General features: G+C 70.4%; 33 protein-coding genes and 1 tRNA gene (1 of these 34 running past the window's edge). 13 read left to right on the forward strand and 21 right to left on the reverse strand.

Annotated elements, in window-relative coordinates:
• Positions 1 to 515, forward strand: a 515-nt coding sequence (locus tag HV824_RS02365) for a PaaI family thioesterase (RefSeq protein WP_255207700.1), incomplete at its 5' end; no start/stop codon positions are given.
• On the opposite strand, the gene coaBC is transcribed toward HV824_RS02365, so the two are convergent.
• From coaBC to HV824_RS02395, 6 genes are all read right to left on the reverse strand, one after another.
• The gene (coaBC, locus tag HV824_RS02370; RefSeq protein WP_176415171.1) at positions 512 to 1,732 is read right to left on the reverse strand and encodes a bifunctional phosphopantothenoylcysteine decarboxylase/phosphopantothenate--cysteine ligase CoaBC; all 1,221 of its coding nucleotides are present in this window, start codon (positions 1,730 to 1,732) and stop codon (positions 512 to 514) included. The genes HV824_RS02365 and coaBC overlap by 4 nt on opposite strands.
• A gap of 51 nt (positions 1,733 to 1,783) precedes the next feature.
• Positions 1,784 to 4,753 (reverse strand): carboxypeptidase regulatory-like domain-containing protein, encoded by a 2,970-nt coding sequence (locus HV824_RS02375; protein WP_176415172.1) that lies wholly within the window; start codon positions 4,751 to 4,753, stop codon positions 1,784 to 1,786.
• Positions 4,754 to 4,826: 73 nt separating this feature from the next.
• Complete coding sequence (locus HV824_RS02380) at positions 4,827 to 5,303, reverse strand: hypothetical protein (protein WP_176422570.1); 477 nt, start codon at positions 5,301 to 5,303, stop codon at positions 4,827 to 4,829.
• Between the two features lie 107 nt (positions 5,304 to 5,410).
• Positions 5,411 to 6,694, reverse strand: coding sequence for a Stp1/IreP family PP2C-type Ser/Thr phosphatase (locus HV824_RS02385; RefSeq protein WP_176415255.1), 1,284 nt, complete (start codon positions 6,692 to 6,694; stop codon positions 5,411 to 5,413).
• 61 nt (positions 6,695 to 6,755) lie between these two features.
• Entirely contained in the window at positions 6,756 to 7,268 is a 513-nt protein-coding gene (locus HV824_RS02390; RefSeq protein ID WP_176415174.1) for an FHA domain-containing protein, read from the reverse strand.
• Between the two features lie 47 nt (positions 7,269 to 7,315).
• Entirely contained in the window at positions 7,316 to 7,921 is a 606-nt protein-coding gene (locus HV824_RS02395) for a hypothetical protein (RefSeq protein ID WP_176415175.1), read from the reverse strand.
• Positions 7,922 to 8,066: 145 nt separating this feature from the next.
• On the opposite strand from HV824_RS02395, the gene HV824_RS02400 reads away from it, so the two are divergent.
• Positions 8,067 to 8,270: a hypothetical protein gene (locus HV824_RS02400; protein WP_163777841.1), complete on the forward strand. Its 204-nt coding sequence runs from the start codon at positions 8,067 to 8,069 to the stop codon at positions 8,268 to 8,270.
• A gap of 13 nt (positions 8,271 to 8,283) precedes the next feature.
• Here the strand turns inward: HV824_RS02400 and HV824_RS02405 are convergent, their stop codons facing one another.
• Positions 8,284 to 9,228: an arginine deiminase family protein gene (locus tag HV824_RS02405; RefSeq protein ID WP_176415176.1), complete on the reverse strand. Its 945-nt coding sequence runs from the start codon at positions 9,226 to 9,228 to the stop codon at positions 8,284 to 8,286.
• Positions 9,229 to 9,423: 195 nt separating this feature from the next.
• On the opposite strand from HV824_RS02405, the gene HV824_RS02410 reads away from it, so the two are divergent.
• The 7 genes from HV824_RS02410 to HV824_RS02440 all read left to right on the forward strand — a co-directional run bounded on the left by HV824_RS02410 (position 9,424) and on the right by HV824_RS02440 (position 44,706).
• Positions 9,424 to 17,646: a non-ribosomal peptide synthetase/type I polyketide synthase gene (locus HV824_RS02410; protein WP_176422571.1), complete on the forward strand. Its 8,223-nt coding sequence runs from the start codon at positions 9,424 to 9,426 to the stop codon at positions 17,644 to 17,646.
• Positions 17,643 to 21,083, forward strand: a complete 3,441-nt coding sequence (locus HV824_RS02415) for a non-ribosomal peptide synthetase (RefSeq protein ID WP_176422572.1) — start codon at positions 17,643 to 17,645, stop codon at positions 21,081 to 21,083. Before HV824_RS02410 ends, HV824_RS02415 begins: the two co-directional genes overlap by 4 nt.
• A gap of 93 nt (positions 21,084 to 21,176) precedes the next feature.
• Complete coding sequence (locus HV824_RS02420) at positions 21,177 to 35,417, forward strand: non-ribosomal peptide synthetase (RefSeq protein WP_176422573.1); 14,241 nt, start codon at positions 21,177 to 21,179, stop codon at positions 35,415 to 35,417.
• Positions 35,410 to 39,570 (forward strand): amino acid adenylation domain-containing protein, encoded by a 4,161-nt coding sequence (locus tag HV824_RS02425; protein ID WP_176415180.1) that lies wholly within the window; start codon positions 35,410 to 35,412, stop codon positions 39,568 to 39,570. The genes HV824_RS02420 and HV824_RS02425 overlap by 8 nt, the downstream gene beginning before the upstream one ends.
• A gap of 20 nt (positions 39,571 to 39,590) precedes the next feature.
• A complete protein-coding gene (locus tag HV824_RS02430; protein WP_255207702.1) occupies positions 39,591 to 40,895 on the forward strand; it encodes an MFS transporter in 1,305 nt (434 codons plus the stop codon).
• A gap of 63 nt (positions 40,896 to 40,958) precedes the next feature.
• Positions 40,959 to 42,683 carry a fatty acyl-AMP ligase gene (locus HV824_RS02435; protein WP_368670814.1) on the forward strand — a complete coding sequence of 575 codons (1,725 nt, stop codon included), beginning with the start codon at positions 40,959 to 40,961 and terminating at the stop codon, positions 42,681 to 42,683.
• 211 nt (positions 42,684 to 42,894) lie between these two features.
• Complete coding sequence (locus tag HV824_RS02440; protein WP_176415183.1) at positions 42,895 to 44,706, forward strand: hypothetical protein; 1,812 nt, start codon at positions 42,895 to 42,897, stop codon at positions 44,704 to 44,706.
• 21 nt (positions 44,707 to 44,727) lie between these two features.
• On the opposite strand, the gene HV824_RS02445 is transcribed toward HV824_RS02440, so the two are convergent.
• Entirely contained in the window at positions 44,728 to 45,630 is a 903-nt protein-coding gene (locus HV824_RS02445) for a LysR family transcriptional regulator (RefSeq protein WP_176415184.1), read from the reverse strand.
• A gap of 76 nt (positions 45,631 to 45,706) precedes the next feature.
• Between HV824_RS02445 and HV824_RS02450 the strand changes: the two genes are divergently transcribed.
• The 3 genes from HV824_RS02450 (at position 45,707) to HV824_RS02460 (ending at position 47,733) form a co-directional block, all read left to right on the forward strand.
• Positions 45,707 to 46,540, forward strand: a complete 834-nt coding sequence (locus HV824_RS02450; protein WP_176415185.1) for an NmrA family NAD(P)-binding protein — start codon at positions 45,707 to 45,709, stop codon at positions 46,538 to 46,540.
• Between the two features lie 264 nt (positions 46,541 to 46,804).
• Complete coding sequence (locus tag HV824_RS02455) at positions 46,805 to 47,377, forward strand: hypothetical protein (protein ID WP_176415186.1); 573 nt, start codon at positions 46,805 to 46,807, stop codon at positions 47,375 to 47,377.
• The gene (locus HV824_RS02460; RefSeq protein WP_176422574.1) at positions 47,377 to 47,733 is read left to right on the forward strand and encodes a helix-turn-helix transcriptional regulator; all 357 of its coding nucleotides are present in this window, start codon (positions 47,377 to 47,379) and stop codon (positions 47,731 to 47,733) included. The genes HV824_RS02455 and HV824_RS02460 overlap by 1 nt, the downstream gene beginning before the upstream one ends.
• A 60-nt stretch (positions 47,734 to 47,793) precedes the next feature.
• Here the strand turns inward: HV824_RS02460 and HV824_RS02465 are convergent, their stop codons facing one another.
• The 10 genes from HV824_RS02465 to HV824_RS02510 form a co-directional block, all read right to left on the reverse strand.
• Positions 47,794 to 48,195 carry a low molecular weight phosphatase family protein gene (locus HV824_RS02465; protein ID WP_176415188.1) on the reverse strand — a complete coding sequence of 134 codons (402 nt, stop codon included), beginning with the start codon at positions 48,193 to 48,195 and terminating at the stop codon, positions 47,794 to 47,796.
• Positions 48,192 to 48,344, reverse strand: coding sequence for a hypothetical protein (locus HV824_RS02470; RefSeq protein ID WP_176415189.1), 153 nt, complete (start codon positions 48,342 to 48,344; stop codon positions 48,192 to 48,194). The genes HV824_RS02465 and HV824_RS02470 overlap by 4 nt, the downstream gene beginning before the upstream one ends.
• A 119-nt stretch (positions 48,345 to 48,463) precedes the next feature.
• Entirely contained in the window at positions 48,464 to 49,573 is a 1,110-nt protein-coding gene (gene arsB, locus HV824_RS02475) for an ACR3 family arsenite efflux transporter (protein ID WP_176415190.1), read from the reverse strand.
• Positions 49,574 to 49,588: 15 nt separating this feature from the next.
• Positions 49,589 to 49,954: a metalloregulator ArsR/SmtB family transcription factor gene (locus HV824_RS02480; protein WP_176415191.1), complete on the reverse strand. Its 366-nt coding sequence runs from the start codon at positions 49,952 to 49,954 to the stop codon at positions 49,589 to 49,591.
• A gap of 84 nt (positions 49,955 to 50,038) precedes the next feature.
• Positions 50,039 to 51,232 carry a chromate efflux transporter gene (gene chrA / locus HV824_RS02485; protein ID WP_176422575.1) on the reverse strand — a complete coding sequence of 398 codons (1,194 nt, stop codon included), beginning with the start codon at positions 51,230 to 51,232 and terminating at the stop codon, positions 50,039 to 50,041.
• Complete coding sequence (locus HV824_RS02490; RefSeq protein ID WP_176422576.1) at positions 51,225 to 51,683, reverse strand: DoxX family protein; 459 nt, start codon at positions 51,681 to 51,683, stop codon at positions 51,225 to 51,227. The genes chrA and HV824_RS02490 overlap by 8 nt, the downstream gene beginning before the upstream one ends.
• Complete coding sequence (locus tag HV824_RS02495) at positions 51,683 to 51,922, reverse strand: YidH family protein (RefSeq protein ID WP_176422577.1); 240 nt, start codon at positions 51,920 to 51,922, stop codon at positions 51,683 to 51,685. The genes HV824_RS02490 and HV824_RS02495 overlap by 1 nt, the downstream gene beginning before the upstream one ends.
• A 118-nt stretch (positions 51,923 to 52,040) precedes the next feature.
• Positions 52,041 to 53,042 (reverse strand): hypothetical protein, encoded by a 1,002-nt coding sequence (locus HV824_RS02500; protein WP_176422578.1) that lies wholly within the window; start codon positions 53,040 to 53,042, stop codon positions 52,041 to 52,043.
• Between the two features lie 190 nt (positions 53,043 to 53,232).
• Positions 53,233 to 54,483, reverse strand: a complete 1,251-nt coding sequence (locus tag HV824_RS02505) for a DUF1629 domain-containing protein (protein WP_176415195.1) — start codon at positions 54,481 to 54,483, stop codon at positions 53,233 to 53,235.
• Positions 54,484 to 54,498: 15 nt separating this feature from the next.
• A complete protein-coding gene (locus tag HV824_RS02510) occupies positions 54,499 to 55,911 on the reverse strand; it encodes an AHH domain-containing protein (protein WP_368738009.1) in 1,413 nt (470 codons plus the stop codon).
• 303 nt (positions 55,912 to 56,214) lie between these two features.
• Between HV824_RS02510 and HV824_RS02515 the strand changes: the two genes are divergently transcribed.
• Positions 56,215 to 56,288 (forward strand) — tRNA-Ile (locus HV824_RS02515).
• A 43-nt stretch (positions 56,289 to 56,331) separates the two neighbouring features.
• On the opposite strand, the gene HV824_RS02520 is transcribed toward HV824_RS02515, so the two are convergent.
• From HV824_RS02520 to HV824_RS02530, 3 genes are all read right to left on the reverse strand, one after another.
• Positions 56,332 to 56,766, reverse strand: coding sequence for a VOC family protein (locus HV824_RS02520; protein WP_368670816.1), 435 nt, complete (start codon positions 56,764 to 56,766; stop codon positions 56,332 to 56,334).
• 114 nt (positions 56,767 to 56,880) lie between these two features.
• Entirely contained in the window at positions 56,881 to 57,411 is a 531-nt protein-coding gene (locus HV824_RS02525) for a hypothetical protein (RefSeq protein ID WP_176415196.1), read from the reverse strand.
• Positions 57,412 to 57,495: 84 nt separating this feature from the next.
• On the reverse strand, positions 57,496 to 57,671 hold the final stretch of the coding sequence (locus HV824_RS02530) for a TMEM165/GDT1 family protein (RefSeq protein WP_176415197.1). 394 nt of this gene lie beyond the right edge of the window; the window shows 176 of its 570 coding nt (coding positions 395-570); the start codon falls outside the window, past its right edge; the stop codon is at positions 57,496 to 57,498.

Consider the following 57,671-nt stretch of genomic DNA (forward strand, 5'->3'; position numbering starts at 1 on the left):
GCCCCCAGTCCTCCGCCATGGAGACGCCCCTGGCCCACGCTATCTTGCGCCCCGAACCCGGTGTCACGCAGCGAGGAGCCGCCATGGAGCACCAGAACCCGGATTACCTCCTGGACACGGAGGCCCTGTTCACTTCGGCCGCCTTCGTCATGGACCTGGGCATCCAGCCCGTGGACATCCGCCCCGGCGAAGTGGAGGCCCGGCTGGTGGTGCAGCCCCGCCACCTTCAGCAGGACGGCGTCATCCACGCCGGGGTCCAGGCGACGCTGGCGGACCATACGGCGGGCGCGGCGGCCTTCTCCGTGGTCCGCAAGGGCCAGCGGGTGTTGTCCACCAGCTTCACCGTCCACCTGCTCCAGACGGCGTCCGGTGAGGAGCTGCGGTGCAAGGCCCGGGTGCTGCGCGCCGGCCGCCGGCTCATCGTCACGGAGTCGGAGGTCCACGCCGTCTCCGGCGGCACGCCCCGGCTCGTGTCGAAGACCACCGTCACCCTCGCGGTGATGGAGCCTCGTTAGGACGGTGACACGAGCAGCAGTTGGATGAGGGCCCGCGCCACCTCGTGCTTGCTGCCCTGGAGTTCATGCTGCGCACCCGAGCGCGTGAGCACCGTCACCCGGTTGGTGTCCGTTCCAAAGCCCGCGCCAGGGGCCGTCACGTCGTTGGCGACAATCGCGTCCAGCCCCTTGCGCTCCAGCTTGTCACGCGCGTGCGCCACCACGTGCTCCGTCTCCGCCGCGAAACCCACCAGCACCGGCCGCTTCGGCTGTCCCGCCACCTTGCGGGAGGCCTCCGCGAGCACGTCCGGCGTGCGCACGAGCGCCAGCGCCTCGGGCGAAGTCGAAGCGCCCTTCTTCACCTTCTGAGGCGCGCGCGTCTCCGGGCGCCAGTCGCTGACGGCGGCCGTGGCGATGAACGCATCCACGGTGCCCACTCGCGAGAGCACCTCACGCGCCATGTCGTCCGCGCTCACCACGTCCACCACGTCCAGGCCGCCGCGCTCCACGGGGCCCACGGGACCGAGCACCACCGTCACCTCGGCGCCCAGACTCAGGGCCGCGTGCGCGAGCGCCATGCCCATCTTCCCCGTGGAGGGATTGGAGATGAACCGCACCGGGTCCAGGAACTCGCGCGTGGGGCCCGCCGTCAGCAGCACCCGCTTGCCCGCCAGCGGGCCGGCGCCGAGACGCGCAGCGACCGCCTGGGCGATGGCCGGGACGTCCGCCAGCCGCCCCTCCCCCACGTCACCGCAGGCCAGCATCCCCGCGCCCGGGCCCACGCGCGAGAAGCGCGGAGAGGCCAGCAGGGCCGCCAGGTTCTCCTGCGTCAGGGGGTTGTCCCACATGGCCACGTTCATCGCCGGCGCCAGCACCACCGGTCCCCGGAAGGCGAGCAGGGACGTCGTCACGGCGTCGTTCCCCATGCCCGCGCGGATGCGGGCCAGCAGGTCCGCGGTGGCTGGCGCCACGACGAAGGCCTCGCCCCAGCGCGCCAGGTCCAGGTGGCCGAAGTTCCCCTCCTGGGCGGGGTCGAAGTAATCGGTGAGCACGGGGTGCCCGCTGAGCGCCTGGAAGGTCAGCGGGGTGACGAACTGGCGCGCGGACTCCGTCATGGCCACCCGCACCTCGGCGCCCGCACGGGACAGCTCCCGCACCAGCTCGCAGGCCTTGTACGCCGCGATGCCGCCCCCCACGCCGACGACCACCCGGCGGCCTCTCAGTGTCGTCACGTCCATGCGGCTTCCTAATGCGCGGGGAGGCGGGCTCGCAACCATCGCCGCAGGGCCTCAGTGCCCCATCATCACGACGTCACCACTCGAAGGGACATCCACGACGCGGACCTCCGGTCCGCCCGGGGTCTCCACGTGGAAGTTGGCCCACACCAGGGTGTACCGCCCGGGCCGCAGGCCGCTCAGGCGGACCTGCTCCGACCGGGGCTGGTACACGAGCTGCGCCCAGCGCGAGCGCATCAACGCCGTCGCGGGAGGATTGCCTACCGCCCCCAGCTCTCCCGCGACGAGCCACAGCGCCCGGCCTCGCTCCGGCTTCACCTGGACGGACAGCGACGCGGTGCCCGGGGCGGGCCCCAGGTCCAGCGACATCTCCGAGCCGCCGACCTGCACCACCAGCGCCGGCTCGCCGGAGAACTCCCGGTTCGCGCCCAGCGCGAAGCGATAGTTGCCCGGGGAGACCTCCACGCTGTAGCCGCCATCCGGCCCGGTGACGATGGCGAGCGGCTCGCCGCGGTCCGCGTTGGCGGCCACGACCTCGACGCCCGCCGCGGGGCTCCCGTCCTGTCGGTACACCCGGCCGCTCAAGCGCGTGGCCTGCCGCAGCTTGAGCTCCACCGGCCCCCGTGCGCCCCGCTCCAACGACTGGGTGGCGCTCAGCCGCCCCTTGCGCGCCGTGAGCGAGTAACGCGTCACATAGGGCGGGCTGGCCACCGTGAAGGTGCCGTCCGGCCCGGAGAGCACGGAGTCGTCACAGACGTCGCACGACACCACGGCATCCGGCACGGGCCCACCGCCCTCGTCGACCACGCGGCCCGAGACCCCCGGCAGCTTCTCCAGCACCAGGTCTCCCAGGTCGGGCGAGGCCGGGCGGTCCACCATCTGCGGCTCGTAGCCCGCCGCGTCCACCGACGCGATGACGCGGTCGCCCGCCGTGGGCAACGGCAGCTCGAAGCGGCCATCCGGTGCATTCACGTCGTGCTCGTCCACGCGGAAGCGCCTCACCGGCTCGCCGTCATCGCCCATGACACGCCCGCGATAGACGTCGCGCTTCTTGAGCACCACTCGCACCGGTGGGCCACCGGCCTTGCCCTCGGCGCGCTCGACCTGGTCGTAGCCCGGGTGCCTCACCTCCAAGCGGTAGCCCCGGTCCGGCCGCAGCGCGCGGAACTCGAAACGGCCGCTCGCGTCGGACTGCACGGGCTCCGCGCCTCGGGGCACCACCACCAGCGTGGCGCCCGCCACCGGCGCGCTCTGCCCGTCCACCACCTCGCCGCTGAGCGGCGCGCCGGGCCTCAGCTCCGCTTCCAGCTTCAGCGTCTGCCCATCCGTCAGCGTCACCTCCCGGCGCTCCGACGGCTGATAGTCGGGGTGGGACGCCATCATCGAGTACGTGCCCGCGGGCATCCCGCGCATCGGGACCATGCCATCCGAGCCGGACGGACGGTCACTCCGGAAGATGCCCTGCTGGTCCACCCACAGCACCACGTCCGCGCCTTCCACGCGGCGGCCCTCGGCGGAGACCGTCACTTCCAACGACGCGCGGGGCTCCAGCGCCAGTTGCACGTCGGTGGCCGGCGCCGTCACCTTGAGCTGACCGCCGCCCCACTCCGAGTGGTGCGCATGCAGCTCGTACAGCCCCGGCGTGGGCACCTGCGCGATGAAGCGCCCCTCCTCGTCCGCCAGCGTCGACGCGCCCGTGGGCTGCACCAACACGGACACGCCCGGCGCGGGCCGCCCGTAGACATCCAGCACCTGCCCGCTGATGACGGTGGCGCGCGCCATCTCCAGCTCGAGCGCCGTCTCCCTGGGCGTCACCTTCGCGGGCAGCTGCGCATCACGGAAGCCCTCCGCCTGCCCGGTCAGCACGTAGTTGCCCACGGCCAGGGGGCCCAGCGTCACCAATGCGCCGGTGCCACCGCGCTCCTGCCAGACGACTTCCCCCGTCGGCATGCGCAGCAGCAGCTCCGGCTGCGGCACGGGCTGGCCCGCCTCGTCCACCACCGTGACAAGCAGGCTCCCCGCTTCCTCCAGCGCCAGCGTCACCTGGGTGACGCGCTCGTCCAGCGTCAAGACGCGGGGCACGGACGCCAGGCCCTTGGCCTCCGCGGTCACCACCAGTTCGTCCGGATACAAGCCGGTGAAGCGCACCGGGGCGCCATCCGTGCGCAACTCCCGCGACAGGTGGTCCGCGCGCAGCCGCACCAGCGCGGCCGCGGGGGAGCCGTTCCGGGTGACGCGGACCTCCAGGGTGCGCTCGGGCGTCAGCTTCAGGCGCACGGGCTGGGGCCCCGCCTCCACCTGGGACTCCACCGCGGGCAGGTACCCCTCCGCCGTGGCCAGCACATAGAACGGCCCTTCGCCCAGACCTGTCAGGGTGAAGCGACCATCCGCGCCGCTCGTGGACTCGAAGGGCAGCGGCGCCCGCCGCGACGTTCCGTGCACATGCGCCCCCGCCAAGGGCCGGCCGGCTTCGTCCACCACCTGCCCCACCAGGGTGCGCAGCGGAGGCAGGTACAGTTCCACCGGGTCTCCTGGCGCGGCCCGCTCGCGAAGCGCGACGCCCAGCCCTGGCGCGCGGGCCCACACGGAGAAGGACACGCCGGCCAGCTGCTCGAAGCGGAAGCGCCCTTCCGCGTCCGTGTGGACCGTGGCTCTCGGCGTCAGGAAGCCCTGCTGCTGCTCGAAGAACGCCCGCGTGTGCAGCGCCGTCTCACGCGCCGGGCAGGACAGGAGCGCCTGGCCACACGCCTCACAATGAACGCCCAGGAGCGTCCGCTCCGCGCTGGCGGCCAGGAACACCTCCGCGCCCGCGACGGGACGGCCCGAGGCGTCCAGCACCCGTCCGGTGAGCGCCAGCCCCTCGCCCGCGGAGGAGGACACGTCCACGGCGGAGAACTCCGGCAGGGCCTTTCCGGTGGCGGTGTGCGTGTCGCGAGCGGCGGGCGCCGTCTCCGTGCCGGGCCACAGCCACACCCCTGCTGCGAGCAGGGCCGCCATCACGCCTATGACAATCCAGTTGCGCATGCGCAGACGGCGCGGACCTTAGCCCGGGGCCGGGCGCGGAACGGCCGATTCCCCCTGGAAATTCCGGACGCGTCTACAGCTTGTCTTCGAGGTCATCCAGGCGCTTCTCGACTCGCTCGAAGCGCTCGTGGGTCGAATCCGCCATGGAGACCAGCAGCCGGGCCATGCGGCCCGCGTGGGCCTCCATCCGACTCAGGCGCCCCGACACGGAACCCAGCCCCACGGTCATGGACTCCACGGTCGACATCATCGTCTCCATGTTGCCCATCATGGAGTCCATGTTCGACTGCATGGTCGTCATGTTCGACTGCATGGTCGTCATGTTCGACTGCATGGTCGTCATGTTCGACTGCATGGTCGTCATGTTCGACTGCATGGTCGCCATGTTCGACTGCATGGTCGTCATGTTCGACTGCATGTCGGCGCGCAGGGCCCCCATGCTCATCAAGAGGCCTTCGACGTCCCCCTGTGTCGCCCTCAGCTCCTGGCGCAGCTCGGACACCTCACCCAGGAACTTCACCACCACGTCGCCGCCCACCGCTCTCGCCATGCGTCGCCCTCCGACAACGGAACGGCGCGAACGTACCTGGGGCGTCTGACGTATATCGGACAGCGAACGAAGCTGCTTCGGTCGACGAGGAGCCATGGCGGTGGGGTCTACTCCTCTGCGAACGGCGCAATCGCCTGGGCCACGGCCAGCTCCTGCCGCGCCTCGCTGAGCTCCGAGTTGGTGGCGCGGAGCCGGTCGCTGAGCACCTGGACGAAGCTCCAGAGCATCTTCACCGCCAGGATGGACTCGCGCTTCATCAGGCCCATCAGGTCCGGCCGGGAGATGACCATGGTGCGCGTGGGCTCGGTCGCCCGCACCGTCGCTGAGCGCGGCGCGTTGTCGATGAGCCCCATCTCTCCGAAGTGGCCACCCGCGCGCAGCTCGGCGATCTCCACGCCGTTCTTCTCGATGGCCACCCGGCCCCGGATGACGACGAAGAGCTCCTCGCCCGGCTGCCCCTCCACCACGATTTCACGGCCCGCGGGATACGTGCGCGTGGTCGCGATGGACAGCACCGCCGTCTGCTCCTTGTAGGTGAGGTGACGGAAGAGCGGAATCTTGCGCAGCGCCTCCATGCGCGACTGCGCCTCGCTCGACTCCTCGTTGACGGTGGCGCCTTCACCCGCGACCTTCACCACCACCGCGGTGATGTTGTCCTTGCCACCGCGCTCGTTGGCGACGTCGATGAAGCGCTTGGGCAGGTCCGCGGGCGCGATGCCGGCGATGAGCGGGAGGACCTCCTCGTCCTCGACATAGCCGTGCAGGCCGTCCGAGCAGAGGATGAACATGTCCCCAGGCACCAGGTCCACGATGAGCGTGTCGACCTGGACGGACTCCTGGATGCCCACCGCGCGGGTAATCACGTTGCGGTACTGCGAGGTGGCGGCCTGGTCCTTGGTGATCGTGCCGGCCTTGAGCTGCGCGGCGACCAGCGTGTGGTCCTCCGTCAGCCGGTGACACTGGCCATGCCGCACCAGGTAGACGCGGCTGTCACCCACGTGACCGATGACGCCCTTGTTGCCGCCCACCGCGAGGCACACGAACGTCGTGCCCATGCCGCGCTTGGTCGCGTCCGACATCGCCGTCCGGTAGATGTCCGCGCACGCGCGCTGGACGGCCACCTCGACGAGCGCCGCCGCCGCGGAGCGACTGTCCGGCGTCGGGTTGTTGCCCAGGTCCTTCAACAAGTGGCGGTTGGCGGAGATGTGCTGCTTGACGACCTCCGTGGCGCGGTTGCTCGCGACCTCGCCGGCCGCGTGACCGCCCATGCCGTCGGCCACCACATAGAGACCGAGTGGAGCATCCACCAACATCGCGTCTTCGTTGTGCTGCCGCTTGCGGCCGACGTCGGTCAGTCCAAAAGCTTCTGTGGTCAAGGCCACCGCGAACACTCCCGTGTGTGACAGAGGGCGACTCCGCACGTTACGCAGGCCCACGAAGACGTGGCAAGGCTCAGGGAGCCATCCTCACGGTCAGCATCCGCACAAAACCGCTGGCCGTGTAGAAAGCGACCTCCACCTGGCCGAAGCGCAGCCGGGCCCCATCCGCCACCGGAACGGCCCGCCGGGGCACCAGCCGGACGCCCCCCGCCCAGGAGCCATTCCTGGACCCGGCATCCGTCAGCAGGAAGCCCGCAGGGCCTTCCTCCCGGCTGAACCAAGCGTGGAACCGGGACACGCTCCCGTCGTCCAGGACCACGTCGTTGTTGCCCGTCCGCCCCACCGTCATGCCCCGCCCGAAGGCGTTCGTCCGTGACTTCACGACGGGAAACACCAACGGCCCGCTGGCCCCCAGCGTGGGGGCCCCCGCGTTCGTCACCGTCTTCAGACGGTACTCCTCCGCGTCTCCGCCGCAGTCCTCCTCCGCCACCGGCGTGAAGACGAGCAGCGCGGCGGGCAGGTTCCGCTCGAAGACTTCTCGGTTGCGGAGGTATCGCGAGACATGGGCGCTGAGCGGCTCTGGCATACGCGGCGTGTGAACAGGGGGCTCCCAAGCCACACTCTACGCAAAGCCTAGCGCCAATCCACGAACAACCCGACCATCGGGCCACCTACGAAGAAACGGCCAAGGCTGCGGCGCTTGTAGCCAAAGGGCTCGGCATAACCCACAGCGAGCCCGCCGGCGACGGCCCCGAACTGGTAGCCCAGGTGGATGCGGCCCTCGATGAGGCCCGCGACGCGCCGGTCGTTCTCCAGCCCACCGTCGAAGTCCGCGCCATAGAAGACGGGACCGCCGGTGACCTGGAAGCCCCAGTGCACCTGGCCGGGCAGGTGGTTCCGGTAGCCCACGCCCACCTGCGGGCTGTGCTGGTAGAAGGAGCGCACCGCGTTCTGCGGCTTGCCCTGTTCGGCATCCGGGAACGCGAGCCCCCACGACAGGCTGCCCTCCAGCAGCAGGGCGAAGGCGTCCTTGCGGTCCTGGTAGAAGGTGAACTGCCACTGCACCTTCGTCTGGGAGGCCGCCAACCCGTCCTGGGCGCTGACCCCCAGGAACACGCCGCGAGGCGCCCAGGCGGGCGTCGGAGAGCGGTGCTCCAGAGGCCGCCGCGCCTCCTGCGCGCCCGCGGAAGAGGCCAGACCCAGAACACCTACCAGCACAACGGGGAGCTTGCGGAGCATGGGAGCCACTTCCCGCCATGACGCGGCCCGCTTGTCAACGGACTGTTCGATTGGTTATGACACGCCTTGTTACCTTCGGATGGGCCCAGGCCGGGGAAGTCCTCCCGGAACCGCTCGCCGCGGGGCACAAGGAGCGGGACCCCGCATGCCAGTCGTGACAGTCCGGGCCGGAAACAAACAGCGCCCGGGTAGGTTCGACGTACTCGTCCGCAAGACCACGGAGAAGGTCTCCGACTTGCTTGAGGAGAGTGACCGGGTGCTCGTGGTCTACGAGCAGGGCTGCGCCAGCCTCTACTACGAGCAAGAAGGCGACATGACCCACCCGCCCGGGGTGAACCGCCCTTCCTGAGCGCGGTCCTTCGCTACACCGCGCGCCGGCGCAGGGGCATCGTGAGGCAGCGGACGCTGCCGTTGCCTCGCTCCAGCGCTTCGATGTCGACGCTCGCCACCTCGATGCCGGCCTCCTTCGCTAGCGGACGAAGGCCCACCGAGGCGCTCTCCGAGGCGAGAATCAGGTTGGGCCCCACGTAGATGAAGTTCGACATGAAGCCGCTCTCCCCTTTCGGCTCGAAGGGGATGACGCGGCGGCCCCGCTGGGTGAAGTAGCCGTCGAAGGGCTCCCAGTGCGGCGCCACCCCCTGCGTGAAGACCTGGATGGGCGTGTGGCGAAGGAAGGCGCGCGCCACCACCGCATGGGGCCCCAGCACGTTGAAGGCCAGGTCCAGGTGGATGATGCCCAGGCTCTCCGGGATGCGGACGACGGCGGCCTCGCGGAAGCCCGAACGCCACGCCAGCTCCAGGAAGGGCTGAAGCGCCCGCGCGTCGCTGCGCAGCCCCACGTTGACCAGCAGGCGCTCCGCGTCGAGCACGAAGACGTCCCCGAACTCGATGCTCGCGGACGTCGCGGCGTCGTCGCTCGACAGCTCCGGCTGGAGCTGTGACAGCGCGCGGTGCGCCACGTCGAACTCCGCCAGCCGCACGGGGAAGGCCGCCGTGCCCGTCACCAGCTGACGCCCGAGCACCGCCGCCGTGTCGCGGACGAACACCCGGTTCACCGTGGTGTCGCTCACCGCGCGCTCGCGCTCCGGGAGCAGCTCCCACAGGTCAATCGGCTGGCACCCGAGGCGCGCCAGCGCGTCCCGCAGCCGGCCAAAGGCGTCCTCCGCCTCACCGCGCGTGACGGGCCGCATGAAGCCGACCGCCGCCGCCTCCTCCGCGCTGGTGACGTCCAGCGCCGCGGGCCGGAACACCGCCACGCAATCCAGCTGGCCTGATTCGGACCAGCACTCGAACTCGCTGAACGCCATCTGCAAGCACCTGTCGTCACAGCGGTGAGTCAGCCCGGACACCTACCGCTGAGACCCCACCTGGAAAGCGCCAACCCCTTGCCTGAGCGCTGGCATCAGAAATTTACCTCAAAACTCCGTCAAGACTAGTCGGATCCATAACGATTTCATAATAATCACGATCTGCAGGATTACACCCCAGGTCCGTGAGTTTCGATGAAGCCATCTTCTGGTGTCTCACAGACCCCTGTGGATTTCCCTGGGGCCTCCGGTGTGTCCGGAGGCCGCACACGCGATGAGATCGCGGCGTGGCTTCGAGCCTACGTGGCCGAGTCCGCCAGGCTCACGCCCGAAGAGGTCGCCCCCCAGGAGCCCTTCGTTCGTTACGGGCTGACGTCGAAGGACGCGGTGTTCTTGTCGGGTGAGCTGGCGGATTGGCTGGGCCGCGACGTCTCCCCCACCATCCTGTGGGAGCACCCCACCATCGACGCGCTCAGCCAGGCGCTCGGACGTGGCACCGCGCCCGTGACGGACGCGCCCGCGACGCCCGTCACCGAGGCCGCGCGGGACGAAGCCATCGCGGTGGTGGCGCTGGGGTGCCGCTTCCCGGGAGCCCCGACGCCAGAGGCCTTCTGGGCGCTGCTCCAGCGTGGCGGAGATGCCATCACCGAAGTCCCCGCGGACCGTTGGGACGCGGCGAGCCTCTACGCGTCGGACCCGTCGACGCCCGCGACGATGAACACGCGATGGGGCGGCTTCCTTGAAGACGTCGGCGCGTTCGACCCGCTCTTCTTCGGCATCTCACCTCGCGAAGCCGTGCGGATGGATCCGCAGCAGCGCCTGCTCCTGGAAGTCGCGTGGGAGGCGCTGGAGCGCGCGGGACAGGCACCGCAAGGACTCCAGGGCAGCCGCACGGGCGTCTTCGTGGGCATCAGCACCAGCGACTACGCGCAGCGGCAGTTCGGCGACCGCGCCTTGCTGGATGCCTATGCGGGCACTGGCAACGCGCACAGCATCGCGGCCAACCGGCTGTCGTACGTCCTGGGCCTGCGGGGTCCGAGCATGGCCGTGGACACCGCGTGCTCGTCGTCGCTCGTCGCGGTGCACCTGGCCTGCCAGAGCCTCCGCGGCCGCGAGTGCGACCTGGCGATGGCGGGCGGCGTCAACCTCATCCTGTCGCCCGAACTCACCATCGCCTTCTCGCAGGCGGGGATGATGGCGGCGGATGGGCGCTGCAAGACGTTCGACGCCGCGGCCGACGGCTACGTGCGCTCCGAGGGCTGCGGCATCGTCGTCCTCCAGCGACTGTCGGACGCGGTGGCATCGGGCGCGCCCATCCTGGCCGTCATTCGCGGCTCGGCCGTGAATCATGACGGGCTCAGCAACGGCCTCACCGCGCCCAGCGGCGCCGCGCAGCAGGACGTCATCCAGCAGGCCCTCCATCAGGCCCGCCTGTCGCCAGCGCGGCTTGGCTACATCGAAGCCCACGGCACGGGAACGCCGCTGGGCGACCCGATTGAGCTGGCGGCACTGAGCGCCGTGCTCTCACCGGGGAGGACGGCCGAGCAGCGCTGCTTCATCGGCTCGGCGAAGAGCAACATCGGCCACCTGGAGGCGGCGGCCGGCATCGCGGGGTTGATGAAGACGGTGCTGGCCCTGAACCACGGGGAGATTCCGCCGCAGGTCCACCTGCGCGAGCTCAACCCGCACATCACCCTGGATGCGAACCGCTTCCCGATTCCCACGCGCCCGGAGCCGTGGCCCCAAGCGCCCGGCGAGCGCCTCGCGGGAGTCAGCGCCTTCGGCTTCGGTGGCACCAACGCCCACGTCATCCTGAGCGAGCCCCCGTCGCGCCCCGCGGAGGCACCTCGCGTCCCCGAGCGCGGCAGCCAGGTCCTGACGCTGTCCGCCCGGAGCGATGCGGCCCTGCGGAACATGGCCCGTCGGTACCAGGAGCACCTCTCCCGGCCGGACGCCCCCGCGCTGGCGGATGTCTGCTTCACGGCGAACACCGGCCGCAATGCGTGGCCGCACCGGCTCGCGCTCACCGCGCGCTCGCATGAGGAGCTGGCGTCGCGGCTCGAAGCCTTCGCCCAAGGGCACGCCGTGCCCGGGCTGCATCAGGGCGAGGTGCAGCGTGGCGCCGCGCCGCGAATCGTCTTCCTGTATCCCGGCCAGGGCACCCAGTACCCCGGCATGGGACGGCAGTTGTTCGACAGCGCGCCCGTCTTCCGGGAAGCCCTGGAGCGCTGCGACGCGCTGCTCCGTCCGCATCTGGAGGTCCCGCTGCTGTCGGTGCTGTTTCCGACGACGGACGCGACCGCGCAGCTCATCCACCAGACGCGCTACACCCAGCCGGCGTTGTTCGCGCTGGGCCACGCCCTCACCGAGCTGTGGCGTTCGTGGGGCGTGGTGCCAGACGCCGTCATGGGCCACAGCGTGGGCGAATTCACGGCCGCGCACACGGCGGGCGCGCTCGGGCTGGAGGAGGTGCTGGCGCTGCTGGCCACGCGCAGCCGACTCATCCAGGCCCTGCCCCAGAACGGCGCCATGGCGGCCGTCCTGACGGATGAGGCCTCGGTGATGCTGGCACTGGAGGGCGAGCCCCTGGTGGACGTCGCCGCCATCAACGGGCCACGGCACGTCGTCATCTCCGGAGAGCGCGAAGCAGTCCACCGCATCACCACGGCGCTCCAGGCGCGAGGCATCGAGTCGCGGCCGCTCACCGTCTCCCACGCGTTCCACTCGCCGCTGCTGGAGCCGATGCTGGATGGCTTCGAGCAGGTGGCCCGCATCCTGCCCGCCCACGCGCCGCGCCTCCCGCTCATCTCGAACCTCACGGGCGAGCGCATGTCCCAGGCCCCCGACGCCGCCTACTGGCGACGGCACGCGCGCGCGCCCGTCCAGTTCTTCAAGAGCCTCCAGACGCTGACGCAGGCGGGCCCCGCGCTGTTCATCGAGCTGGGCCCGCATGACACGCTGCTCGGCATGGCGAAGCGCTGCGTGCCCGAAAGCGCCAGCCTGTGGCTGCCCAGCCTGCGGCGTCAGCAGGATGCCTGGGAGACGCTGCTTGGCAGCCTCGGCGCGCTGCACACGCGCGGCGCCACCATCTCATGGAGCGCCGTCGACGCGGACCACCCGCGCCGTCGTGTCCCGCTGCCCACCTACCCCTTCGAGCGTCAGAGATACTTGTTGGACTCCACGCTCCCCTCTCCTGCCCACACCCCGACGATGATGCCCCAGACCTCCGCCGCAGCGCCCGTCGTGTCACGCAAGGAGCGCATCCTCACGGAGCTCCGCGCGGTCGTCGCCTTGCTGCTCCAGGCGCCACCCGAGAAGCTCGACCCGCGCATGTCCTTCCTGGAGATGGGCGCCGACTCCCTCGTGTTGCTGGACGCCATCCGCAACGTGGAGAAGCGCTTCGGCGTGAAGCTGGCCATCCGTCAGCTCTTCGAGGAGCTGACGACGCTGGACGCACTGGCGAGCCACCTCGACCAGACGCTGCCCGCGAGCTTCGCCCTGGGCCCCGCGCCAGCGGCGACGAGCGTCCCCGCGCCGCTCCCCGTGAGCGCGCCGGCCCTCAGCACGCTCGCCGCGCCTCCGGGAAGCGCCGTCGAGCAGCTCATCCAGCAGCAGTTGCAGCTCATGGCGCAGCAGCTCGCGCTCCTGGGCGGACGTCCCGCCGCGCCGCCGCCGCTCCCCATCGCGACGCAGGAAGCCCCTGCCCCCAAGGCAGCGCTCGCGAACACCGCGAAGGCTGGAGGCGCGTCACCCTTTGGCGCGGGGCCGAAGTCCGGCGCGCCCGAGCGTGAGCTTCCCGCGGTGCAGCAGCGTCACCTGGACGCGCTCATCGCGAAGTACACCGCGCGCACGAAGCGCTCGAAGGAAGCCGCCGTCCGATACCGCGCGAAGTGGAGCGATGTCCGCTGGCTGATGAACTTCCGCGCAGAGCTGAAGGAGGTCTGCTACCCCATCGTCAGCGTGCGCTCGAAGGGCTCGCGCGTCTGGGACGCGGACGGCAACGAGTACATCGACTTCTCCATGGGCTTCGGGGTGCACCTGTTCGGTCACAACCCGCCCTTCATCATGGAGGCGCTGCGACAGCGGCTGGCGGAAGGCATGGAGCTGGGCCCCCAGTCGGACCTGGGCGGACAGGCCGCGGAGCTGATCTGCGAGCTGACCGGGATGAAGCGCGTCACCTTCTGCAACTCCGGCACGGAGGCGGTGATGACGGCGCTCCGGCTGGCGCGCGCCGCGACGGGCCGCACCAGAATCGTGATGTTCACCGGCTCCTATCACGGCCACTCCGACGGCACGCTGGTCGTGGGGCGCATGGTCAACGGCGAGCCTCAGTCGCTGCCCATGGCCGCGGGCGTGTCGCCCAAGGTCGCCGAGGACGTCCTCGTGCTTCCCTACGGTGAAGACCGCACGCTGGAGCTCATCCGCGAGCACCTTCACGAGCTGGCGGGCGTCCTCGTCGAACCGGTGCAGAGCCGCCGCCCCAATCTCCAGCCACGGGCCTTCCTCCACGCGCTGCGAGCGATGACGCGTGAAGCAGGCGTGCCCCTCATCTTCGATGAAATCATCACCGGCTTCCGGCTCCATCCGGGTGGCGCGCAGGCCTGGTACGGCATCGAGGCGGACCTGGCCACCTACGGCAAGGTGCTCGGGGGCGGCATGGCCATTGGCGCCGTCGCGGACCGGGGCGGCTTCGTGGACCGAATCGACGGGGGCGACTGGAGCTACGGCGACGCGTCCTACCCCGCCGTCGAGACGACCTTCTCCGCGGGCACGTTCTGCAAGCACCCGCTGACCATGGCGACCACGGTGGCCACGCTGAGCCACCTCAAGGCCGAAGGGCCCGAGCTCCAGGAGAACCTGAGCCGCCGCGCCGCGGACCTGGTCGCGCGCCTCAACGACCTCTTCCAGCGTGAGCAGGCGCCCATCGAGGCGATCCACGGCGGCTCGGTGCTGCGCTTCTCCGCCGCGGGCAACACCAGCTACCTGTACCAGTCGCTGGAGATGGACCTGTTCTTCTGCCACCTCATCCAGCGCGGCATCTACATCTGGGAGGGGCGCACGTGCATGCTCTCCACCGCGCACTCGGACGAGGACCTCGACACCATCGTCCGCGCCGTCGCCGAGACGGTGGCCGACATGCGCGCGGGCGGCTTCTGGCCCCGCGCCACACTGCCCGAGCCCACCCGCGTGGAAGCACGCACGCTGCCGATGACGGAGGCGCAGCGGCAACTGTGGGTGCTCGCCCAGATGAACCCCGGCGGCTCCATCTCCTACAACCTGTCGATGAGCCTGCGGCTGGAAGGCGTGCTCCAGCGCGAGCTGCTCCAGCGCGCCCTCCAGCACGTCGTCGACCGGCATGAAGCCCTGCGCATCCACGTCCACGAGTCCGGCGAGCAGCAGACCGCCGCCGCTTCGCTGGCGCTGGCCCTGACACTGCACGACCTCTCCACCCTGCCCACACCAGAGCAGGCCGAGCGCCTCACCGCCTGGTACGAGCGGGAGAGCAACACGCCGTTCGACCTGCACCGCGGGGCGCCCTTCCGCGCGAATCTCTTGAAGCTGGGCGCGCAGGAGCACGTCTTCGTCCTCACCGCGCACCACGTCGCCGTGGACGGCTGGTCGCTGGGTGTCATCGTCCGCGAGCTCGCCGCGCGCTACACCGAGCTCCGGGGCGGCAAGAGCACCCCGCCTCCGCCCGCGATGCAGTGGGGCGAGTACGTGCGGTGGCTCCAGCAGCAGGCAGACACGAAGGAGCAGGCGGCCCACGAGCGCTTCTGGCTGAGCCGGCGCGTGGAGACGCTGCCCGCGCTGGAGCTGCCCATCGACCATGGCCGCCCCGCGCACCGCAGCTACCGGGGTGCCCGGGAGACGCTGCGGCTGGACCGCGCCACCACCCAGTCCCTGCGGGAGGCGGCGGCACAGCAGCAGTCCACGCTCTTCATGCTGCTGCTCTCCGTCTACACCACGTTCCTCCACCGCCTGACGGGCCAGGATGACGTGCTGGTGGGCATCCCCACCGCGGGCCGGGGGATGGAGGGCAGCGAGGGCCTGGTGGGCTACTGCTCGCACCTGCTCCCCATCGCCAGCCACGTCCAGGGCGAGCAGACGTTCTCCGAATACGTCCAGGGCCTCAAGCAGGTGCTCTGGGAAGCGTATGAGCACCAGGACTATCCCTTCGCCCTGCTCATCAAGCGCCTGGGATTGCCGCGCAGCACGAGCCACACGCCGCTCGTCAGCGTCACGTTCAACCTGGAGCGCCCGCTGGGGAACCTCCAGATGGACGGCCTGCGGACGCACTTCGTCCCGCAGCCCGTTCGCTACGCCGCCTTCGACCTGAGCCTGAACGTCATCGACGCCGAGGACGGGCTCGTCCTCGACTTCGACTACAACACCGACCTGTTCGAAGCAGCGACGCTGGCCCGCTGGGCCCAGGGCTTCCGCACGCTGCTGTCGGGCGCGCTCAAGCAGCCGGAGGCGCGCGTGGCCGACCTGCCGATGCTCACCCCGGCCGAGCGCCGCAAGGTCCTGGTGGCGTGGAACCAGAACCAGGTGGGCTACCGGGAGGACCTGCTCACCCACCAGTTCATCGAACAGCAGGCCGCCGCCAGGCCCGGCGTGCACGCGGTGGAGCTGGACGGACAGTGCATCACCTACGCCGACTTCAACCGGCGCGCGAACCAGCTCGCGCACCACCTGCGCGGGCTGGGCGTCGGGCCGGGCGTGCTGGTGGGCGCCTTCATCGACCGCTCGCCGGAGATGTTGGTGACGTTGCTGGCCATCCTCAAGGCCGGTGGCGCCTACGTGCCGCTGGACCCCGCGCACCCCGTGGAGCGGCTGCGATTCCTGCTGGATGACGCGCGCGCGGCCGTGCTGGTGACGAAGCAGGCCCTCGCGGAGCGGCTGCCCACGCACACCGCGAAGGTCGTCCACCTGGACACGGACGCCGTGACGCTGGCGTCCTGTCCCACGGAGAACCCGCCCAACACCGCGACGGCCACGTCCCCCGCCTACGTCATCTACACGTCCGGCTCCACGGGTGAGCCCAAGGGCGTCGTCATCAGCCACGGACAGATGGCGGTGCACTTCCAGGACATGCAGCTCCACTTCGAGCTGACCGAGCGCGACCGCGTGTTGCAGTTCGCCTCGTTCAACTTCGACGCGTCCCTGGAGCAGATCCTCCCGACGCTCATGACGGGCGCCACGCTGGTCCTGCGCGGCAACCAGGTCTGGACGCCCGAGGAGCTGGCCCGCCGCGTCGTCGAGCAGCGGCTGTCGGTGATGAACTTCCCCACGGCGTACTGGCAGCAGCTCACGCAGAGCTGGGCCGAATCGCCGCCGGCCCTCGGCGCCCATGACTTGCGGCTGGTCATCATCGGCGGTGACACCGTGCTGCCCAAGGTGCTGGAGCTGTGGCAGCAGGGCCCTCTGGGCAACGTGCGCACGCTCAATGCCTACGGCCCCACCGAGACGCTCATCACCGCGGCGACGTTCGACATCCCCAAGGGCTGGAGCGCCACGCGCGTCCCCATTGGCCGGCCGCTGTCGAACCGCCCCTGCTACGTGTTGGACGGGCACGGCGCGCCCGTGCCCATCGGCGTGGCGGGTGAGCTGCACATCGGTGGGCCGCTGGTCGCCGCGGGTTACCTCAACCGCCCGGAGCTCACCGCGCAGCGCTTCGTGCCGGACCGGTTCAGCGACGACCCGGCGGCGCGCCTCTACCGGACGGGAGACCTGGTCCGCTACCGCCCCGACGGCGCGCTGGAGTTCCTGGGGCGCACCGACCACCAGGTGAAGGTGCGCGGCTTCCGCATCGAGCTGGGAGAGATCGAGTCCGCGCTGAGCGCGCACGAGCACGTCCAGGAAGTGGTTGTCACCGTCCGCGAGGAGCCGGGCGCGCTGGCCGGACATGACAAGCGGCTGGTGGCCTACGTGGTGCCGTCCGCGCAGGGCAGCGTGACGCCCGCCGCGCTCCGCCAGTTCCTGCTGGAGAAGCTGCCGGACTACATGGTCCCCGCCTTCTTCGTGCTCCTGGAGGCCCTGCCGCTCACGGCCAGCGGCAAGCTGGACCGCAAGGCGCTGCCCGCACCCGACCCGGAGGCCAGCGCGCCCACGCGCCCCTTCGTCGCGCCACGCACGCCCACCGAACAGACGCTTGCGGACGTGTGGATGAAGGCCCTGCGCCTTCCGCGCGTGGGCATCCACGACGACTTCTTCGAGCTGGGCGGTGACTCGCTGCTGGCCACGCAGGTGGCCTCGCGGCTGCGGGAAACGCTCAAGGTAGAGCTGCCGCTGGAGCGGCTCTTCAAGCAGACGACCATCGCCGGGCTCGCGGAGCATGTGGACACCGTGCTGTGGGCGTCGCGTACAGCAGAGGACACCAGCGTCAACGGCGCGAGCCGTGAAGAGGGGGAGCTGTGAACACGATTGACGGACTGTTGACCCGGCTGCGACAGCACGACGTGCGGCTGTGGATGGAAGGCGAGCGCCTGCGCTTCAACGCCCCACCGGGCGTGATGACGCCCGACCTGCTCGGGGAGATGAAGTCCCGCAAGGAGGAGCTGGTCTCCTTCCTCCAGCAGGTGGGCCAGTCGCTCCAGAGCGCCGCGGACCTCATCCCCGCCGGCCCTCGCGATGGAGCGCTGCCGCTGTCGTCCGGCCAGCAGCGCATGTGGTTCCTGGAGCAGTTCCAGGGGCCCAGCGGCGCGTACAACATGCCCGCCGCGTTGCGGCTCGAGGGCGCCCTGGACGTCGCCGCGCTCCAGCGGAGCCTGGACGAAATCGTCCGCCGTCACGAGGTGCTGCGCACGAGTTATGGCCAGCACCAGGGTCAGCCGTTTCAGCGCGTCTTGCCGCCAGCGCCCGTGACGATGCCCCAGGTGGACCTCCAGCACCTCCCCGCCGACGCGCGTCAGGCCGAGGTCCGGCGGCGCGCGACGGAGGAGGCCGGCCGGCCCTTCGACCTGTCGCGGGACCTGCCCCTGCGGCTGTCCCTGCTGCGGTTGGACCCACGCGAGCACGTGCTGCTGCTCACGCTCCACCACGTCGCCTGCGACGGCTGGTCCCTGGGCGTCCTCATCCGCGAGCTGGCGGCGCTCTACCGCGCGTTCAGCACGGGCGAGCCCTCACCGCTGTCCGAGCCCGCCCTCCAGTACGGTGACTTCGCGCGCTGGCAGCAGGAGCGCGCCACCCGGGGTGACCTCCAGCCGCACCTCTCCTGGTGGCGCGACCACCTGGCCGGCGCCCCCGCGCTGCTGGAGCTGCCCACCGACCGGCCGCGCCCCGCGAACCAGCGCTTCCACGGCGCGACGCATCGCTTCACCGTGCCGCCGGACCTGACCGCCCGGCTCAAGCAGCGGAGCCGCGAGGCGGAGGCCACGCTGTTCATGACGCTGCTGTCCGCGTTCGGCGTGCTCCTGTCGCGCAGCAGCCGGCAGGACGACGTCGTCATCGGCACGCCTATCGCCAACCGGGTGCCCCAGACGGAGCCCCTCATCGGCCTCTTCGTCAACTCGCTGCCGCTGCGGCTCCAGGTGGACGGCGCGCGGCCGTTCTACGAGCTGCTGACCCGCGTGCGTCAGGACACGCTGAGCGCCTACGCGCACCAGACGCTGCCCTTCGAGCAGTTGGTCGAAGCGCTCCAGCCCGCGCGAGACCCGAGCTACTCCCCGCTGTTCCAGGTGCTGTTCACGCTCCAGAACACGCCGTCCGAGGTCCTCTCCCTGTCCGGCCTCACGCTGGAGCAGTTGGAGTTCGAGAGCGGCACCACGCAGTTCGACCTCTCCCTGTCGATGGCGGAGACGGCGCGAGGCCTGGTCAGCGAGCTGAACTACAACACCGACCTGTTCGACGCGGCGACCGTCGAGCGGATGTCCGGGCACCTCCTCACGCTGCTCGCGGCCATCGCGGAGGACCCCACCCGGCCCGTGCGCGACCTGCCCCTGCTGACCGGGCCCGAGCGCCTTCGCCTGCTGCGGGACTGGAACGACACCGCGATTGAGCTGCCCCTGCCCGGCAGCCTCCACGGCCTCTTCGAACAGCAGGCCGCTCGCCGTCCGGACGCCACCGCCGTGCGCTTCGAGTCGCGCGCCCTGACGTACCGGGAGCTGGATGAACAGGCGAACCGGCTGGCGAACCACCTGCGCCAGCTCGGCGTGGAGCCAGGGCACCGCGTGGGCATCTTCCTGGAACGCTCGGTGGAGCTGCTCGTGGGGCTGCTCGGCATCCTGAAGGCGGGCGCGGCGTATGTGCCGTTGGACCCGCTGTATCCGCCGGACCGGCTGGCGCACATCCTGGACGACAGCGGCGTCTCACTGCTGCTGACCGAGCCGGAGCTGGCCGCGCAGGTCCCCGCCTATCGCGGCAAGCGCATGGTGCTGGCCGAGGCCTCCGGCGCACCCACGACGTCGCCCCAGGTGACGCTCGCGGGCACGAACCTGGCCTACGTGCTCTATACGTCCGGCTCCACGGGCCGTCCCAAGGGCGTGGCCGTGCCGCACGCCGCGGTCGTCAACTTCATGGCGTCCATGCAGCGGGCGCCTGGGATGACCGACCAGGACACCCTGTTCGCCGTGACGACGGTGGCCTTCGACATCTCCGTGCTGGAGCTGTTCCTGCCCCTGAGCGTGGGCGGCGGCGTCGTCATCGCCAGCCGCGAGACGTCCGTGGATGGCACCCGGCTGATGCGGGCGCTGGCGGAGAGCGGGGCCACGGTGATGCAGGCCACGCCGTCCACGTGGCGGATGCTGCTGACGCTGGGCTGGAAGGGCAGCCCCACGCTGAAGCTCCTCTGCGGTGGAGAGGCGATTCCTTCCGAGCTGGTCGAGCCGCTGTGCTCGCGTGGCGCGTCCCTGTGGAACATGTACGGCCCCACGGAGACGACCATCTGGTCCACCACCACGCGCCTGGAGCCGGGCCGCCGCATCACCCTGGGCCGCCCCATTGGCAACACGCAGGTGTACGTGCTGGACGCGGCCCTGCACCCGGTGCCCCTGGGCGTGACGGGCGCGCTGTACATCGGCGGACACGGCGTGGCGCAGGGCTACCTCCACCGCCCGGAGCTGACGGCGGAGCGCTTCGTGCCAGACCCCTTCGGCCAGGCGCCGGGCGGCCGGCTCTACGACACGGGCGACCTGGTGCGCGCGCTGCCAGACGGCACGTTGGAGTACCTGGGCCGCGGCGATGGACAGGTGAAGCTGCGCGGCTTCCGCATCGAGCTGGGGGAGATTGAAGCCCGGCTGGCGCAGGTGCCGGGTGTCCTGGAAGCCGCCGTCAAGCTGTGGGACGTGTCGGGCCACGCGGAGCTGGTCGCCTACGTGCGCACCGGCGCCGAGGCCGCGCCCGAAGCCCTGGCGATTCGCCAGCACCTGGCCGCGCACCTGCCGGCGTACATGCTGCCGAGCCACTTCGTGACGCTGGAGTCCTTCCCTCGGACGGCGAACGGCAAGCTGGACCGCAAGTCGCTCCCCGCGCCGTCGGCGAACCAGCGCGCCTCGGCGGCCTACGAGGCGCCGCGCACGCCCACGGAGGTCCAGCTCGCTGCCATCTGGCGCGACGTCCTGGCGGTGGAGCAGGTCGGCGCGCGCGACAACTTCTTCGACCTGGGGGGCCAGTCGATGAAGGCCGTCCAGGTGGTGGCGCGCATCCAGGAGTCCTGGAAGGTGGAGGTGTCCCTCCGCGTCCTCTTCGAGCACCCCACGCTCGACGCCCTGGCGAAGCACCTGGAGACGCTCCAGCAACCCGGTGCGCCCGCCGCGCCTCCGCCGCTGGTGGCTCGGCCACGACAGGCCCGCCGCGTCCAGGCCGCGACGCGCGCCGAGCTGAACCTCCCTGACTCGACTTCCTCGAAGAAGGAGTAGCGCCCCGGGTCCACGCCACGACTGGCGTGGCCCGCTTCGCCGCTGCCCCGTTCCTCGCCCTCACCTTTTCCGCCGGCCGGTTCTTACTCAGACATGAGCGCTGAATCCTTTGTCTTTCCTGTCTCCTTCGCACAGCAGCGGCTGTGGTTCCTCCACCTGATGCAGCCGGAGAACCCGAGCTACCACATCGCTGGCGCGGTCCGGCTGGGAGGCACGCTTGACACGGCCGCGCTCCAGCGCGCCTTCGACGTCCTGGTGGAACGGCACGAATCGCTCCGCACCACCTTCGCGCAGGAGGAGGGCCAGCCGGTCCAGGTCGTCGCGCCCGAAGGCACCGCGTCCTTCGCCGTCACTGACCTGTCATCACTGCCCCCGGCCGGGCGGGAGGCGGAAGCACGGCGGCTGGCCACCGAGGAGATTCGCCAGCCCTTCGACTTGATGAAGGGCCCGCTGCTGCGCACGCGGCTGCTGCGGCTGGCGGACACCGACCATGGCCTGGTGCTGACGATGCACCACATCATCTCGGACGGTGCGTCGCTGGGCATCCTCATCCACGAGATGACGCAGCTCTACGGCGCGTTCATCGCCCAGCGCGAGCCGAAGCTGCCCGAGCTGCCCATCCAGTACGCGGACTTCGCCGAGTGGCAGCGCGAGTGGATGGCGACGGAGGGCGCGCTCGACGCGCACGTGACGTACTGGAAGCAGCAGCTCGCGGGCGCCCCCGTGTTGCAGCTCCCCACGGACCGTCCACGCCCGGCCATCCAGACGCAGCGCGGAGACGCCCTGCCCCTGCACCTGCCGACGGCGCTGGTGAAGGCGCTCCAGCAGGTGGGCCAGCGTGAGAACGCCACCCTCTTCATGACGGTGCTGGCCGCGTTCCAGGCCTTGCTGTCGCGCTACACGCACCAGACGGACATCCTGGTCGGCGCGCCGCAGAACAGCCGCAACCGGGTCCAGACGGAGGGCCTCATCGGCTTCTTCGTCAACACGCTGGTGCTGCGCGCGGACCTGTCCGGCAACCCGTCCTTCCGCGAGCTGCTCCAGCGCGTGCGGGAGGCGACGCTGGGCGCGTATGCGCACCAGGACATCCCGTTCGAGAAGCTGGTGGAGGCGGTGCAGCCCGCCCGCAACCTGGCCTACACGCCGCTGTTCCAGGCCGCGTTCAACTTCCAGGGCATGGCGGGCCAGGCGCTGGCCCTGCCCGGCGTCACCATCCAGCCACTGGACCTGCAACCGGGGACGTCGAAGTTCGACGTGACGCTGGACCTCCAGGAGACCGCGGACGGCCTGCGGGGCTTCGTCGAGTACAACAGCGACCTCTTCGACCGCGCGACCCTGGAGCGCTTCGTGGGGCACTTCCAGACGCTGCTCGCGGGAGTCGCGGCCAACGCGGAGCTGCGCCTGGACGCGCTGCCGCTGCTCACGTCGCCCGAGCGGCATCAGCTCCTCGAGGTCTGGCCCGCGCTGAAGTCCTTCCCGGGCTCGGACACGCTGCACGGCCGCTTCGAGGCCCAGGTGCGCCAGCGCCCCGACGCCATCGCCGTGGTCGCCGACGGAGAGCGCCTCACCTACGCGGAGCTGGACCTTCGGGCCAACCAGTTGGCCCATGCGCTGACTTCGCGCGGCGTCCAGCCCGAGGGGTTGGTGGGCCTCTGCGTGGAGCGCTCCCTGGCCACGGTGGTGGGCATCCTCGGCATCCTGAAGGCGGGCGCCGCCTACGTGCCGCTCGACCCGACCTATCCCGCGGACCGGCTGGCCTTCATGGTGGCGGACAGCCGGATGTCGCTGGTGGTGACGCAGCGGCCCCTCATCGAGCGGCTGCCCGCCGAGGGCGCGGCGCTGCTCATCCTGGATGAAGCCGCCGAGGAGCTCGCGCGGCAGCCTGCCCACGCCCCTGGACTCGCGACGACGCGGGAGCAGCTCGCGTACGTCATCTACACCTCGGGCTCCACCGGCCTGCCGAAGGGCTCCCTGCTCCCGCACGGCAACGTGATGCGCCTGTTCGAGGCGACGGAGCACTGGTTCCACTTCAACGAGCACGACGCGTGGACGCTGTTCCACTCGTACGCGTTCGACTTCTCCGTCTGGGAGCTCTGGGGCGCCCTGCTCCACGGCGGCCGGGTGGTGGTGGTGCCGTATCTCGTCTCGCGCTCGCCCGATGCCTTCTTCCGGCTGCTGAGCGATGAGCGCGTCACGGTGCTGAACCAGACGCCCGCGGCCTTCCGTCAGCTCATCCAGGCCGAGGAGCGCCTGGGCGCGGAGGCGCCGCCCCTGTCGCTGCGCTACGTCGTCTTCGGCGGCGAGGCCCTGGAGCCGGCCACCCTGGTGCCCTGGTTCCGCAAGCACGGGGACGCCCAGCCTCGGCTCATCAACATGTACGGCATCACCGAGACGACAGTGCACGTCACCTACCGTCCCATGGACGCCGCCGAGGCGGAGCGCACGCAGCAGAGCCCCATTGGCGTCGCGATTCCCGACCTCCAGCTCTACGTGCTGGACGCGCGGCTGGAGCCAGCGCCCATTGGCGTGGCGGGTGAAATCTTCGTCGGCGGCGCGGGCCTCGCCCGTGGCTACCTGGGCCGGCCGCAGCTCACGGCGGAGCGCTTCGTCCCCCACCCGTTCAGCCGCGAGCCCGGTGCCCGGCTCTACCGCACGGGCGACCTGGCGCGCTTCACCGCGGACGGGCAGCTCGAGTACCTGGGCCGCATCGACCACCAGGTGAAGATTCGCGGCTTCCGCATCGAGCTGGGCGAAATCCAGACGGTGCTCAGCCTGCACCCGGCGGTGCGCGAGGCGCTGGTGCTCGTGCGTGAGAGCTCGCCCGGAAACAAGTCCCTGGTGGCCTACGTCGCGACGTCCGAGCAGCCTCCGCCCAGCGTCAACGAGCTGCGCCAGCACCTGCTCGGCAAGCTGCCGGACTACATGGTCCCCAGCGCCTTCGTGATGCTGGAGCGCTTCCCGCTCACGGCGAACGGCAAGGTGGACCGCAAGGCCCTGCCGGAGCCCGACGGCGCGCGCGCGGACCTGGCTGGCCAGTACGCCGCGCCCCGGACGAAGGTGGAGGAGGCCCTCTGCGCCATCTGGGCGCAGGTGCTGGAGGTCCCGCGCGTGGGCATCCACGACAACTTCTTCGCGCTGGGTGGCGACTCCATCCTGAGCATCCAGGTGCTCACGCTGGCGCAGAAGCAGGACATCTGCTTCTCGTTGCAGCAGCTCTTCCAGCACCAGACGGTGGCGGAGCTGGCGGAGGCCGCGGGGGAGGCGGAGCCGGCGCGTGAGGTCTTCCCGCGCACCGAGCCCTTCAGCCTCATCTCCGCCGAGGACCGGGCGAAGGTGCCCGCGAGCGTGGAGGACGCCTACCCGCTGGCCCGCATCCAGGCCGGCATGCTCTTCCACATGGAGCTGGCGCCCACCTCGAACATCTACCACAACACCGACAGCTTCCATCTGCGACTGAAGGCGCCGTTCGACGCCGCGCGCTTCGTGGAGGCCGTGCAGGTGGTGACGGCGCGTCAGCCCGTGCTGCGCACGGCGTTCGACATGACGTCGTACAGCGAGCCGTTGCAGTTGGTGCACCGCGAGGCCCACCTCTCCGTCGAGGTCACCGACGTCCGCCACCTGTCCACCGACGCGCAGGACGCCGAGGTCCGCAAGCTGCTGGAGGACGAGAAGCAGCGACACTTCGACCTCGCGTGCCCTCCGCTGCTGCGCTTCTTCGTGCACGTCCGTGGGGAACGGGACTTCCAGTTCACGCTCACGGAGTGCCACGCCATCATCGACGGCTGGAGTCTCCACTCCACGCTGGTGGAGATGTTCAACCACTACTACGCGCTGGTGAACCACCAGGAGCCGCCGCGCTTCGAGCCGCTGAGCATCACCTACCGCGACTTCGTGGCCATGGAGCGGCAGGCCCTCGCGTCCGAGGACCACCAGCGCTACTGGCGCGAGCTGCTGGAGGACGGACAGGTCATGCGCGTTCCGCGCTGGCGCCGTCCGCTGGCGGAGGGTGAGCCGCGCATCGCCACGGTGAAGGTGCCCATCGCTCCCGAGGTGGGAGCGGGCCTGAATGCCCTGACGCGCAGCGCGGGCGTGCCCTTCAAGAGCATCCTGCTCGCGTCGCACCTCAAGGTGATGAGCGTGCTGAGCGGCCAGGAGGACGTCATCACCGGCACGGGCGTCAACAGCCGCCCCGAGGAAGGCGATGGCTCGAAGCTGCGCGGCATCTTCCTCAACACGGTGCCCTTCCGCCTGAAGCTGGCCCCGGGCAGTTGGCTCTCACTGGTCCGCGCCGCCTTCGACGCGGAGCGAGGGCTCTACCCGTACCGCCGCTACCCCATGGCGGAGATTCAGCGGCAGTGGGGCCGCGAGACGCTCTACGAAGTCATGTTCAACTACATGCACTTCCACGTCCTCCACGACATCGCGGGCACGCTCGCGGAGCTGGAGGCGCTGAGCACCATCCGCTCCGAGGGCACCAACGTCACCCTCGCCGTCCACTTCCAGACCGAGCCCCACACGCAGGAGCTCACGCTGGAGCTGGACTACAACGCCGTCGAGCTGGAGCACGCCCAGGTGGAGCAGATTGGCGCGTGCTTCGCGCGCGTCCTCCACGCGCTGGCCTTCGAGTCCGACGCCCCGCACCACACCTCCAGCCCGCTGCCCGCCGACGTACAGCGCCGGATGCTCGTGGAGTGGAACGACACCGCCGCCGCGCTGCCCGTGGAGCCCACGTTCCAGGCGCTCTTCGAGGCTCGCGCCGCCGCCACGCCGGACGCGCTCGCCGTGGTCGATGGCGAGCGGACGATGACGTACAGCGAGCTGGACATGCGCGCCAATCAGCTCGCGCATCAGTTGCTGTCGCTGGGCGCGGGCCCGGAGCGCGTGGTGGCGCTGGGAGTGGACCGTTCCATCGAGCTGGTCATCAGCATCCTGGCCACGCTCAAGGCCGGCGCGGCCTACCTGCCGTTGGACCCGAGCTATCCCGCCGAGCGGCTGGCGTACATGCTGTCCGACTCGCGCGCCGTGGTGCTGCTCACCACGCAGGCGCATGAGGCCACCTTCGCGGCCTCCAGCGTGCCCCGGCTCCTGGTGGAGCAGGAAGCGGCCCGGCTGGCGACGTTGCCCTCGGGTGCACCGGCCGCGACCGCCTCCGGCGACTCGCTGGCCTACGTCATCTACACCTCGGGCTCCACGGGCCTGCCCAAGGGCACGCTGCTCACGCAGCGCGGCCTGCTCAACTACCTGACGTGGGCTCAGGACGCCTACGCGGTGAAGCCGGGCCAGGGCTCGCTGGTCCACACATCCATCGCGTTCGACGCCACCATCACCAGCCTCCTCACGCCGCTGCTCGCCGGAGCGACCGTCCACCTGGTGCCTTCGGGGCGCGAGGTGGAAGCGCTCGCGCTCGCGCTTCAGCAGCCGCGAGGGCATGACATGGTCAAGCTCACGCCGGCCCACCTCCAGGTGCTGTCCGGGCTGATGGCGCCAGAGGCCCTGGCGAAGCTGACCGGCACCTTCGTCGTGGGTGGCGAGGCCCTGCCGCCCTCCACCGTGGCCTTCTGGCGCAAGCACGCGCCCCAGGTCCGGCTCATCAACGAGTACGGCCCCACGGAGACGGTGGTCGGCTGCTCCATCCACGACGTCAGCGCGGGCGAGTTGCCCGGCGGCATCGTCCCCATCGGCCGGCCCATCGCCAACACGGCGCTCTACGTGCTGGACGCGCGCATGCAGCCGGTGCCGGTGGGCGTCTCGGGCGAGCTCTACATCGGCGGCACCGGCGTGGCGCGCGGCTACCTGGGCCGCCCTGCCCTCACCGCCGAGCGCTTCGTGCCGGATCCGTTCAGCCAGCAGCCGGGACAGCGCCTCTACCGCACGGGCGACCAGGCCCGCTTCCTGCCGGACGGCACGCTGGAGTTCCTGGGCCGCCGCGACGGGCAGGTGAAGCTGCGCGGCTACCGCATCGAGCTGGGCGAAATCGAAGCCACCGTTCGTCAGCACGCGTCCGTGCGGGACGCGGTCGTCCTCGTGCGCGAGGACGTCCCCGGCGACCAGCGGCTGGCCGCCTACGTCATCCCGCACGAGGGCACGGCGGTGGATACGGCCGGCCTGCGCGCCTTCCTCCAGCAGCGGCTGCCCGAGCACATGGTGCCCGCCGCCTTGGTCGCGCTGGAGGCCCTGCCGCTCACGGCCAACGGCAAGGTGGACCGCAAGGCCCTCCCCGTACCCGACGGCCTGCTGTCCTCCGAGTCACACGCGGCGCCGCGAAACGGCACCGAGGAGCTGATGGCCAGCATCTGGTCGGACGTGCTGCGCACGAACCGGGCGGGCATCCACGACCACTTCTTCGACCTGGGTGGCCACTCGCTGCTGGCCACGCGCGTGGTGTCGCGGATTCGCGAGGCCTTCGGCGTGGAGCTGCCCATCGCGGCGCTCTTCGAGGCGCCCACCATCGCCACGCTGTCGGAGCGCGTCCAGGTCCTCCAGGCCCAGCAGGCCGGTGAAGCGCCGCCCCCGCCGCTCGTGCCCTCCTCCCGCGAGGGCGAGCTGCCCCTGTCCTTCGCGCAGCAGCGCCTCTGGTTCCTGTACCAGATGGAGCCGGACAGCCCCTTCTACAACATGCCCGCCGTCATCCGGCTGACGGGCGCGTTGAATCCAGACACCGTGCAGCGCTGCCTGGAGGCGATCATCCGCCGCCACGAGTCGCTGCGCACGACGTTCCGGATGAATGGCCAGACGCCTGTCCAGGTCATCCACCCGCCCGCGGCGCCGAAGGTGGAGACCGCCGACCTGCGCGGCCTTCCGCCCGAGCGCCGTGAAGTCGAAGCGCGCCGCCTGTCCGATGAGGAGGCCCGCCGTCCCTTTGACCTGACGCGCGGCCCGCTCTGCCGGATTGGGCTCATCCAGTTGGATGACCAGGAGCACCTGCTGCTGCTGACGCTGCACCACATCATCGCGGACGGCTGGTCCCTGTCCGTGCTCGTCCGCGAGGTCGCCGAGCTCTATGGCGCCCTGTCCGCGGGCCAGCCGCCGCCGCTGGCCGCCCTGCCTGTCCAGTACGCGGACTACGCGCGGTGGCAGCGGGAGTGGCTGTCCGGCCCCGTGCTGGAACGGCAGCTCGACTACTGGAAGCAGCGGCTCACCGGGGCTCCGCCCCATCTGGACCTCCCCACGGACCGTCCACGGCCTCCAGTGCAGAGCTTCCGCGGCGCCACGCAGCGGGGCGTGCTGCTGCCCGTGGAGGCGGCCAAGTCGTTGCAGGCGCTCTGCCGGAAGGAGAGCGTCACCCCGTTCATGGCGGTGATGGCGGCCTTCCAGACGCTGATGCACCGCTACACCGGCGAGACGGACATCGTCGTCGGCACGGACATCGCCAACCGCAACCGCTCTGGCACCGAAGGGCTCATCGGCTTCTTCATCAACCAGCTCGTCATGCGTGGCGACCTGAGCGGGGACCCCAGCTTCCGCGCGCTGCTGGCGCAGACGCGGCGGGTGGCGCTGGATGCCTACGCCCACCAGGACCTCCCCTTCGAGGAGTTGGTGAAGGCGCTCAACCCGGAGCGCGACCTCAGCTACTCGCCGCTGTTCCAGGTGAAGATCATCCTCCAGAACGCGCCGTCCTCCGACCTCCACCTGGACGGGCTGACGCTGCGCGAGGAGACCAGCACCACCGGCGCCGCCAAGTTCGACATGACGTGGGTGGCCACGGAGACGGAGCAGGGCCTGGAGTGCCTGTGCGAGTACAGCACCGACCTGTTCGACGCGGCCACCATCGACCGGATGATGGGCAACCTGCGTGAGCTGCTCCTGGGCGCCCTGGCCGCTCCAGAAGCGCGCGTCTCGCGACTCCCGCTGCTGTCCCAGCCGGAGCGTCAGCAGTCGCTGCTGGCGTGGAACGACACCGCCACGCCCCGAAGCCCGGGCCTCTGCGCGCATCACCTCTTCGAGCAGCAGGCGGCACGGACGCCAGACGCGGTGGCGGTGTCCTTCGAGGGACAGCAGCTCACGTACCGCGAACTGGACGCGCGGGCGAACCAGCTCGCCTGGCACCTGAAGACGTCCGGCGTGGGGCCCGAGGTCCGCGTGGGCCTGTGCGTGGACCGCTCGCTGGAGCTGGTAGTCGGTATCCTCGGCATCCTCAAGGCCGGAGGCGCGTGGCTGCCGCTGGACCCGTCCTATCCGGTGGAGCGGCTGACGCTGATGATGCGTGACGCGGCCATCCCGGTGCTCGTCACGCAGGAGCACCTGGCGGATGAGCTCCCCGCGCTCGGGTTGCTGGTCTGCCTGGACACGGACTGGCCGCTCATCGCCAGCCAGCCGCGAACGTCGCCCGCGGTGGAGATGTCCGAGGACAACCTCGCGTACATCATCTTCACGTCGGGCTCGACGGGGCGGCCCAAGGGCACGCTGCTGCCCCACCGGGGCCTGTGCAACACGGCGCTGGCCGCCATCCAGGCCCACCGCGTCCACGAGAAGAGCCGCGTGCTGCAGTTCGCCGCCTTCGGCTTCGACGCGTCGGTGTGTGAGGTGTTCTCCACGCTGCTCGCGGGCGCACAGCTCTGCCTCGCGCCCCGGGACGCCATCATGCCCGGCGCGCCGCTCCAGGGACTGCTGGCCGCGCAGGAGATCACGGGCGTCACGCTGACGCCGTCGGTATTGGCGCAGTTGGAGCCGGAGGCGTTGCCGAAGCTGGAGTCCGTCGTCTCCGCGGGCGAGGCCTGCTCGCCGGAGCTGGCGCGCCGGTGGCTGAAGTCCCGACGCTTCATCAACGCCTACGGCCCCACCGAGGCGACCATCTGCGCGTCGGTGGACGAGGCCGTGGACCCCGACCGGCTGGGCATCGGCCGCGCGTGGGCCAACGTCCGGCTCTACGTGCTGGATGGCCACTTGCAGCCGGTGCCCGTGGGCGTGCCGGGTGAGCTGTTCATCGGCGGCGTGGGCGTCGCGCGCGGCTACCTGGGCCGGCCGGACCTGAGCGCCGAGCGCTTCGTGCCGGACCCGTTCGCGGTGGAGCCCGGAGGACGGCTGTACCGGACGGGAGACCGGGTGCGCTGGCTGGCCGAAGGGCGGCTGGAGTTCCTGGGCCGCCTGGACCACCAGGTGAAGCTGCGCGGCTTCCGCATCGAGCTGGGCGAAATCGAAGCGGCGCTGGCCGGGCACCCGGAGGTACAGGACGCCGCGGTGCTGGTGCGGGAGGAGACCCCGGGCCGCAAGCAACTGGTGGCCTACGTCGTCGCCGACGATGTGGAGCAGCCGCCCGAGCAGGACGCCCTGCGCCGGGCCCTGGAGTCGCGCCTGCCCGAGTACATGGTGCCGTCCGCCTTCATCATGCTGAAGGCCATGCCGCTGACGGCCAGCGGCAAGGTGGACCGCGAGGCCCTGCCCTCGCTGGCGCAGGAGCACGTGAAGCGCGAGCACGTCCACGTCGCGCCTCGCGACCCGGTGGAGCAGGCGCTGGCGGACATCTGGGCGAAGGTGCTGTCCCGCGAGCGCGTCAGCATCCACGACAACTTCTTCGAGCTGGGTGGCGACTCCATCGTCAGCATCCAGGTCATCGCGCGGGCGCTGGAGGCCGGGCTGCACATCAGCCCGCGACAGTTCTTCCAGTACCAGACCATCGCCGCCCTGGCCCCGCATGTGGGTCAGGCCCAGGTCGTGGAGAGCGAGCAAGGCCCCGTGACGGGCGCCGTCCCGCTCACGCCCATCCAGCACTGGTTCTTCGAGTGGCGGCTCCCGCACCTCCATCACTACAACCAGTCGCTGCTGCTGGGCCTGCGTCAGCCCGTCGCCGCGGCCGTGCTCCAGGACGCGCTGCGGGCCCTGGTCGCGCACCACGACGCGCTCCGCCTGCGCTTCGAGCGGACCGCCGACGGCTGGCGTCAGGAGAGCCTGGGGCTCGACAGCACCGTGACGCTGCGCGAGGTTGACCTGTCCGGCCTGGACGAGGCCGCGCAGCGCGCCGCCTTGGAGGAAGAGGGCCTGCGTGCCCAGTCGGGCTTCCGGCTGGACGAGGCGCCGCTGGTGGTGGCCGTGCGCTTCCACCTGGGGCCCCAGCGTGGCGACCGGCTGCTGCTCGGCATCCACCACCTCGCGGTGGACGCCGTGTCCTGGCGTGTCCTGCTCATGGACCTGGAGACGGCGTGTCAGCAGCTCAGCCAGGGGCAGCCGGTGGCGCTGCCTCCGAAGACGACGTCCTTCCAGGAATGGGCGCGTCGCCTGGAGTCCTTCGCGGCCAGCGAGGAGCTGGAACACGAAGCCGACTCCTGGCTGAGCCAGGGTGAAGACACGGCGCCGCTCCCCGTAGACACCGCGGACGGCGACAACACCCTGGCGTCCGCGCGCACGCTGACGGTGGCGCTGGAGGTCGAGGAGACCCGGCTGCTGCTTCAGGAGGTGCCGACGGCCTGGCGCGCCCGCATCGACGAGGTGCTGCTGACGGCGCTCGCGCAGGCCCTCTCCACCTGGACGGGACAGCGCCGGCTGCGCGTCCAGTTGGAAGGCCATGGCCGCGAGGACCTGTTCGACGGCGTGGACCTGAGCCGCACCGTGGGCTGGTTCACCAGCGCCTACCCGGTGACGCTGGAGCTGCCTCGGGATGGCAGCGTAGGTGACGAGCTCCGCGCCGTACGTGATTCGCTGCGGCGGGTGCCGCGCAAGGGCCTGGGTTATGGCCTCGTGCGCTACCTGCGCCAGGACGAGCGAGGCTCCCGGCTCCGTGCGCAGCCGGAGGCGGCGGTGGCCTTCAACTACCTGGGCCAGCTCGACTCGGCGTTGCCCACCTCGTCGCTGCTGGCGCCCGCGGACGAGTCCTTCGGCGCGCAGCAAGGGGCGCTCGGCCAGCGGCGGCAGGTGCTGGAGGTGAATGCCCACGTCTTCGGAGGCAAGCTGGAGGTGTCCTTCACCTACAGCGAGGCGCTGCACCAGCGCACCACGGTGGGCGCGCTGGCGCAGGGCTACCTCCGCGCGCTCCGGGCCCTGGTGGACCAGCGGCGCGGCGAGGACGCGGCGCGGTTCTCGCCGGTGGACTTCCCGCTGGCGAAGGTGACGCAGGCCACGCTGAACGACCTGATGCGGTCGCACCCGGGCATGGAGGACCTCTATCCGCTGTCGCCCATGCAGCAGGGCATGCTCTTCCACGCCATGCTCGACCCGGACTCGGGGATGTACTTCGAGCGCGCGGCGTGGACGCTGGACGCGGACCTGAACCGCGAGGCGCTGCGCGAGGCCTGGCAGCAGGTGATGGCGCGCTACCCCATCCTCCGCACCTGCTTCGTGGGTGAGGAGCTGGAAGCGCCGCTCCAGCTCGTGAACCGCAAGGCCGTGCTGCCGTGGGAAGAGCAGGACTGGAGCCACCTGTCCGAGCCGGAGCAGCAGACCCGGCTGTCGGCCTGGATGGACGCGGACCGGGCGCGGGGCTTCAACTTGAAGCGGGCCCCGCTGATGCGCGTGGGCGTCCTGCGCCTGGGCGTCCGGACGTGGCGTGTGGTGTGGAGCTTCCACCACTTGCTGCTCGACGGCTGGAGCGTGGGCCGCGTCCTCAACGAGATGCTGGCCCTCTACGACGCGCAGCTCCGCCAGCAGCCGCTGCGCCTGGAGCAGCCGCCGGTGTTCCGCGACTACATCGCCTGGCTCCAGAGCCGGGAGGTTTCGCAGGCGGAGTCCTGGTGGAAGCAGGCGCTGCAAGGCTTCGGAGAGCCCACGCCCCTCCCCGGTGAGACGGGGGGGCAGGCGCGCACCGCGCCGCAGGTCATGGGCGAGCGCAAGGTCCACCTGTCCGCCGAGCTGACGGAGCAGCTCCGCGCCTTCTCGCGGCGGCACCAGGTGACGCTCAGCACGCTGGTCCAGGCGGCCTGGGCGCTGGTGCTCGGACGTCACGCGGGACAGGACGACGTCGTCTTCGGCGTCACCGTCGCGGGCCGTCCGCCGGAGCTGCCGGGCGTGGAGCAGATGGTGGGCCTGTTCATCAACACGCTGCCGGCCCGCGTGTCGCTGCCGGCCCAAAGCAAGGTGGTGGACTGGCTGAAGGCGCTCCAGGCGTGGCAGGTGGAGCGGGCGCCGTTCGAGTACGCGCCGCTGGTCAAGGTCCAGGGCTGGAGCCCCGTGCCGCGTGGCACCCCGCTCTTCGAGAGCCTCGTCGTCTTCGAGAACTACCCCGTGGAGGACTCGGTGCGGCAGGGCGCGGGCGCGCTGGAGGTGCGCGACGTCACCGCCCAGGAGCGCACCAACTATCCGCTGACGCTCTCCGCCCACGCGGACAAGGAGCTGATGCTGAACCTGGACTTCGAGTCCCCGCGCCTCGGCGCGGAGGCCATGGCGCGGCTGCTGGAGCAGCTCCAGACGGTCCTGGTGGGCATCCTCGGCGCGGAGGACCAGCACCTGTGGGAGCTGTCGCTGCTCACGCGGGAGGCCCGTCGTGAGGTGCTGGTCGACTGGAACGACACGCACGTCCCCGGGCTGGGCGCCTGCCTGCACGAGCTCTTCGAGGCGCAGGTCCAGCGGACGCCGGACGCGGTCGCCGTGGTCGCGCCGGAGGCGGGCTCGCTCACGTACGGGCAGCTCGACGCGAAGGCGAACCAGCTCGCGCACCACCTGCGCGCCCGGGGCATTGGCCCCGAGGTGCTGGTGGGCGTGTGCCTGGAGCGGACGCCGGAGCTGCTGGTGGCGCTGCTGGGCATCCTCAAGGCGGGCGGCGCCTACGTCCCGCTCGACCCCACCTACCCGGCCGAGCGACTGGCGCGTATGGCCTCCGAGGCCCGGCTCTCCCTGCTGCTCACCCAGCAATCCCTGGTGGAGACCTTCGTCAACCCCGAGGTTTCCCTCTACCTGCTGGACACGGAGGCACCAGCGCGCGCGGCCCTGCCCATTCAGGCTCCGACGCGGCTCACCACGCTGGACAGTCTGGCCTACGTCGTCTTCACCTCCGGCTCCACGGGCACGCCCAAGGGCGTGATGATTTCGCACCGGAGCTGGACCAACGCATACCTCGGCTGGGAGCGGAGCTACGGCCTGCGGGAGCACTGCCGTAGCCACCTGCAGATGGCCAGCTTCTCCTTCGACGTGTTCGCGGGGGACTTGTCCCGGGCGCTGTGCTCGGGCGGCAAGCTGGTGCTCTGCCCGCGGGAGTGGCTGCTCGAACCGCCCTACCTGCTCGCCTTGATGAAGGAGCAGGCCGTGGACTGCGCCGAGTTCGTCCCCGCCGTGCTGCGCGGGCTGCTCCAGCACCTGGAGGAGACGGGCCAGACGCTGGACTTCATGCGCGTCCTCGTGGCCGGCTCCGACGCCTGGTACGTGAATGAGTACCACCGCCTCCAGGCCGTCATCGGCGACGACACGCGGCTCATCAACTCGTATGGCGTCAGCGAGGCGACCATCGACAGCACCTGGTTCGAGAGCGGCGACCTGGGCCTGAGCGACACGCAGCTGGTCCCCATTGGCCGTCCCTTCGCCAACAACCGCCTCTACGTGCTGGACGCGCATCAGCAGCCGGTGCCCGCCGGCATCGCGGGTGAGCTCTTCATCGGCGGCGAGGGCGTGGCGCGCGGCTACTGCCACCGCCCCGACCTGAGCGCGGAGCGCTTCGTCCCCGACCCGTTCGCCACCGAGCCCGGCGCGCGGCTCTACCGCACGGGTGACAGGGCGCGGTACCTGCCGGGAGGCGACCTGGAGTTCCTCGGCCGGGCGGACACGCAGGTGAAGCTGCGCGGCTTCCGCGTCGAGCTGGGCGAAATCGAGTCCGCGCTGGGCAAGCACCCGGCCGTCCAGGGCGCGGTGGTGCTGCTGCGCGAGGACCCGGGGATGCCCCGCAGGCTCGTCGCCTACGTGGTGGGCTCGGACCTCAGCGACACGGCGGTGCTCCGTGAGCACCTGCGGGAGCGCCTGCCCGACTACATGGTGCCGGCCGTCTTCGTGCGCCTGGAGGCCATCCCCCTGAGCCCGAACGGCAAGGTGGACCGCAAGGCCTTCCCGGCGCCGGACGCGAACCAGCGCACGGGCGAGCAGTGTCTGGTCGAGCCCCGCTCGGAGACGGAGTCGAGCATGCTGACGCTCTGGAAGGACGTGCTGGGCCAGGCGTCGCTGGGCGTCACGGACGACTTCTTCGACGTGGGCGGGCACTCGCTGCTGGCCACGCAGATCATCTCGCGCACCAACGCGATGTTCCAGGTGACGCTGCCGCTGCGCGCCCTCTTCGAGCACCCCACCATCGCGGGGCTGGCGGAGCAGGTGGTGCTCGCGCAGTTGGAAGGCGTGGATGAGGCCGCGCTGGCCGCGGCCATGGAGGACGTCGGCGACCTGTCGGACGCGGACCTGGAGAAGCTCCTGGAGGGGACGAATGAGTGAGCTGCTCAAGAAGCTCGCGAACCTCTCCCCGGAGAAGCGCGAGGCGGTGCTCAAGAAGCTGCGGCAGCAGAACGTGGTCGCGGCGCCGAAGGAGGAGGCGCGCACGCCTGGAATCCCGCGCGCCTCACGCGAGCAGCCGCTGCCGCTCTCCTTCCCCCAGCGTCGGCTCTGGTTCCTGGACCAGTTCGAGCCAGGGACGCCCGCCTACAACATCCCGGAGTTCGTGCGCCTCACCGGGCCGCTCCACGTCCCCTCCCTGGAGCGCGCGCTGAACGAGGTCATCCGACGCCATGAGGCGCTGCGCACGACCTTCGTCGCGAAGGACGGCGAACCCCAGCAGCGCATCCTCCCGGAGCTGACGCTGTCGCTGGGCGTGCTGGACCTGAGCTACCTGCCAGCCACCAGGCGCGGGCCCCTGTGCGAGGAGCTGGCGCTCCAACTCGCGGGGACGTCCTTCGACCTCGCGGCGGGGCCCCTGCTCCACGCGAGGCTGGTGCGCATGGGCGACGAGGACCACGTCCTCCTGCTCGTCGTACACCACATCGTGTCGGACGGCTGGTCCACCGGCATCTTCGTCCAGGAGCTGACGGCGCTCTACGCCGCCTTCTCTCAGGACAAGCCGTCACCGCTGCCGGACCTCCCGCTCCAGTACGCGGACTTCGCGGCCTGGCAGCAGCAGTGGATGCAGGGCGACGTGCTGGCGGCGCAGCTCGACTACTGGCGGCGGCAGCTCGAAGGGAGCGACAGCGCGCTCAAGCTGCCCACCGACCGGCCGCGCCCGCGCGTGCGCACCTACGCGGGCGGCAAGCGGAGCTTCCAGGTGGACCCGGCGGTGGCCCAGCAACTGAAGGCGCTGGGGACGCAGGAGAAGGCGTCGCTCTACATGGTGCTGCTGGCGGCGCTCCAGACGCTGCTGCACCGCTACACGCGCGAGCCGCGCATCAGCGTCGGCACGTACATCGCGAACCGGAACCGGACGGAGGTGGAGCCCCTCATCGGCTTCTTCCTCAACACGCTCGTCATGCGCACGGGGCTCGAAGGCAACCCCACCTTCCGGGAGCTGCTGCGGCGCGTGGTGGACGTGACGCTGGGGGCCTACGGGCACCAGGACATCCCCTTCGAGAAGCTGCTGGAGGAGCTGGCGCCGTCGCGAGACACCAGCCACTCCCCTTTCTTCCAGGTGATGCTGGTGCTCCAGAACACGCCCACGCCGCCCGCCGAGCTGGGCGCGCTGCGGATGGAGTCCTTCAGCGTCTCGGGTGAAGCCTTCGCGCAGTTCGACCTGACGCTGTGGTTCTCCGAGGAGGCCGGTGGCCTGCAAGGCATCTGGGAATACAACCGGGACCTCTTCGACGCCTCCACCGTCGAGCGGATGGTCGCCCACTTCCAGACGCTGCTCGCGGGCATCGCCGCGAACCCGGCGCAGCGGCTCATCGAGCTGCCGGTGCTTCCGCCGAAGGAGCGTCAGCGCATCCTGCGCGACTGGAACCAGGCCCGGCTCGACGTGCCCCCGGGCACGTGCCTTCATCACCTCATCGAGGCGCACGCGGCGCGCACGCCTGACGCCATCGCCGTCACGGACCCCGAGCGCCGGCTCACCTACGCGCAGCTCAACGCGAAGGCCAACCAACTGGCGCACCACCTGCGCGCCGTGGGCGTGGGGCCCGAGCGAATCACCGGCGTCTTCCTGGACCGCTCCGTGGACATGGTGGTCGCGGTGCTCGCCGTGCTCAAGGCGGGCGGCGCCTACGTGCCGTTGGATCCGTCGTACCCACCGGAGCGCACGGCGCTGATGCTCGCGGACAGCCGGCCCGCGGTGCTCGTCACCCGCCAGGGCCTGGCGTCCCTCCTGTCCGCGCCGCTGCCGCCCGTGGTGGACATCGACACGGACGCGGAAGCCATCGCCGCGAGGCCCGCGACGACGCCCGAAGGCGGCGCGAGCCCCGAGCACCTCGCCTACGTCGTCTACACGTCAGGCTCCACGGGCCGCCCCAAGGGCGTGATGATTTCGCACCGGAGCTTCGCCAACGCCTACCTCGCCTGGGAGCGCGACTACCGGCTGCCCGAGCTGCGCGCCCACCTCCAGATGGCGAGCTTCTCCTTCGACGTGTTCTCCGGCGACCTCGCCCGGGCGCTCGGCGCGGGGAAGACGCTGGTCCTCTGCCCGCGTGAATGGCTGCTCGAGCCCGAGAAGCTCTACGGGCTGATGCAGCGCGAGCAGGTGGACAGCGGCGAGTTCGTCCCCGCCGTCGCCCGCCTGCTGATGGGGCACCTCCAGGAGCACCAGCTCCGGCTGGACTTCATGCGCCTGCTCATCGTCGGCTCCGACACCTGGGACATGCGCGAGTACCACCAGCTCCGCGGCCTGTGCGGCCCGGACACGCGGCTGGTGAGCTCCTACGGCCTGAGCGAAGCCACCATCGACAGCACGTACTTCGAGCAGCCGGAGCCCGCGCCCAGCGAGCAGATCGTCCCCATTGGCCGCCCCTTCGCCAACACGCAGATGTACCTGCTGGACAGCGCGATGCAGCCAGTGCCCATCGGCATTCCAGGGGAACTCTTCGTGGGCGGAGACGGGCTCGCGCGTGGCTACTGGGGCCAGGCGCACCTGACCGCCGAGCGCTTCGTGCCCAACCCCTTCAGCGCCACGCCGGGCGCGCGCCTGTACCGCACGGGCGACCTGGCCCGGTACACGGAGGACGGCACCCTCGCCTTCATCGGCCGCAACGACACGCAGGTGAAGCTTCGCGGCCACCGCATCGAGCTGGATGAAATCAAGGCGAAGCTGCTGGAGCACCCGGCGGTCCAGGCCGTGGAGCTGCTCGTCCACGAGGACGCGGGCAACAAGCAGCTCGTCACCTACCTCACGCTCACGGCGCCGGACGTGGCAACGGCCGAGGACTTGCGGCAGCACCTCAAGAAGCACCTGCCGCCGTACATGGTGCCCGCGGCCTTCGTCATCCTGTCGGCGTTCCCGTTGACGCCCAACGGCAAGGTGGACCGCAAGGCCCTGCCCGCGCCGGAGAGCGTCCGCCGCGACGCGCAGGACGGCTTCGTCGCCCCACGCGACGAGGTGGAGACCCGGCTCGCGGCCATCTGGGAGGAGCTGCTGGCGGTGCGCCCCATCGGCGCGCACGACAACTTCTTCGACCAGGGCGGCCATTCATTGCTGGCCGTCCGGCTGATGGTGCGCATCCGCGAGCAGTTCGGCCGAGCCCTTCCGCTGTCGGTCCTCTTCCAGAACCCCGCGCTGGAGCAGCTCGCCAAGGCGCTTCACGAAGAGGCGGCGCCCGCCCCGTGGTCGCCGCTGGTGACGCTCCAGCCGGGAGTAGGCCGCCCCGCCCTGTTCTGCGTCCCGGGTGCCGGCGGCAACGCCGTCTACCTCCGCGAGCTGGCCCAGGCGCTGGGCCCCACCCTGCCGGTGCATGCGTTCCAGGCACGCGGGCTGGATGGCCGCGCACAGCCGCACCGCTCCGTCGAGGAGATGGCCGCGTGCTACGTCGAGGCGCTCAAGCAGGTACAGCCTCAGGGGCCCTACCACCTGCTGGGCCACTCCTTCGGGAGCTGGGTCGCCTTCGAGATGGCGCAGCAGCTCCGGAAGCAGGGCGAGCCGATTGCCTTCCTGGGCATCCTCAACACCACCGTCCCGGTGAACGAGGCGCCGCCAAGCGAGGCGCCCCCGTTCGACGACGCGGACTGGATGGCCTCCGTCGCGAGCACGGCGGGCCGCCTCTATGGCGTGGACCTGGGCATCTCCGCCGAGACACTCCGGCCGCTGGCTCCCGAGGCGCGCCACGAGCACCTGACGCGCAGGCTGGTCCAAGCAGGCCTCCTCCCCGATGGCGCGGACAGCCAGCAGGTCCAGGGCTTCATCGAGGTCTACAAGGCCGCGTACGCGATTGACTACGTCCCCCGGGACACGCTCCCCGTCCCCGTCGCCCTCTTCCGGGCCCAGGAGCGGCACGAGGAAGACGGCATCGTCCCCGAGTCCTTCACGGACGACCCGAGCTGGGGCTGGGGCCACCACGCCTCCGCGGCCGTCACGCCCGTGACGGTGCCGGGAGACCACATGACGATGCTGGCCGCGCCTCACGTCCAGGTGCTGGCGGAGCACGTCCGCCAGGGCCTCCTCCGCGCCGGGGCCCTTCGATGACGGCGGCGCCGGCCTTCCCCATGAAGACCGCCGTCTCCATCTGGCTGGGACAGGTCCTGTCGCTGCTGGGCTCTGGGCTGACGAGCTTCGCGCTCGGCGTCTGGACGTACAAGACGACGGGCGACGTGACGCAGTACGCGCTGGTCATGCTCTCCGCGACGCTGCCCGCCATCCTGCTCGGGCCCGTGGCCGGAGCGCTGGTGGACCGCTGGAACCGCCGCTGGGTGATGGTGCTCAGCGACACGGCCGCGGGCCTGTCGAGCCTCGTGCTGGCGCTGCTGCTGTTCAACGGGCTGCTGCAGCCCTGGCATGCCTACGTCACCACCGCCGTGGTGTCGGTGGCCAGCGCGTTCCAACAGCCCGCCTTCGCCGTCCTCGTCTCCACGGTGGTGCCGCCACGGCACCTGGGTCGGGCCAACGGCCTGGTGCAGATCGGGCTCGCGTTCTCCCAGTTGGTGGCGCCCCTGTTGAGCGCCACGTTGCTGGAGCTCATCGAGCTCAAGGGCATCCTGCTCATCGACGCGACGACGCTGGTGCTCGGCACGCTGCCCCTGCTCCTGGCGCGCATCCCCCGGGAACACCTCGTGTCTGGGTCTGGCGAGGAGCGGGTGCCGCTGCTAGCGGCCATCCGGGCTGGCGGCGCCTACCTTCGCGCGACGCCAGGACTGCTCGCGCTCATCGGCTTCCTCGCGGCCAGCAACTTCCTGACAGGCACCGTCGAGGTGCTCGTCACGCCGCTGGTCCTGTCGTTCGCGGACGTGCGGACGCTGGGCGCGCTCACCACGGCGGGGGGCGTTGGCATGCTGGTGGGCAGCCTGGTCATCAGCGCCTGGGGTGGGCCCAAGCGGCTGGTGCATGGCGTGCTCGGGTTCCAGCTCACCTGTGGCCTCGCGCTCATCAGCGTCGGGCTGGCCACCGCCGTCCCCGTCCTGGCCGGTGTCGCCTTCGCGTTCTTCTTCGGCCTGCCCATCATCAATGGATCCAGCCAGGCCCTGCTCCAGCGCATCGTGCCCCTGGCGCTGCGCGGCCGGGTCTTCGCCTTCACCAGCACCATCACCGGCGCCATGTTGCCGCTGGCGTACACACTGGCCGGACCGCTGGCGGACCACGTCTTTGAACCCGCCATGGCCTCGGGGGGAGCGCTCGTCCCCCTGCTGGGTGCGTTCGTCGGCGAGGGCCCGGGCCGGGGCATCGCCGTGATGTTCCTCATCGCGGGCGCGCTGTCGATTCTCATGACGCTGCTGTCCACGCTCTACCGCCCACTGCGCGAGCTGGAGGCGCCCCCGCTGGAGGCGCCCTCCGCCCAGCCCGCGGTGAGCCCTTGAAGCCTCCCCACACTTCCCACGACTTTCCCAAGGAGCCCCGCCGTGCCGAGTCCCAGCCGTTCCGTGCAGACCCTGACCGACCTGCTGCGCTGGCGCGCCTCGAATCAGAACGAGGCCCGCGCCTACACCTATCTCCAGGACGTCGAAGGCCAGGAGACCACCTGGACCTATGGCGAGCTGGACCGTCAGGCCCGCGCCATCGCCGCGGCGCTACAGGAGCACAAGGGCGCCGGAGAGCGCGCGCTGCTGCTGTATCCCCCCGGGCTGGACTACATCGCGGCGTTCTTTGGCAGCCTGTACGCGGGCGTCGCCGCGGTACCCGCCTATCCGCCCGTGCAGCTCCAGGCCGTCAATCGCATCCTCTCCATCCTCCAGGATGCGAAGCCGCGCTTCGCGCTCACCACGCGCGAAATCCTGGAGAGCGTGAACGCGCTGGCCGATTCCTACCCCGTCCTGAAGGAGATCCGCTGGATTGCCACGGACGCGCTGGAGGAAGGGCTGGAGGATGGCTGGAAGCGCCCCGCCATCACCGGCGACTCGCTGGCCTTCCTCCAGTACACGTCAGGCTCCACGTCGACGCCCAAGGGCGTGATGGTGCTGCACCGGAACCTGCTGTCGAACGAGGAGATGATTCGCCAGGGCTTCAGCCACGACGAGCAGAACACCACGTGCGGCTGGCTGCCGCTGTACCACGACATGGGGCTCATCGGCATCGTGCTCCAGCCGATGTACCTGGGCACACACTCCGTCGTGATGTCGCCCTGGTCCTTCCTGCAGCGCCCCATCCGCTGGCTGTCCGCCATCACGAAGTACCGCGCGACGACGAGCGGCGGTCCCAACTTCGGCTATGCGCTCTGCACGCGGAAGGTGAAGCCGGAGCAGCTCGCCTCGCTGGACCTGAGCTCGTGGCGCGTCGCCTTCAATGGCGCGGAGCCCGTGCGCGCCGACACGCTGGCGCACTTCGCGGACACCTTCGCGCCCGCGGGCTTCCGCCGGGAGGCCCTCTATCCCTGCTATGGGCTCGCGGAGGCGACGCTCTTCGTGTCGGGAGGCATCAGCGCCGAGCTGCCACGTCACCTCACCGTGGAGTCGGAGGCGCTCGAGCAGCACCGCGCCGTGCTGACGCAGCCGGGCCCGTCCGCGCGGACGCTCGTCAGCTCCGGGCGGAGCTGGGGTGACAGCCTCATCCGCATCGTGAACCCGGAGACGCTGGTGGCGTGCGCTCCAAGTGAGGTGGGCGAAATCTGGACGGCGGGCCCCCACGTCACCCACGGCTACTGGGGGCGCGAGGAGACGAACGCGGAGACCTTCCAGGCGCGCATCCAGGGCAGCGAGGAGGGGCCCTTCCTGCGCACCGGCGACCTGGGCTTCATGATTGACGGCGAGCTGTACGTCACCGGCCGCATCAAGGACCTCATCATCGTCGATGGACGGAACCACTACCCGCAGGACCTCGAGCTGACGGCGGAGGGCCAGCACCCGGCGCTCCGTCCTGGCTGCTCGGTGGCGTTCTCCGTGGACCATCCGGAGGGCGAGCGGCTGGTGGTGCTGGTGGAGGTCAGCGCCCGCTTCGCGCCGTCCGAACAGGGCAATGGCGAACAGGCCCTGGACGCGAGCGCGCTCCAGAAGCGCATCCGGCAGGCCGTGGCCGCCGCGCACTCCGTGGACGTGCATGAAGTCGTCCTGCTCCAACAGGGTGAGGTCCTCAAGACGTCCAGCGGCAAGGTCCAGCGGCGCGCCTGCCGGGCGAAGTACGTGGAGGGCAGCCTCCAGCGCTGGGAGGCGTAGTCCGTCCCCGCGCCCCTCCCAGGCCAGAACCGGGGCCTCTGGCATCGGCTCACCCGCGGACACTCCGGGAGCGAATCAGACGCGCGGGACTGCTGGTGCCTTGTGTGCGCGCCGCGGCTGAGGCATCCGGAGGGAGGCGGGAGACAGCACCCGCGCCCTCCGGGAGCAGCCCGCGCCGCTCCCCCTGGACATCCCACCGGGTACCCGCGACATGACGCTCCTCCCGCCGCCAGAGGTCCAGGACACCGCCCCCCGCAGGAGACGGTGGCCGCGCGCCGCGGCCTGGGCGCTGGGCGCACTCCTCATGTTGGAGGGCTCCATCAACGCGGCGCTCAACCTGGGCGCCGTCCAGGCCATCATGCGCCGGTCCACGAGCCGGACCGAGCTCGCCTGGAAGCGCGCCTGGTGGCTCTGGCCCTTCGGCCAGCTCCACCTCCGCGACTTCACGCTGACCCAGCAGAATCAGCACCAGTGGTGGCAGGTGAACCTGGACACGTTGGAAGCCAGCGTGTCGCTGACCGCCCTGCTGCGCAAGCGCGTGGACGTGCGGCGCATCGACGGACATGGCGCGCGCTTCCGGATTGAACCGTCGTTCGGCATCGAGGAGGAGCCCCCACCGGGCCCGGACTACCGCCCGTGGGTCATCCAGTTGGGAGCTGTGACAGTCCACGAGGTTCGCGAGCTGGACTTCGGCCGGGTCCGCTTCGTCGGGGACCTGGACGTGCAGGGCTCGCTGGACATCAAGGGCCGGGAGCGCATCCACGTCGAGACGCCATCGATTCGCGTCGTCTCCGGTGCCATGGAGGTCGACCGGAGGCCCGTGACCCGGTTCGAGCGGCTGGAGGCGAAGGCAGCGCTCGAGGTGCCCTTCACGGACGAGAAGGGCTGGGACCTCTCGCGGGCGCTGAGCGCGCGGGTGACGAGCCAACTGGAGCTGCTCCCGCTGGACTGGCTGAACGAGCACCTGGGTTCGGACAACGCCGTCTCCCTGAAAGGGGGCGCGGGCCAGGTGGACCTGGACCTCCACCTCAAGGACGGCGCGCTGGCCGGGGACAGCCGGGTTGACGTCCAGGGCCAGACGTTGAGCGTGCGGGCAGGCCCGCTCCGGGCGCGGGCGCCCTGGGCGCTCAAGGCATCTCTGACATCGGAGCGCCCGGACACGCGGAGAGGGACGGCCACGCTCACCTTCGCGCCCGTGCGGGTGTCCGGCCCCGAAGGCACGGGCGCAGAGGTCCCTGAAATCACCCTTACCGTGCTCGCGCGGCGCGGCGCGGGGCAACCGGACTGGGAGCTGGAGCCAAACCTCCGCGTGGCCCGGAGCCGGCCGTTGGACTTGAGGATGCTCAACCCCTGGCTGGCACGGACGATTGAAATCGACTCCGGCTCCATGACGGTGCAGAGCCGGGAGCGAGCGAAGGGGCGGGACTCGCTGCGGCTGAGCATGGACTCCGACCTGGTCTCCGGACGCATGGGGAACGTCAAGGTCCTGCTGCGCGCCGAGGCGGACGTGGACGCGCGGAACCTGTCATGGGATTCGAAGTCACTGTCCCTGACGGGGACGACGCTCCGGCTGACGAACGTGTCCACGAACGGCCCCGTGCCCATCCGCGCCTGGAGCGGCGTCTTCACCCTGCCCCAAGCCCGGCTGGCCCTGTCCCCGACGGTGCTGTCGGCGCGCTTCGCCAGCAAGCTCACGGACACGCAGCCCGTCGCCGCGCTGCTCACGTCCGCCAAGAACCTGCCGCGCTTCCTGACGTCCCTGCTCAACATCCGGGACGTCACGGTGACGGGCCGGGTGCAGATTGACGAGGGCGGGCTCCAGCTGCGCGAGCTGAAGGCGGACGGTGAGGGCTTCTCCCTGCGAGGCCACCTGGACCTCGCGGGCGGAGCGCTGCGGGGCGCGCTCCTGGCGACCCTGGGCGCCCTCACCGGCGGAATCGAGTTCAAGCCGGGTGGCCAGGAGCTGCACCTGCTGAACGCGAAGCAGTGGTTCGCGAAGCAGCCCGAGCCGCCGCTCCGGTAGGCGCCGCCTTCGCGCCACGAATCAGGCGGAGATGCCGGGCTGCTGCCGCAGGTAGGTGCGGATGGCGTCAACGGCGTGGCGCACCTTCGCCGGCTGTCCCGAGCGACGCGGCGTGACGGCCCAGAGCTGCATGGGGGAGAGGCGCCATTCGGGCAAGAGCACTTCGAGGCGTCCCAGTCTCAGGTCGTCTGCCACGTCGGCCAGGATGCAGCGCGTGATGCCCAGCCCCGCCGCGCACATCTGGTGGAGGGTGAGCTGGTTGTTGCTGGAGACCCGCGGCGTCACCTGGACACAACGGCTCGTCCCGGAGGGGCCCTGGAGGTCGAAGGCCAGGGTTCGGCCGTCCGCCACGACCGCGAGCCACTCGTGTCCAGGCAGGTCCTCGAGCGTGCGTGGCCGCCCCGCCTTCTTCAGATAGCCCGGGGCGGCACACAGCCCCAGGTGAAGGTGGCAGAGCGGCTGCGCTACCCAGGAGGAGTCCTTCATCTGGCCCGCACGGAGCGCCAGGTCGATGCGTTCATCAATGAGGTCGACCAGGCCATCATCCGCTTCGAGGCGAAGCTTCAAGGACGCGTGTCTGGCGAGCAGCGGCTCCAGCGAGGGCGCCACATAGCGAGCCAGGCCGAGCGGCAGGGAGATGCGCAGCTCCCCCGCGGGGGTGTCCCTCGCGAGCGAGAGCTGCTCACGGGCCCGCTCCGCCACCTCCACCATTTCACGGCAGTGGGCCGCGAACCGCGCGCCGGCGTCCGTGAGCGACAGCTTGCGGTTTGAGCGCCGCACCAGGATGACCCCGAAGGACTCCTCCAGGATGCGCAGCTGCTGGCTCACCGCGGAGGTGCTGATGCGGAGGTGCCGGGCCGCCGCGCTCAGCGAGCCCGCGCGGGCAATCTCAGCGAAGAGCGCCATGCGCTTCAGGTCGTCCATGTTGAAGCACAGCTTAAAGTTGATTCAGGGAGGCAGTCACTGCCGGCGTGCGGCGCACCCCCGTACCTTGGCGGCCATGACACCTCAACGAATCGCCGTCTTCGGAGCAACCGGTACCGTGGGTTCGCTCCTGGTGGATGTCCTCATGAAGCAGGGGCACCACGTCCGCGCGCTGTCCCGCAGGGCCGCCGCCCCTCCCGGCGCAGAGGCCGTGCGCTTCGACTTCGCCCAGCCTGGCCAGCTCGGCGCCGTGCTGGAGGGAATGGACGCGGCCCATGTCCTCATGCCCGCGGACAACCTGAGCGTCATCGAATACCTCACGCCCGTCATCCGCGCGGCGGCCGAGCGGGGCGTGAAGGTGGTGTTCCAGTCCGTCATGGGCGTGGAGGCGAACGAGGCGGACCCCTACCGACAGGTCGAGCTCCAGCTGGAGCGCTCAGGCCTCCCCTACGTCATCCTCCGGCCCAACTGGTTCTCCGACAACTTCCACCTCATGTGGAGCCATGACGTCCGCGCTGGACGCCTGATGCTCCCGGCAGGCGTCGGCGAGACGAGCTTCATCGACGCGCGTGACATCGCGGACGCCGCCGCCGTGGCGCTCACGACGAACCGGTTCGACGGGCGGGCCTTCACGCTCACGGGCCCCAGGGCGCTCAGCTTCAGCGAGGCCGCGGCCGTCGTGGCACGCGTGACGGGCCGGCCGCTCGAATACGTCGCGATTTCGGAGGGCGCCTTCATCCAGCGCATGTGCGACGCCGGCTTCGACGTCCCGTATGCGGAGATGCTCGCCGCGCTCTGCGCCGCTGTGCGTGAACAGTGGACCGCGGCCACCACGGACAGCGTCCAGGTGCTGACTGGCCACGCGGCGCGCTCGTTCGAGCAATACGCCCAGGAGCGCCTGAAGCTGTAGTGGTGGCTCGGGCCGACGTGAGACGCCCTCGTCGCGCGCTGAGCCTCCGCACCGTCTCGACTGCTCGCCTGCGTGCCCTGCTTCTTCGTCAAGCTTGAATATGGGCATCAAAGGATTTGCGCCTGGCACCGGGCCTCGCGGAGCTCTCCGTCGATGTCGCCCAAGGAACCCAGGTGTTGGCCTCCGTTCACTCCAAGGCGCCCTTGCTTTCGTGTGCATCTAGATGCATACATGCATCTAGATGCACACATCCCAGGGAGCGCCATGAGCCCCAACCTCGTCCTCGCGTCGACCGTTCTGCTGCTCGCCTTCGTCCATCTCTCCGTGGTGGACGGCGTGTATCTCCACCTCTGGCGCTACCGCCTCCATGCCCGCGAGGAGTCACGACACGAGCACTGGCTGCACACGGCCCGCGCCGTGCTCTTCCCGCCCATCCTGGCGACGCTGTTCCTCGCGCCGCCGCGCGGCGTCGTGCTGTGGTTCGGCCTGGCGCTGGTCGCCCTGGACCAGGTCGTCGAGCTGTTCGACACCTTCTCCGAGCGTGACAGCAGGGCCGCGCTCGGAGGACTGAGCTCCTTCGAGTATTCGCTCCATGTGGTGCTCACGACGCTCCGGGTGGGAGCGCTGGCCTTGGCGCTCGCCGCCGTGCCACCGGAGGCCTGGAGCCCGTGGGCTCCCAGCGTGCCCGGTCAGGCGCACCCGGCCTTCGTCCGTGCCGCGGTGGAGTTCCTCCTCCCGGGGGCCATCGTCGCCGCCGTGGTTCACCTGTGGCTGGGGTGCAAGGCTTCCGCGCAGCCAGCGTGCCGTTGGACCCGGGCGTGGGCAAGAATGGGGTGATGACGGCAAGACGTGAAGCGAATGCGCGGGCGCGCAGCGTGGACGAGCTAATCGCGCTCCTGGACTCTCCGTTCCTGCGGGTGCTCACGGAGCCGGCGCGGCTGGAGCTCCTGAAGGTGTTGCTTCGCCAGGGCCCCGCCGATGTGGGGGCCATCGCCGCGCACCTTCCGCAGGACCGCTCCGTCATCTCACGCCACCTCAAGGCGCTGAGCCAGGTCGGCGTCGTCCGCGCGCGCAGTGAAGGGCGCCATCGCATCTATGAAGTGGACGGACAGGCGTTCCTCGCGTCGTTCGAGGGACTCCTGTCCCGTCTGCGAGCGCTGGCGCCGGTGTGTTGTCCGCCAGCCTCGGATTGAAGCGCGCGTTCGTGCGCCGCGTCTGGACGGACGAACATGCCCCGTCCGCTGGAGGGCGCCCTACCGGGCCCAGCCTTCTTGCGCCAGCAGCGCCAGGACACGGCTCCGCACGTCATCGCGAATCTCACGCACGCGCTCCACCGGCTTGCCCTTGGGGTCCTCCAGCGGCCAGTCGCCGCGCTTCAGCCCCGGCACGTAGGGGCACGCGTCGCCGCACCCCATGGTGATGAGCCACTGAGCGCCCTGGGCCAGCTCGTCCGTGAGGCGCTGAGGCCTGGCTCCGGTCAGGTCGATGTCCACCTCGGCCATGGCGGCCTGGACCTCGGGGTGGACGCGCTCCCCGGGCTGCGTCCCGGCGGACACGGCGCGCGCGTGGGCCGGGTCCGCCAGCGCGTTGAAGAAGGCCGCCGCCATCTGCGAGCGACCGGCGTTGTGCACGCAGGCGAAGATGACCGTGTTCATCGTGACGACTCCTGAAGTGAGGGGTGAGAGACCGGCTGCTGCTCACCGATGCCGCGGGTGAGCGCCGTCAGGCGCAGCAGGTCCAGCTTTTCGATGGGCAGGGCGAGGAGCAGCCCCAACCTGCGGGAGATCTCCATGGCCACCCTCATGAAGGCGGCCTCCTTCACGAGCTCGCTGCCTTCGACCGCCGCCGGGTCCTCGCTTCCCCAGCCGACGGAGTCTCGGGCCCTCTCGAACGAGCGTGGGTGGGACGAACGGCGGACGGGGCCTACGAGCGCGCCTCGCCCTCGAAGCGGCGGGGCAGCACGGTGGCGTCGGCTGCGGGGAAGAGCCGGCGCTTGAGCCAGAGCGACAGGTAGACGAGCGCGATGAGCGCGGGCACCTCGATGAGCGGCCCCACCACGCCCGCCAGCGCCTCGCCGGAGGCCATGCCGAAGACGCCCACCGCCACCGCGATGGCCAGCTCGAAGTTGTTCCCCGCCGCCGTGAAGGACAGCGACGCCGTCTCCTCGTAGTTGAAGCCCAGCTTGCGCGAGAGGAAGAAGGCGCTGGTGAACATGATGGCGAAGTAGACGATCAGCGGGAGGGAGATGCGCACCACGTCCAGCGGCAGGCGCGTGATCTTCTCCCCCTGCATCGCGAACATGAGGACGATGGTGTAGAGCAGGCCGACGAGCGCGGTGGGCCCCAGGCGCGGCAGGAAGCGCTGCTCGTACCAGGCCTCCCCCTTCAGCCGCGTCAGGCCGATGCGCGTCAGCGCGCCAGCCACCAGGGGCACGCCCAGGAAGATGAGCACGCTCTTGGCGATGCTCCACATGGACACGTCGAACGCGGTCACCTCCGCGCCGAGCCAGCCCGGGATGACGGTGAGGAAGAGCCAGCCCAGCACCGAGTAGAAGAGAATCTGGAACACGGAGTTGAGGGCCACCAGCACGGCGGCGACCTCGTTGCTGCCGCACGCGAGCATGTTCCAGATGAGCACCATGGCGATGCAGCGGGCCAGCCCGATGAGCACCAGGCCGTTGCGGTACTCCGGCAGGTCCGGCAGGAAGAGCCACGCCAGCGCGAACATCAGCACCGGCCCCACCACCCAGTTGAGCACCAGCGAGGTGGTGAAGAGCTTGCCGCGCGTGCGCAGCCGGCCCAGCTCGCCGTAGCGCACCTTCGCCAGCACCGGGTACATCATCCACAGCAGGCCCAGGGCGATGGGCAGCGACACGGTGTCCAGCTTCACTGTGTCCAGCCGGGCGCCCAGGTCCGGGAAGGCCCGGCCCACGCCAATGCCCAGGCCCATGGCGGCGAAGATCCACACCGGCAGGAACCGGTCGATGACCGAGAGCTTCTTGACGAGGCTGGAGGAAGGAGCGGCGGCGTTCATGGACAGGCTCTTGGGTTACTTGCAGGCGTTGGGGCCGCGGGTCTGGAGGAGGCGCTCCACGTCCTCGCGGAGCACGTCGCGCTTGGAGAAGGCGGCCACCAGGGCCTTGAGCTGCGCCTTGCACACCTCGTCCAACTGCGGGGCCAGCCGGTAGTAGACCCAGCTCGCGTCGCGGCGCGCCTCGACGATGCCGGCGTTCTTCAGCACCGCGAGCTGGCGGGAGGTATTCGACTGCGTCAGCGCGAGCGCGGACTCGAAGTGGCAGACACACAGCTCCCCGTGACTGAGGAGCGCGACGATGCGCAGGCGCGTCTCGTCTCCCAGCGCCTTGAAGAGGCGGGAGGCGGAACGGACATCCAGGGACTTGATGGCGGCTGGCATTACGAAATCACAATATTGAAATATCATGATTCCGCAAGGCCGAGTCCCGTGACGGTTGTGTGACGGCCCCCGGTGTTCAAGGCGTCAAGCGCCCGCTGTCCAGAGCAGCAGCCCGGTGAGCGCGCCGCCCAGGACCAGCCACGCGGAGTTGAGCCGGAAGCGCAGCAGCAGCGCAGCGCTCAGGAGCGCCAGGCCCACCGTCCAGGCGTCCACCAGCGCCGAGCGGCCCAGTTGCCACGTCACCACCGCCATCAGCGCGAGCGAGGCCACGTTGACGCCGTCCAGCACCGCCCCCGCCACCCAGGAGCGGCGCAGGCGCGGCACCAGCGGCCCACTCACCGCGACGAAGAAGAAGGCCGGCAGGAAGATGCCCACGGTGGCCACCACCGCCCCCACGCTGCCTCCCAGGAGGTAGCCGATGAAGGTCGCCGTCGTGAAGACGGGACCAGGGGTCACCTGCCCCACGGCCACGGCGTCGAGCAGCTGCGCCTGAGTCAGCCAACCCAACCGCTCCACCAGGTCCGCGCGCAGGAAGGCCAGCAGCACGTAGCCGCTCCCGAAGAGCACCGCGCCCACCTTCACGAAGAAGAGGAACAGCCCGCCCAGACTGAAGGGCACGACGCCCGCGGCACCCGCCGCCAGCCCCTGGAGGGCCAGGGGCAGCCCCAGCATCATCTGTCCAGGTCCCTGCTGTTTCTGGCCAGCGCCCGCCACCCGAGTCCCGCCACGCCAGAGCGCCATGAGGACCCCGGCACAGAACAGGACGAGCAGCTCGTTCACCCCCAGCGCGCTCGCGATGACGGCGGCCACGCCGACAGCGGCGAGCGCGCGCGTCTTCACCGCGACCCGGCCCAGCCCCCAGAGCGCCTGGAGCACCACGGCGATGATGACGGGCTTCACGCCGTACAGCACGCCCTCCGCCGAGGGCAGGCTCCCGAAGCGCGCATACGCCCAGGCCGCGGCCAGCGTGATGAGCATCGCGGGGAGGATGAAGCAGACCCCGGCCACCAGCAGGCCCGGCCAGCCGCCCCGCCGGTGCCCCAGGTGGATGGCCAGCTCCGTCGAGTTCGGCCCCGGAATGAGGTTGGTCGCCCCGAGCAGGTCGAGGAACTCCTCGCGCGTCAGCCAGCGGCGGCGCCGCACCACCTCATCCTCCATCATCGCGATGTGGGCCGCCGGCCCCCCAAACCCCGTGAAGCCGAGCCGCAGGAAGAGCAGCGCCACCTCCACCAGGCCGTGCGCGCCGTGACGCGGCTGCTCGCGCGCCTCGTCAGACATGCGCGGCTCCGCGCCGCCGCCTCAGCCAGGTGTCCACCGACCAGGGGCCGGCGCCCACCCAGAGGAGGAAGAGCGCGCCGAGCAGCATCGAGAAGTCCGTGCGGGACGCATGCGCCATCTTCCAGAAGCCACTCGCCAGGAGGATGGGCACCTTGGTGGTGGCCATGGCCACCAGCATGGTGATGATGAGCGGCACGGCAGCCAGCCGCGTCACCAGCCCCAGGAGCACCAGGGCACCGCAGAGCAGCTCCACGGCGCCCACGAACGGGCCCAGCACCTCCGGCGCCGGAAGGCCGATTCGCGCGAACCTGCCGGCCCCCACCTCGGCGGGGACGAGGAACTTCTGGAGGCCCTCGGACACGAAGACGCCGCCCACCATCAACCGGATGAGCAGCGTGGCGGCGGGTGCCCGTGTCGCGAGGAGGCGCTCCCACAAGACGGCCACGGACATCACCGGCCTCCGTCAAAGCGGAAGGGTAGCAGTCCGCCGCCCAGCAGGAGCACCAGGACGGCCCCCAGGAGCGCGGCGACGATGGCGAGCGCGGCGGGGCCCCGGAGGAAGGCGCCGAACCGCGCCACCACGAAGCCGAAGCCCATCATCGCCAGGCCCGTGCGCACCCAGGCCAGCAGCGTGCGCTCCGCGGCCCAGTCATAGCGCGCATCCCGCGCTGGCGGCCTGGCGACCGGCATGACGGGCGAAGGGCCCATCGGGGCTGGCATGTCCGAAGAGCGCTGATCGGCGGGAAGGCTCACGCGGCCATCACATACCTTTCACGGGGTCCGCTACAAGCCGGGGGCATCCTTCCCCTCAGAAGAGCACCGGAACCAGCGACACCACCCAGGCATCCTGGGCGCTGGCGTCGCGGCCCCATTGCAGGCGCTGATAGCCCACGAGGAGCTGCACGTCCTCGCTGGCGATGAACTCCACGCCAGCACCGAGCGTGACTTCGGTCGTGGAGACATCCCGTATCTCCAGGCCGTCCAGGCGAGGTGGCCCCTGGTGGAGGCCGCTCACCTCCAGCATCAGGACGAGCGCGCCTCGCAGCAGGGGCCACTCGCCAGCGAGGCTCCACGCCACGGAGTCACCCGCGGCGATGGAGACGCCACCCACCTGGGTTGGGAGCGGATGGGACCAGGTCACCTGCAGGTGGAGGAGGACGGGACGGACGCCCCGGGTCAGGTCGACGCCCAACATCAGGTCGGTGCTGCCCGTTCCGCGGACATCGGTGTCCAGCAACGCCGCGTCCGCGCTCACGGCCCGCCCGGTGGGGAGCTTCACCAGGCCCAGCAGCGTCAGCTCGGGGAGCCCCCCCACGGTTTCCTTGAGCAGCACCGCGCGCGCGAAGAGCTGGGTATCCGAGAGACCGGAGGACGCCGCCCGCTGTGAGTCTTCGCGGCGCCGCTGGTGCCGCCACTCCAGCTCCGCCCCGACGGCGAACCGGGTGGACAGCCCATATTCCAGGAAGAGCTGCAGGGCCGCCCTGTGCTGTGACTCATCCCGCTCCAAGGATTGATAGCGCCCGCGCTCGTCGAACTCCCCTCGGATGGACTCGAGGCTCAACAGGGGCTGGGCCGTCATCCGCCCCGGCGCGGTGATGGGCGCGGTGTAGGCGACGAAGGGACCCGACGTGGTGGGGCGATACACCTCCTCCGGTGGGCCGTCGGGCGCGGCTCCCTTGCCAGGGCGGGTGGTGGATTCCGGTACGTCCCGGGCCGCTCCCGTCGCTCCCGGTGGGGCTGCTCGCGCCGGGGATGACAGCGACAGGAGCGCCGCGACTGTGAGCGGCCAGACATCCAACTGCCCGGACATGGAAAGGGCCTCCGCGCGGAACGGGCAGAATCCGGTGCCCAGGGCGTGGTGACAACTCATTCCCAGGCGGACGCTACCCAGCCGTCAGAAAGACATCGGTGCGGGGCATCGCGGTGCGCACGAGGCGGCGGGAAAGCGCGAGGTCGTCCTGCCCGAGCTCCGCGACCTGCCTGCTGAGCACGGGAAGTTGTCACACAACGGGCTGGCGCCAGGCGCGAGACAGGTGCTCCTGACCTTCCTCGACGAAGCGCCGCAGCAGCTCGTCACGACCGTGCTTCCCGTTCTCCAGCAGGTACGCCAACTCCACGGGCATCAGCACTTTGACTGTGACCAGTCGCACCTCTCCGGCCGGCATGGAGAAGCGGCATGGCAGCGTGCTCGACGCCATGCCCAGCAACACCCCCACCCTGCCCTCCTTTGTCAGCAGCGGCTCGGGCATGCCCTGGCCGGAGACCTCCATGGAGAGGAAGCCCGCCTTCACCTTCTCGCGCACGCTTTCGTGTTCCGCCACCTCGTCCCCCACCCGCTCCAGGAGCAGCAGCGGCCAGCTCTTCTCGACATTGCCGAGAGGCTCGTTCGTCTCCAGGGCCAGCTCCAAGCCGAAGCCCACGGACGGCGCCACCTGGTCCACGAAGAAGTCCGATAGCCCGTCTGTCACCAAAAGAGTCCGCCCCTCGGGGCGGTGGATGACACGCCAGACCTGGCGCCGGGCGGGCCAGCCGCCACCGGCGACGATGGGGATGATGACCTCCTCGTCCAGCTTCCCCAGAGTGCGCCAGAAGGGCTCGCGGGCCGCGTCCGTTTCATCCCGAAGCGCCAGGAGCTTCCGGTTCCGTTCGCGCTCCTCCTGACTGATGGCGCTCGGGCCGGTGACCTCCTTGAAATAGCAGCCCGTGACGCCCGCGCGTTCCAGTGCCTCCTTGATGTCCTCGGACACGATGAGCGCGATGCTCCACCCCCAGGTCCGGAACACCTTGGCGCCGCCCACCTTCGCCGGGTCGATGCGCATGCCAGACACACCGCGGTATTCCCCGACCTTCTCCGGGCGCCCATCCTCCGGCTGCCAGTACCGAACCTCCGTTGAGGCGTTGTCGTCGATGCACCGGATGAGCCGGGTCGCGACGAGGATGAAGTACGGCTCGGCCTGTCCGGCAACATCGACGGGAAAGAGCTGCACGTCGTCTGGCGCCAGCTCCGCGAAGATATGCGCCACCCCCTTGTGAACAATAGGGGTGACACCCACGCCCGCGAGGGAAAAATCCAGGGGACGCCCGGGATGGTTGATGGGGATCTTGAGTGGCGCTTCAACCTGGACAGGGCAGCCATCCGTGAACTGCCACGGGTCGTCCACCTCCTGCCCCTGTAAGCTCGTGGGGTCTCCCAGCAGCCAGCGCCCCTGGAGTTCCATGTCATCAGCCAGGTCAAAAAATCGCTTCGCCATGAGTTCTTCCTCGCCTCACTTAGCCCGCGTCACCAGCTTGTTGAGTTCGGTACCCGGCTTGGAGACCTGCACAGCCAAATCCCTCAGTTCCGCCGTCAAACTTTCACGACACTGATGGATGCTCCTGCAGCGCCTCGTTGCAAACTGCAGTCGGCGGAAGACCTCTAGATGGTACTCCACGGGGTGAGGCCCCTTGTGGCCCCGCACGCGGACTTTGTTGGCAGCGTCATCGAGTGACATGCCCGCACGGTCGAAGAGCTTCTGGAAAATGGGTGACCACGGGCCACCACTGTTGGTGGAGTCCCACCACTTGTTCGTCGCGATGTGGTGCTCGTGGGTAGCGGTCGCCACCGGCTCGGACGCCACGGCGCGCGTGCCTCGTGCCGTCTCCGCGACAGCCTCCGGCTCCAGTCCGATGGTGATGACGCCTCCCGGTGCCACCGCCACCGAGGTGACCTGTCCCGCCGCCGCCAGCCGGAAGCCGCCCTGCCCAGCGCCCACCAGCGAGGCTTGCGCGGAGCCGGGGAGCGTGGGCACCCGCGCCGACAACGTCTGCGCCGTGCCGCCCAGCGCCGCCATCGCGAGCATGACGAACGCCCGCGCCGCGTTCTGCCCCATCACCGTCCCGTACTTCTCTCCCGCGCCCTGAAGCTCATCGAAGGTGGTCGCCGCCTCCACCTCCTTCGCCAGCACCCTCCAGCCCTGGACAAGGCTCCACACCGTGTCCCACCCCAGGTAGGCGATGAGCGCCACCGTCAGCGTCGCGGCGATGCCCTTCGAAAGCAGCGGCTCGGGCACCAGCCATAATCCGAAGTAGATGGCTCCCGTTGTCGCGAGCATCGTCACCATCGACTCCTTGTCCGTCAGCTCCCCCAGCGCCTCGGCCGTTTCGTCCCAGGCCGAATCCAGGGCCAGCCGGAAGGCCAGGATGCGCTTGCCCTCCTCGTCCAGGATGACGTCCTCGTCCAGCAGATGCAGGCAGTCCCGTGGTTCCTTCAGGCGCTGGCACCAGCGTCCGTAGGCGTTCGCCAACTCCGTTTCTGCGTTCGGCTCCTCCGTCACAAGAAGACGGCCCCGTCGCGGCTCTTCGACGGAGACCAGTCCCAGCCGCCCTCGCACCGGGGAGTACGCGCGAGGCACGTCCAGGCCGAGGAGCCTCAACGCCGCCTCCCTTGGCCGAGGAGACGGCGGCGCGGTGCGAGCCATCTCCTGCACTGCCTCCGCGAACTCGTCCTCGTCCAACTCGACGGGCTCAGCGTCCGCCCGTGGCGTGTAGATGCTGGGCCGACCCTCGCCGGTGTCCAGGCGCACCACCCGCGAGGAGGCGCCGCAACCTGTGCCCACCAGCATCAGCAGCACCACCGCTCCCCAGCGCAGCGTCATGTCCCTCTCCGCGTCATCGCCCCCCAGCCCGAGGGGCGAATTCACTTAATTCCAGAGAAGGCTGACACTGCATCAGAGCGTGAGGGAAAGGCGCTTCATGCTGCGGCATAGGCTCCTCACGCCCCCCACCACAGGACCGACGTCGGACCTCGTCAGCCGTCCCCCTTGCACACCGTCCCTTCCCCACCGCTTCGTTCCCGTTGCCCTCCGCCCGCCATGTGGTATAGAGCCGCCCCGAAGCGCGAAGTGCCCCGCCCCGTTGCCAAAGCTGTTGCACGGACACCGGGCGAGCAGGTAGGAAGGCAGTAGAAGTTCCGCAGTAAAAGCCGTAGGTTGCAGCCTACTTACGGCCAGGTAGCTCACCTGGTTAGAGCGGCGGTCTCATAATCCGCAGGTAGTCAGTTCAAGTCTGACCCTGGCCACTACCCCGGCGTCACCTTCACGGTGACACCGGGGTTTTTCTTTTCAGCCCGCCTTCTGCAGCATCCAGACGTGGCCGTCGGGGTCCTTGAACGTCCCCGAGTAGCCCCAGGGCTTCTGGCCCGGCGCGGAGGCAACCTCGGCCCCGGCCTCCCGCGCCCTGGCGATGAGCGCGTCCACCTGGGCCTCCGTCTCCAGGGACAGGCTCAAGATGCACTCCGAAACGCCCTGCTCCGCGACCTTGTTGCTCCCCGCCACCCAGCCGAACCCACCGGTGGGGATGAGCATCAGGCTGACGCCCGCGTTGAGCGTGAAGTGGACGGGCTCGGGCATCGCCCCGTCCGCCGTCTCGACGACGAGGCGGAGGCCGAGGCCCTCTCGGTAGAAGCGAAAGGCCCGCGCCAGGTCCCGCGTCGGCAGACTCACGACGACATGGGGACCGCGCGGTGCCGGGTCCTGCGGGGATGATTGCGATGCCACGATGACCTCCAGGGAATGGGTTCCTGCGAGTCAGACGCCCCACCGCCCCCGGAATCATCGCCGCCCGCTACGAAAAAGGGCCGGGGCCAGACGCCGCCCCGGCCCAGGGACGGCCTACTGGCAGTCGTTCAGCGGGAAGACGTAGTCGCGGCGCGGCGTCTGGCCGGGGTCCTGGTTGATGGCCGCGACGCTCAGCTCGCTGTAGTTCACCGTCTGGCTGCTGCCGATGACCATCTGCGTCTTCTGCACGCGCGTGGTCGACAGCACCACCTTGCCCGTCGTGCCGTTCGGCTCGATGCGGAAGCAGTTCATGATGCGCGGGTCCACCGTGGACTTACGGCACTGGCTGTACTGCCCCAGAATCTGGCGCTTCGTGTACGTGCACCGGCAATCCCAGGGGTCGTACTCCTCGGAGACGTACGCGGCCTCGAAGCCCGTCGCCGTCTGGACGACCTCCAGGTGCGTGCCGCCCTGGAACTCGTCACAGCGCAGCAGCACGTCGCCCACGGCGCCCTGCTTCACCTCCGCCGTCTCGGGGACCACCTCGGTGGCGGCCATCGGGTCCTGCGGCTGGGCACCGTCGCAACCCGCGCCCAGGAGGGCGCTCATCAGAATCATCGCGGAAAAACGAAGGGGGGAACGCATTCCAGCTCCTGAAGAAAGGTCCGGGTCATCCCAGACCTCGCGCATGGGAGCTTTTCCTGACTTGAAGCGCAATACACTTCTCCGTCACATCCGGAGCGCCGTCCACAGCGACAGGGCACCGAAGACGAAGAAGAGGCTGGCGGCGGCCCAGCGCACCCAGCTCATCTGCACCCGTCCGGCGAGCCGGTCCCCCAGGAACACGGCCAGGCCGTCCGACAGCATCATCCCGGCCGTGGTGCCCAGCGTCACCGTCAGCGGCG

The organism is Myxococcus sp. AM009 (assembly GCF_013372605.1).
GTDB classification, from domain to species: Bacteria; Myxococcota; Myxococcia; order Myxococcales; family Myxococcaceae; genus Myxococcus; species Myxococcus vastator.

Bases quoted from the DNA above. Each gene is read 5' to 3' on its own strand.
- HV824_RS02500 (WP_176422578.1), bottom strand. From the start codon at position 53,042: ATGTCCGGGCAGTTGGATGTCTGGCCGCTCACAGTCGCGGCGCTCCTG.
- coaBC (WP_176415171.1), bottom strand. From the start codon at position 1,732: ATGGACGTGACGACACTGAGAGGCCGCCGGGTGGTCGTCGGCGTGGGG.
- HV824_RS02455 (WP_176415186.1), top strand. From the start codon at position 46,805: ATGAGCCCCAACCTCGTCCTCGCGTCGACCGTTCTGCTGCTCGCCTTC.
- chrA (WP_176422575.1), bottom strand. From the start codon at position 51,232: ATGTCTGACGAGGCGCGCGAGCAGCCGCGTCACGGCGCGCACGGCCTG.
- HV824_RS02440 (WP_176415183.1), top strand. From the start codon at position 42,895: ATGACGCTCCTCCCGCCGCCAGAGGTCCAGGACACCGCCCCCCGCAGG.
- HV824_RS02525 (WP_176415196.1), bottom strand. From the start codon at position 57,411: ATGCGTTCCCCCCTTCGTTTTTCCGCGATGATTCTGATGAGCGCCCTC.
- HV824_RS02425 (WP_176415180.1), top strand. From the start codon at position 35,410: ATGAGTGAGCTGCTCAAGAAGCTCGCGAACCTCTCCCCGGAGAAGCGC.
- HV824_RS02380 (WP_176422570.1), bottom strand. From the start codon at position 5,303: ATGGCGAGAGCGGTGGGCGGCGACGTGGTGGTGAAGTTCCTGGGTGAG.
- HV824_RS02480 (WP_176415191.1), bottom strand. From the start codon at position 49,954: ATGCCAGCCGCCATCAAGTCCCTGGATGTCCGTTCCGCCTCCCGCCTC.
- arsB (WP_176415190.1), bottom strand. From the start codon at position 49,573: ATGAACGCCGCCGCTCCTTCCTCCAGCCTCGTCAAGAAGCTCTCGGTC.
- HV824_RS02410 (WP_176422571.1), top strand. From the start codon at position 9,424: ATGAAGCCATCTTCTGGTGTCTCACAGACCCCTGTGGATTTCCCTGGG.
- HV824_RS02505 (WP_176415195.1), bottom strand. From the start codon at position 54,483: ATGGCGAAGCGATTTTTTGACCTGGCTGATGACATGGAACTCCAGGGG.
- HV824_RS02495 (WP_176422577.1), bottom strand. From the start codon at position 51,922: ATGCCGGTCGCCAGGCCGCCAGCGCGGGATGCGCGCTATGACTGGGCC.
- HV824_RS02400 (WP_163777841.1), top strand. From the start codon at position 8,067: ATGCCAGTCGTGACAGTCCGGGCCGGAAACAAACAGCGCCCGGGTAGG.
- HV824_RS02465 (WP_176415188.1), bottom strand. From the start codon at position 48,195: ATGAACACGGTCATCTTCGCCTGCGTGCACAACGCCGGTCGCTCGCAG.
- HV824_RS02445 (WP_176415184.1), bottom strand. From the start codon at position 45,630: ATGGACGACCTGAAGCGCATGGCGCTCTTCGCTGAGATTGCCCGCGCG.
- HV824_RS02450 (WP_176415185.1), top strand. From the start codon at position 45,707: ATGACACCTCAACGAATCGCCGTCTTCGGAGCAACCGGTACCGTGGGT.
- HV824_RS02470 (WP_176415189.1), bottom strand. From the start codon at position 48,344: ATGAGGGTGGCCATGGAGATCTCCCGCAGGTTGGGGCTGCTCCTCGCC.
- HV824_RS02460 (WP_176422574.1), top strand. From the start codon at position 47,377: ATGACGGCAAGACGTGAAGCGAATGCGCGGGCGCGCAGCGTGGACGAG.
- HV824_RS02375 (WP_176415172.1), bottom strand. From the start codon at position 4,753: ATGCGCAACTGGATTGTCATAGGCGTGATGGCGGCCCTGCTCGCAGCA.
- HV824_RS02395 (WP_176415175.1), bottom strand. From the start codon at position 7,921: ATGCTCCGCAAGCTCCCCGTTGTGCTGGTAGGTGTTCTGGGTCTGGCC.
- HV824_RS02390 (WP_176415174.1), bottom strand. From the start codon at position 7,268: ATGCCAGAGCCGCTCAGCGCCCATGTCTCGCGATACCTCCGCAACCGA.
- HV824_RS02430 (WP_255207702.1), top strand. From the start codon at position 39,591: ATGAAGACCGCCGTCTCCATCTGGCTGGGACAGGTCCTGTCGCTGCTG.
- HV824_RS02490 (WP_176422576.1), bottom strand. From the start codon at position 51,683: ATGTCCGTGGCCGTCTTGTGGGAGCGCCTCCTCGCGACACGGGCACCC.
- HV824_RS02405 (WP_176415176.1), bottom strand. From the start codon at position 9,228: ATGGCGTTCAGCGAGTTCGAGTGCTGGTCCGAATCAGGCCAGCTGGAT.
- HV824_RS02420 (WP_176422573.1), top strand. From the start codon at position 21,177: ATGAGCGCTGAATCCTTTGTCTTTCCTGTCTCCTTCGCACAGCAGCGG.